Origin of the sequence: Streptomyces sp. NPDC051555 (genome assembly GCF_044454405.1) — a bacterium.
Taxonomy (GTDB): domain Bacteria; phylum Actinomycetota; class Actinomycetes; order Streptomycetales; family Streptomycetaceae; genus Streptomyces.
The window spans coordinates 9361-64358 of record NZ_JBITDP010000016.1 but is presented as its reverse complement, the minus strand read 5'-3'; the positions used below and the strand labels follow the sequence as shown (position 1 = coordinate 64358).

General features: G+C 70.7%; 52 protein-coding genes and 5 tRNA genes (1 of these 57 running past the window's edge). 21 read left to right on the top strand and 36 right to left on the bottom strand.

Annotated features, from left to right (window positions below; genetic code table 11):
• Nucleotides 1-361 carry the 5' portion of a thiamine-phosphate kinase gene (locus ACIBEA_RS28460; protein ID WP_356407989.1) on the bottom strand. Its footprint begins 620 nt before the window's first position, so 361 of the gene's 981 nt are visible here — the first part of the coding sequence; the start codon lies at nt 359-361; its stop codon lies off the left edge, out of view.
• A 236-nt stretch (nt 362-597) separates the two neighbouring features.
• Here ACIBEA_RS28460 and ACIBEA_RS28455 point away from each other — a divergent pair, with 236 nt between their 5' ends.
• Nucleotides 598-831 (top strand): Lrp/AsnC ligand binding domain-containing protein, encoded by a 234-nt coding sequence (locus tag ACIBEA_RS28455; protein WP_351040055.1) that lies wholly within the window; start codon nt 598-600, stop codon nt 829-831.
• Nucleotides 832-854: 23 nt separating this feature from the next.
• On the top strand, nt 855-1355 hold the full coding sequence (locus tag ACIBEA_RS28450) for a DUF3515 domain-containing protein (protein ID WP_399265666.1): 501 nt from the start codon (nt 855-857) through the stop codon (nt 1353-1355).
• 104 nt (nt 1356-1459) lie between these two features.
• On the opposite strand, the gene ACIBEA_RS28445 is transcribed toward ACIBEA_RS28450, so the two are convergent.
• From ACIBEA_RS28445 to ACIBEA_RS28435, 3 genes are read right to left on the bottom strand one after another with little or no spacing between them, the layout of a single operon-like run.
• On the bottom strand, nt 1460-2617 hold the full coding sequence (locus ACIBEA_RS28445) for a D-alanine--D-alanine ligase family protein (protein ID WP_399265664.1): 1158 nt from the start codon (nt 2615-2617) through the stop codon (nt 1460-1462).
• Nucleotides 2618-2656: 39 nt separating this feature from the next.
• On the bottom strand, nt 2657-3667 hold the full coding sequence (locus tag ACIBEA_RS28440) for an NAD(P)H-dependent glycerol-3-phosphate dehydrogenase (protein ID WP_399265662.1): 1011 nt from the start codon (nt 3665-3667) through the stop codon (nt 2657-2659).
• Entirely contained in the window at nt 3664-4416 is a 753-nt protein-coding gene (locus ACIBEA_RS28435) for a lysophospholipid acyltransferase family protein (protein ID WP_399265660.1), read from the bottom strand. Before ACIBEA_RS28435 ends, ACIBEA_RS28440 begins: the two co-directional genes overlap by 4 nt.
• A gap of 220 nt (nt 4417-4636) precedes the next feature.
• Here ACIBEA_RS28435 and cofC point away from each other — a divergent pair, with 220 nt between their 5' ends.
• Both cofC and ACIBEA_RS28425 read left to right on the top strand, forming a co-directional pair.
• Nucleotides 4637-5278, top strand: coding sequence for a 2-phospho-L-lactate guanylyltransferase (cofC, locus tag ACIBEA_RS28430; RefSeq protein ID WP_399265658.1), 642 nt, complete (start codon nt 4637-4639; stop codon nt 5276-5278).
• Between the two features lie 83 nt (nt 5279-5361).
• On the top strand, nt 5362-5568 hold the full coding sequence (locus tag ACIBEA_RS28425) for a hypothetical protein (RefSeq protein WP_283459872.1): 207 nt from the start codon (nt 5362-5364) through the stop codon (nt 5566-5568).
• A 103-nt stretch (nt 5569-5671) separates the two neighbouring features.
• Here the strand turns inward: ACIBEA_RS28425 and ACIBEA_RS28420 are convergent, their stop codons facing one another.
• From ACIBEA_RS28420 to leuC, 4 genes are all read right to left on the bottom strand, one after another.
• On the bottom strand, nt 5672-6349 hold the full coding sequence (locus ACIBEA_RS28420; RefSeq protein ID WP_399265656.1) for an HU family DNA-binding protein: 678 nt from the start codon (nt 6347-6349) through the stop codon (nt 5672-5674).
• Nucleotides 6350-6493: 144 nt separating this feature from the next.
• Nucleotides 6494-6721, bottom strand: a complete 228-nt coding sequence (locus tag ACIBEA_RS28415; RefSeq protein WP_330332835.1) for a hypothetical protein — start codon at nt 6719-6721, stop codon at nt 6494-6496.
• Between the two features lie 125 nt (nt 6722-6846).
• Nucleotides 6847-7440: a 3-isopropylmalate dehydratase small subunit gene (gene leuD / locus ACIBEA_RS28410; protein WP_399265654.1), complete on the bottom strand. Its 594-nt coding sequence runs from the start codon at nt 7438-7440 to the stop codon at nt 6847-6849.
• 3 nt (nt 7441-7443) lie between these two features.
• Complete coding sequence (gene leuC, locus ACIBEA_RS28405; RefSeq protein ID WP_399265652.1) at nt 7444-8868, bottom strand: 3-isopropylmalate dehydratase large subunit; 1425 nt, start codon at nt 8866-8868, stop codon at nt 7444-7446.
• A 185-nt stretch (nt 8869-9053) separates the two neighbouring features.
• On the opposite strand from leuC, the gene ndgR reads away from it, so the two are divergent.
• On the top strand, nt 9054-9770 hold the full coding sequence (ndgR, locus tag ACIBEA_RS28400; RefSeq protein ID WP_073911130.1) for an IclR family transcriptional regulator NdgR: 717 nt from the start codon (nt 9054-9056) through the stop codon (nt 9768-9770).
• 161 nt (nt 9771-9931) lie between these two features.
• Here ndgR and ACIBEA_RS28395 read toward each other — a convergent pair.
• The 9 genes from ACIBEA_RS28395 to ACIBEA_RS28355 all read right to left on the bottom strand — a co-directional run bounded on the left by ACIBEA_RS28395 (nt 9932) and on the right by ACIBEA_RS28355 (nt 13941).
• A tRNA-Glu gene (locus ACIBEA_RS28395) sits at nt 9932-10004 on the bottom strand.
• Between the two features lie 18 nt (nt 10005-10022).
• A tRNA-Gln gene (locus ACIBEA_RS28390) sits at nt 10023-10094 on the bottom strand.
• A gap of 24 nt (nt 10095-10118) precedes the next feature.
• A tRNA-Glu gene (locus ACIBEA_RS28385) sits at nt 10119-10191 on the bottom strand.
• A 61-nt stretch (nt 10192-10252) separates the two neighbouring features.
• Nucleotides 10253-10325, bottom strand: a tRNA-Glu gene (locus tag ACIBEA_RS28380).
• A 26-nt stretch (nt 10326-10351) separates the two neighbouring features.
• Nucleotides 10352-10423, bottom strand: a tRNA-Gln gene (locus tag ACIBEA_RS28375).
• Between the two features lie 87 nt (nt 10424-10510).
• Nucleotides 10511-11263, bottom strand: a complete 753-nt coding sequence (locus tag ACIBEA_RS28370) for an HAD family hydrolase (RefSeq protein WP_399265650.1) — start codon at nt 11261-11263, stop codon at nt 10511-10513.
• Nucleotides 11264-11340: 77 nt separating this feature from the next.
• Complete coding sequence (gene gltX, locus ACIBEA_RS28365; protein ID WP_399265648.1) at nt 11341-12816, bottom strand: glutamate--tRNA ligase; 1476 nt, start codon at nt 12814-12816, stop codon at nt 11341-11343.
• Entirely contained in the window at nt 12809-13630 is an 822-nt protein-coding gene (locus ACIBEA_RS28360) for a fumarylacetoacetate hydrolase family protein (RefSeq protein ID WP_399265646.1), read from the bottom strand. The genes gltX and ACIBEA_RS28360 overlap by 8 nt, the downstream gene beginning before the upstream one ends.
• Before the next feature lie 116 nt (nt 13631-13746).
• A complete protein-coding gene (locus tag ACIBEA_RS28355; RefSeq protein WP_399265644.1) occupies nt 13747-13941 on the bottom strand; it encodes a hypothetical protein in 195 nt (64 codons plus the stop codon).
• A 584-nt stretch (nt 13942-14525) separates the two neighbouring features.
• On the opposite strand from ACIBEA_RS28355, the gene ACIBEA_RS28350 reads away from it, so the two are divergent.
• From ACIBEA_RS28350 to ACIBEA_RS28315, 8 genes are all read left to right on the top strand, one after another.
• Complete coding sequence (locus ACIBEA_RS28350; protein WP_399265642.1) at nt 14526-18509, top strand: nitrate- and nitrite sensing domain-containing protein; 3984 nt, start codon at nt 14526-14528, stop codon at nt 18507-18509.
• Between the two features lie 9 nt (nt 18510-18518).
• The gene (locus ACIBEA_RS28345) at nt 18519-18932 is read left to right on the top strand and encodes a roadblock/LC7 domain-containing protein (RefSeq protein WP_008739864.1); all 414 of its coding nucleotides are present in this window, start codon (nt 18519-18521) and stop codon (nt 18930-18932) included.
• Nucleotides 18933-19081: 149 nt separating this feature from the next.
• Nucleotides 19082-19477 (top strand): DUF742 domain-containing protein, encoded by a 396-nt coding sequence (locus ACIBEA_RS28340; RefSeq protein WP_354380051.1) that lies wholly within the window; start codon nt 19082-19084, stop codon nt 19475-19477.
• A complete protein-coding gene (locus tag ACIBEA_RS28335) occupies nt 19458-20042 on the top strand; it encodes an ATP/GTP-binding protein (RefSeq protein ID WP_354380050.1) in 585 nt (194 codons plus the stop codon). Before ACIBEA_RS28340 ends, ACIBEA_RS28335 begins: the two co-directional genes overlap by 20 nt.
• A 291-nt stretch (nt 20043-20333) precedes the next feature.
• Nucleotides 20334-23561: a nitrate- and nitrite sensing domain-containing protein gene (locus ACIBEA_RS28330; RefSeq protein WP_399265639.1), complete on the top strand. Its 3228-nt coding sequence runs from the start codon at nt 20334-20336 to the stop codon at nt 23559-23561.
• Nucleotides 23562-23571: 10 nt separating this feature from the next.
• Complete coding sequence (locus ACIBEA_RS28325; protein ID WP_319722215.1) at nt 23572-23985, top strand: roadblock/LC7 domain-containing protein; 414 nt, start codon at nt 23572-23574, stop codon at nt 23983-23985.
• A gap of 93 nt (nt 23986-24078) precedes the next feature.
• Complete coding sequence (locus ACIBEA_RS28320) at nt 24079-24663, top strand: DUF742 domain-containing protein (protein WP_399265637.1); 585 nt, start codon at nt 24079-24081, stop codon at nt 24661-24663.
• Complete coding sequence (locus ACIBEA_RS28315) at nt 24644-25231, top strand: ATP/GTP-binding protein (RefSeq protein WP_351048370.1); 588 nt, start codon at nt 24644-24646, stop codon at nt 25229-25231. Before ACIBEA_RS28320 ends, ACIBEA_RS28315 begins: the two co-directional genes overlap by 20 nt.
• Before the next feature lie 111 nt (nt 25232-25342).
• On the opposite strand, the gene ACIBEA_RS28310 is transcribed toward ACIBEA_RS28315, so the two are convergent.
• Entirely contained in the window at nt 25343-25546 is a 204-nt protein-coding gene (locus tag ACIBEA_RS28310) for an acyl-CoA carboxylase subunit epsilon (RefSeq protein ID WP_354380047.1), read from the bottom strand.
• 23 nt (nt 25547-25569) lie between these two features.
• Nucleotides 25570-27153: an acyl-CoA carboxylase subunit beta gene (locus tag ACIBEA_RS28305; protein WP_399265634.1), complete on the bottom strand. Its 1584-nt coding sequence runs from the start codon at nt 27151-27153 to the stop codon at nt 25570-25572.
• A 278-nt stretch (nt 27154-27431) separates the two neighbouring features.
• Here ACIBEA_RS28305 and ACIBEA_RS28300 point away from each other — a divergent pair, with 278 nt between their 5' ends.
• Nucleotides 27432-28061, top strand: coding sequence for a YceI family protein (locus ACIBEA_RS28300; RefSeq protein ID WP_399265632.1), 630 nt, complete (start codon nt 27432-27434; stop codon nt 28059-28061).
• Between the two features lie 67 nt (nt 28062-28128).
• On the opposite strand, the gene ACIBEA_RS28295 is transcribed toward ACIBEA_RS28300, so the two are convergent.
• The 4 genes from ACIBEA_RS28295 to ACIBEA_RS28280 form a co-directional block, all read right to left on the bottom strand.
• Nucleotides 28129-29460 (bottom strand): hypothetical protein, encoded by a 1332-nt coding sequence (locus tag ACIBEA_RS28295; protein WP_399265630.1) that lies wholly within the window; start codon nt 29458-29460, stop codon nt 28129-28131.
• Between the two features lie 97 nt (nt 29461-29557).
• Complete coding sequence (gene cimA, locus ACIBEA_RS28290; protein WP_399265629.1) at nt 29558-31180, bottom strand: citramalate synthase; 1623 nt, start codon at nt 31178-31180, stop codon at nt 29558-29560.
• A 295-nt stretch (nt 31181-31475) separates the two neighbouring features.
• Entirely contained in the window at nt 31476-32120 is a 645-nt protein-coding gene (locus tag ACIBEA_RS28285; RefSeq protein ID WP_399265627.1) for a TetR family transcriptional regulator C-terminal domain-containing protein, read from the bottom strand.
• Nucleotides 32121-32147: 27 nt separating this feature from the next.
• Nucleotides 32148-33152: an agmatine/peptidylarginine deiminase gene (locus ACIBEA_RS28280; RefSeq protein WP_399265874.1), complete on the bottom strand. Its 1005-nt coding sequence runs from the start codon at nt 33150-33152 to the stop codon at nt 32148-32150.
• A gap of 254 nt (nt 33153-33406) precedes the next feature.
• Here ACIBEA_RS28280 and ACIBEA_RS28275 point away from each other — a divergent pair, with 254 nt between their 5' ends.
• Nucleotides 33407-34837, top strand: coding sequence for a cytosine permease (locus ACIBEA_RS28275; RefSeq protein WP_399265625.1), 1431 nt, complete (start codon nt 33407-33409; stop codon nt 34835-34837).
• Nucleotides 34838-34917: 80 nt separating this feature from the next.
• On the opposite strand, the gene ACIBEA_RS28270 is transcribed toward ACIBEA_RS28275, so the two are convergent.
• The 4 genes from ACIBEA_RS28270 to ACIBEA_RS28255 form a co-directional block, all read right to left on the bottom strand.
• A complete protein-coding gene (locus ACIBEA_RS28270) occupies nt 34918-36003 on the bottom strand; it encodes a branched-chain amino acid aminotransferase (RefSeq protein WP_399265623.1) in 1086 nt (361 codons plus the stop codon).
• Between the two features lie 227 nt (nt 36004-36230).
• Nucleotides 36231-37271 carry a 3-isopropylmalate dehydrogenase gene (locus tag ACIBEA_RS28265; RefSeq protein ID WP_399265621.1) on the bottom strand — a complete coding sequence of 347 codons (1041 nt, stop codon included), beginning with the start codon at nt 37269-37271 and terminating at the stop codon, nt 36231-36233.
• A gap of 80 nt (nt 37272-37351) precedes the next feature.
• Entirely contained in the window at nt 37352-37483 is a 132-nt protein-coding gene (locus tag ACIBEA_RS28260) for a hypothetical protein (RefSeq protein WP_351048405.1), read from the bottom strand.
• 251 nt (nt 37484-37734) lie between these two features.
• On the bottom strand, nt 37735-38625 hold the full coding sequence (locus ACIBEA_RS28255; RefSeq protein WP_399265619.1) for a LysR family transcriptional regulator: 891 nt from the start codon (nt 38623-38625) through the stop codon (nt 37735-37737).
• A gap of 100 nt (nt 38626-38725) precedes the next feature.
• Here ACIBEA_RS28255 and ACIBEA_RS28250 point away from each other — a divergent pair, with 100 nt between their 5' ends.
• Together ACIBEA_RS28250 and ACIBEA_RS28245 are read left to right on the top strand one after the other, a co-directional pair.
• A complete protein-coding gene (locus tag ACIBEA_RS28250; protein WP_399265617.1) occupies nt 38726-39739 on the top strand; it encodes an NADP-dependent oxidoreductase in 1014 nt (337 codons plus the stop codon).
• 117 nt (nt 39740-39856) lie between these two features.
• Nucleotides 39857-41881, top strand: a complete 2025-nt coding sequence (locus ACIBEA_RS28245) for a phosphocholine-specific phospholipase C (RefSeq protein ID WP_399265615.1) — start codon at nt 39857-39859, stop codon at nt 41879-41881.
• 27 nt (nt 41882-41908) lie between these two features.
• Here the strand turns inward: ACIBEA_RS28245 and ACIBEA_RS28240 are convergent, their stop codons facing one another.
• A complete protein-coding gene (locus ACIBEA_RS28240) occupies nt 41909-42445 on the bottom strand; it encodes a GNAT family N-acetyltransferase (protein ID WP_399265613.1) in 537 nt (178 codons plus the stop codon).
• A 104-nt stretch (nt 42446-42549) separates the two neighbouring features.
• Here ACIBEA_RS28240 and ACIBEA_RS28235 point away from each other — a divergent pair, with 104 nt between their 5' ends.
• Entirely contained in the window at nt 42550-43251 is a 702-nt protein-coding gene (locus tag ACIBEA_RS28235; protein ID WP_399265611.1) for a nitroreductase family protein, read from the top strand.
• Here ACIBEA_RS28235 and ACIBEA_RS28230 read toward each other — a convergent pair.
• Both ACIBEA_RS28230 and ACIBEA_RS28225 read right to left on the bottom strand, forming a co-directional pair.
• Nucleotides 43248-43442: a hypothetical protein gene (locus tag ACIBEA_RS28230; RefSeq protein ID WP_399265609.1), complete on the bottom strand. Its 195-nt coding sequence runs from the start codon at nt 43440-43442 to the stop codon at nt 43248-43250. The two genes, ACIBEA_RS28235 and ACIBEA_RS28230, sit on opposite strands and share 4 nt — an antisense overlap.
• Nucleotides 43442-44305: a hypothetical protein gene (locus ACIBEA_RS28225; protein ID WP_399265607.1), complete on the bottom strand. Its 864-nt coding sequence runs from the start codon at nt 44303-44305 to the stop codon at nt 43442-43444. The genes ACIBEA_RS28230 and ACIBEA_RS28225 overlap by 1 nt, the downstream gene beginning before the upstream one ends.
• 237 nt (nt 44306-44542) lie before the next feature.
• Between ACIBEA_RS28225 and ACIBEA_RS28220 the strand changes: the two genes are divergently transcribed.
• Nucleotides 44543-45463 carry a zinc-binding alcohol dehydrogenase family protein gene (locus ACIBEA_RS28220; protein ID WP_399265605.1) on the top strand — a complete coding sequence of 307 codons (921 nt, stop codon included), beginning with the start codon at nt 44543-44545 and terminating at the stop codon, nt 45461-45463.
• Between the two features lie 119 nt (nt 45464-45582).
• Here the strand turns inward: ACIBEA_RS28220 and pruA are convergent, their stop codons facing one another.
• Nucleotides 45583-47214, bottom strand: a complete 1632-nt coding sequence (gene pruA, locus ACIBEA_RS28215) for an L-glutamate gamma-semialdehyde dehydrogenase (RefSeq protein ID WP_399265603.1) — start codon at nt 47212-47214, stop codon at nt 45583-45585.
• An 87-nt stretch (nt 47215-47301) separates the two neighbouring features.
• Nucleotides 47302-48228, bottom strand: a complete 927-nt coding sequence (locus ACIBEA_RS28210; RefSeq protein ID WP_399265601.1) for a proline dehydrogenase family protein — start codon at nt 48226-48228, stop codon at nt 47302-47304.
• Between the two features lie 162 nt (nt 48229-48390).
• Between ACIBEA_RS28210 and ACIBEA_RS28205 the strand changes: the two genes are divergently transcribed.
• A complete protein-coding gene (locus ACIBEA_RS28205) occupies nt 48391-49626 on the top strand; it encodes a PucR family transcriptional regulator (protein ID WP_399265599.1) in 1236 nt (411 codons plus the stop codon).
• An 88-nt stretch (nt 49627-49714) separates the two neighbouring features.
• Here ACIBEA_RS28205 and ACIBEA_RS28200 read toward each other — a convergent pair whose 3' ends face one another.
• Nucleotides 49715-49879 (bottom strand): SDR family oxidoreductase, encoded by a 165-nt coding sequence (locus ACIBEA_RS28200; RefSeq protein ID WP_399265597.1) that lies wholly within the window; start codon nt 49877-49879, stop codon nt 49715-49717.
• A gap of 346 nt (nt 49880-50225) precedes the next feature.
• On the opposite strand from ACIBEA_RS28200, the gene ACIBEA_RS28195 reads away from it, so the two are divergent.
• A complete protein-coding gene (locus ACIBEA_RS28195; protein ID WP_399265595.1) occupies nt 50226-50861 on the top strand; it encodes a TetR/AcrR family transcriptional regulator in 636 nt (211 codons plus the stop codon).
• A gap of 37 nt (nt 50862-50898) precedes the next feature.
• On the opposite strand, the gene ACIBEA_RS28190 is transcribed toward ACIBEA_RS28195, so the two are convergent.
• From ACIBEA_RS28190 to serA, 3 genes are all read right to left on the bottom strand, one after another.
• Nucleotides 50899-51543: a hypothetical protein gene (locus tag ACIBEA_RS28190; protein ID WP_399265593.1), complete on the bottom strand. Its 645-nt coding sequence runs from the start codon at nt 51541-51543 to the stop codon at nt 50899-50901.
• A 109-nt stretch (nt 51544-51652) separates the two neighbouring features.
• Nucleotides 51653-52888: a hypothetical protein gene (locus ACIBEA_RS28185; RefSeq protein ID WP_399265591.1), complete on the bottom strand. Its 1236-nt coding sequence runs from the start codon at nt 52886-52888 to the stop codon at nt 51653-51655.
• Between the two features lie 175 nt (nt 52889-53063).
• The gene (gene serA, locus ACIBEA_RS28180; protein WP_399265589.1) at nt 53064-54653 is read right to left on the bottom strand and encodes a phosphoglycerate dehydrogenase; all 1590 of its coding nucleotides are present in this window, start codon (nt 54651-54653) and stop codon (nt 53064-53066) included.
• Nucleotides 54654-54998: the final 345 nt, after the last annotated feature.

The following is a 54998-nucleotide window of genomic DNA, read 5'->3' as shown; positions in this document are numbered from 1 at the left end:
CGCCGGCGACCTGGCATTCGTCGCGCAGCCCGTCCATGAGCTCGGTCGGCCAGGTGACCGGCAGCTCGGCCGGTACGACGAGGCCGAGCAGCAGCGCCGTCGGCACCGCGCCCATGGCGGCGATGTCGGCCAGGTTCTGCGCGGCGGCCTTGCGTCCTACGTCGTAGGCGGTGGACCAGTCGCGCCGGAAGTGCCGTCCCTCCAGCAGGATGTCCGTGCTGGCCACGACCCGCCGGTCGGGCGCGGACACGACGGCGGCGTCGTCGCCGGGTCCGAGCCGGACCGCGGGGGTGGTGGTCAGCCGTGAGGTCAGCTCCTTGATGAGCCCGAACTCCCCCAGCTCGCCGACAGTGCCCTTCATCCCTGTGCTCCTTCTGGCCCAGTCCGCTCGCGGTCGCGAGCCGTCCCAGCTCTGGGTACCGTCAACAGATACGTCAACTTCTGCTCCCCGTACGCCCCGCTGCGCGTGGCACCGGGCCCCCGGGTCTCCCCGTGGCGCTCGGCGACGCGGTACCGTGGCGTCCCTTTCTCCCCGGGCCCGGGATTTCCCACCCGAAGATTAGGGGAAATGATCCTCGCGGCCGCTCTGGAGGTTCCGTGGTACAGGCGTACATCCTCATCCAGACCGAGGTGGGCAAGGCATCGGTGGTGGCCGAGTCGATCGGCCGGATCCAGGGGGTGATCCAGGCCGAGGACGTGACGGGGCCGTACGACGTGATCGTGCGGGCCCAGGCCGACACCGTGGACGAACTCGGCCGCATGGTGGTCGCGAAGGTCCAGCAGGTGGAGGGCATCACCCGCACCTTGACCTGCCCGGTCGTCCATTTGTAGCCCCCGTCTACTCTTGGCCGGTGATGTCCCTCCACCACCGGCCGGTCCGTCTGCTGGCCCTGCCCGCCCCGATGGCCGTACTCGCCGTGGCAGTCCTCGCGGGCTGCTCCCCGGGTACCGCCGGGGCCCGGGTGGCTCCGCCCCCCACGCCGCCCGCCGAGGTCGCGGGACTCTGTGCCGCGCTGCACGAGGAGCTCCCGGAGACGGTGGCCGGCCTGAAGCGCTCGCCCGCCCGACCGTCTTCCGACCTGACCGCCGCGTGGGGCGGCTCGGCGATCGTACTGCGGTGCGGTATCCCCAAGCCCCCCGCGATGTCGGATCCCGCACAGGACGGCGTCGAGGTGAACGGCGTGGGGTGGCTGCTGGAGCAGCTCGACGGTGGCGGTTTCCGCTTCACCACCGGGCTGCGCCTGGCGTACACCGAGGTCACGGTGGACAAGGAGCACGCCAAGGACGCCGGTCTCCTGGTGCCCCTGTCGGCCGCGGTGAAGAAGACGGTGCCCGAGGGCATCTCCTCCTACTGACCGCTCCCCCCTGCGCCCACTGAGAACCGCCCGCCGGATCCGTGACCCGGCGGGCGGTCGCTCGTGCGTCGTGGCGCGGCGTGGCGCGGCGTGGCGCGGCGGTGCTAGCGCAGCCCCGTGGAGCGGCGCAGGGCGGCCTGGATCAGACGGTCCACCAGCTCCGGGTACGCGACGCCGGTCTCCTGCCACATCCGCGGGTACATGGAGATGGGGGTGAACCCCGGCATCGTGTTGATCTCGTTGATGACGAAGGTGCCGTCCTCGGTGAGGAAGAAGTCGGCGCGCACCAGGCCCTCGCAGGACGCGGCCTCGAAGGCCTCGATCGCGAGGCGCTGGACCTCCGCGGTCTGCTCCGGGGTCAGCGGGGCGGGGACCAGACCGGAGGCGGAGTCGATGTACTTCGCCTCGAAGTCGTAGAAGTCGTGGCTGGAGACCGGCGGGATCTCGGCGGGCACGCTCGCGCGGGGACCGTCCTCGAACTCCAGCACTCCGCACTCGATCTCGCGGCCGCGCAGCAGCGCCTCCACGATGACCTTCGGGTCGTGGCGCTGGGCTTCCTTGAGGGCGTCGTCGAGGCCGGACGGGTCGTCGACCTTGGTGATGCCGATGGAGGACCCGGCGCGGGCCGGCTTCACGAACAGCGGCCAGCCGTGTTCGGCGGCGAAGGCCACGATCTTCTCTCGGGCGGCGCTCTCGTCGCGCTCCCACTCGCGGGGGCGGATGGTCACGTACGGGCCGACCGGCAGCCCGAAGGAGGTGAACACCCGCTTCATGTAGTCCTTGTCCTGGCCGACGGCCGAGGCGAGGACGCCCGAGCCGACGTAGGGGATGCCGGACAGTTCGAGGAGGCCCTGGAGGGTGCCGTCCTCGCCGTAGGGACCGTGCAGGACGGGGAAGACGACGTCGACCTCGCCCAGCGCCTTGGGCACGACGCCCGGTTCGGTGTAGACGACCTCGCGGCTGGCCGGGTCGACCGGGAGCACCACGGTGCCCCCGGCGGAGTCGGCCAGGTCCTCGACGCTGGGGAGCTTGCGGTCGGCGATGGCCATCCGCTCGGGCTCGTCGGCCGTCAGGGCCCACCGGCCGTCCGTGGTGATGCCGATGGGCAGCACCTCGTACTTGGACCGGTCGATGGAACGCAGAACCGCGCCCGCAGTGACGACCGAGATGGCGTGTTCGGAGCTGCGGCCGCCGAACACGACGGCCACGCGCGGCTTGCGACCCTGCTGGTCAGGGCTCTGGGAAGAGTTCTGGCTGCTCATATCGGTCCGAGGGTACCCGGTCCGTGTACCGGAACGGAGTCAGCGGCGTTCCGGTTTGGCGCTGCGGCCCATGAGCTCCTTCAGGGCCACCAGCGGCGGCTTGCCCTGGTGGACGATGTCGACCACGGTGTCCGTGATGGGCATGTCCACTCCGTGGCGGCGGGCCAGATCGGCCACCGACTCGCAGGACTTGACCCCCTCCGCGGTCTGCTTGGTGACCGCGATGGTCTCCTCCAGGGTCATCCCGCGGCCGAGGTTGGTGCCGAAGGTGTGGTTCCGGGAGAGCGGCGAGGAGCAGGTGGCGACCAGGTCGCCGAGGCCCGCGAGGCCCGAGAAGGTGAGCGGGTCGGCGCCCATGGCCAGGCCCAGCCGGGTGGCTTCGGCCAGACCGCGGGTGATCAGGGAGCCCTTGGTGTTGTCGCCCAGGCCCATGCCGTCGGCGATGCCCACGGCGAGGCCGATGACGTTCTTGACGGCGCCGCCGAGCTCGCAGCCGATGACGTCGGTGCTGGTGTACGGGCGGAAGTACGGGGTGTGGCAGGCGGTCTGGAGGCGTTGGGCGACGCCCTCGTCGACGCAGGCGACCACGGCGGCGGCGGGCTGCCGGGCGGCGATCTCGCGGGCCAGGTTGGGGCCGGTGACCACGGCGACGCGCTCGGAGGGGACCTTCGCCACCTCTTCGATGACCTCGCTCATCCGCTTGGCGCTGCCGAGTTCGATGCCCTTCATCAGGGAGACGAGCACGCTGTCGGCGGGCAGCAGCGGGGCCCATGCGGCGAGGTTGCCGCGCAGGGTCTGCGAGGGGACCGCGAGGACGACGAAGTCGGCGCCCCGGGCGGCCTCGGCCGCGTCGGTGGTGGCGCGCAGGTTCTCGGGCAGTGCGACGCCCGGGAGGTAGTCCGGGTTGGACCGGCCGCTGTTGATGGCCTCGACCGCTTCGGCGCGGCGGCCCCACAGGACCACCTCGCAGCCGGCGTCGGCGAGCACCATGCCGAAGGCCGTGCCCCACGAGCCGGTTCCGAACACGGCAGCCTTGACGGTGCGCGTCACTTCTCGCCCTCCCCCGCGGCCTTGCGCCGCTGTTCCACCCTGGCCTTGCGGTGGTCGTACGGCTGCGCGGGAGCGGTCTCTCCGCGCAGTTCCTCCAGCAGCTCCGTGATGGCCGCCATGATGACTTCGGTGACGGCCTTGAGGACCTCCGGCGTCGGCTCCCTGTCGTAGAACTCGGAGAGGTCCACGGGCGGTCCGGCGAGCACCTGGAGGGTCTTGCGCGGGAAGAGCCGGACCTTGTTCTCCCTGGCGTACGGCGGCACCGCGAGGTTCGCGCCCCACTGGGCCACCGGGATGACGGGCGCCCTCGTCAGCAGCGCCACCCGCGCGGCGCCGGTCTTGCCGGCCATGGGCCACTGATCGGGATCGCGGGTGAGGGTGCCCTCCGGGTAAAAGGCCACGCATTCCCCGCGCTCGATCGCGTCGACGGCGGCCCGGAATGCGACGAGGGCGTTCGTGGACTCCCGGTAGACGGGGATCTGTCCGGATCCGCGCAGGATCGAACCGACAATCGGCACCTTGAAGAGGGCGGCCTTCGCGAGCAATCGGGGCACCCGGCCGGTGTTGTACTGGAAGTGCGCGTAGGAGAGCGGGTCCAGATACGAGTTGTGATTGACGGCGGTGATAAATCCGCCCTCGGCCGGAATGTGCTCCATTCCCTGCCAGTCCCGCTTGAAGAGCACTACCAGCGGCGGTTTCGCGATGACCGCCGCCAGGCGGTACCAGAAGCCGATTCTGCGGCGGGACACTCGGACACCTTCCTCTAGGACCGGTGCGCGGCGGGCGCCCGGCCGGCCCGGACAAGTCTCTCTCCGGGTCCGGTCTCTGTCGAGAACACCGTACGCCCCGCTCACGCCACCGAACCGCCGGGCTGCCCGGAGGGGGTGACAATGGGCCGACGCGCGTGCGAGAACGCGTCCATGACACGTCCAGGGGAAGGGGTCGGCCACGAACGCCGTCTGGAGCCTGGTGATCCCCCTCAAGCCGCTCTCCGTGGCCAAGAGCCGGCTGGCCGCGGCGGCCGGGGCCGACCGGCCGCGGCTCGCGCTGGCGTTCGCCCAGGACACCGTGGCGGCGGCGCTGACCTGCGCGGCGGTCCGGGATGTGGTGGTCGTCACGGACGATCCGCTGGCCGGGGCGGAACTGGCCGCGCTGGGCGCGCGGATCGTGGCGGACCGGCCCGCGGCCGGGCTCAACGCGGCGCTGGCCCATGGCGCGGGGGCGGTCCGGGAGGTCCGGCCGGGGGCCGCGGTGGCCGCGATGAACGCGGATCTGCCCGCGCTACGACCTTCGGAATTGCAACGGGTGCTCGAAAACTCGGCGGAATTTCCCCGGGCATTCCTGGCCGATGCGGCAGGAATCGGAACGACGTTGCTTTCCGCTGCCCCGGGCGTCGAATTGGCCCCCGCCTTCGGCGGCCCGTCGCGGGCCCGGCATTCCGCCTCGGGTGCGGTGGAAATCACGCTCCGCGGCGTCGACAGCGTGCGCCGGGACGTCGATACGGCGGCGGATCTGCGGGAGGCGCTGCTGCTGGGCCTGGGTTCCCACACGGGACGTTACGGGGCCCGGCTGCGGGCCGGTGCGCCCGTGCTGCGTCCCGAAGCCCGGTGACCGCCGGCCCCTTTCCCCAGCACCTTCCCCACCGCCCGCCCCGCGCCCGCCCCGACCGGTGGGGCAGCCCTTAAGCTGCGCTCATGCAGGCAACGGCGTTCACCTACGACTCCCAGACCCGCGGCGGAAGTGTGCTGCTGGACGACGGCACCCCGGTGCCCTTCGAGGCCGCGGCGTTCGACGCGGGCGGCCTGCGGCTGCTGCGCGCGGGGCAGCGGGTGCGGATCGAGACCGAGGGCGAGGGTGCGGGGCTGCGGATCACCTTGATCACCTTGCAGACCTTCGTGTAGCACCGAACAGCACAGGACGGGCCCCGCGGGGTCCGGACAACACCGCGGGCCGGCCCCCCTGGCATGGGGGGCCGGCCCGACGTGTGTGACGTCGCCCGTGCGTCTACTTCTTGCGGGCGGTGGTCTTCTTCGCGGTGGCCTTGCGCGTCGCCGTCTTCTTCGCCGGCGCCTTCGTGGCCGCGGTGGCCTTCTTGGCCGCCGGGGCGGTCTTCTTGGCCGTGGCGGTGGCCTTCTTGGCGGTCGCCACTGCCTTCTTGACCGTGGCGGCCTTCTTGGCGGCCGGAGTGGCCTTCTTCGCGACCGTGGTCTTCGCGGCGGACTTCTTGACCACCGTGGCGGTGGTCTTCTTCGCGGTGGTCTTCTTCGCGACCGCGGTCTTCGCCGCCGCCTTCTTGGCGGTGGTGGCCTTCTTGGCCGCGGCCTTCTTGACCGTCGCGGAAGCTCCGCCGGTCAGGCTGCCCTTGGGCGCCTTCTTGACCGACACCTCGCCGCCCTTGGGCAGCTTCTTGGTGCCGCTGACCAGGTCCTTGAAGCCCTGACCCGCGCGGAAGCGGGGGACCGAGGTCTTCTTGACCCGGACGCGCTCACCCGTCTGCGGGTTACGGGCGTAACGGGCCGGCCGGTCGACCTTCTCGAACGAGCCGAAGCCCGTGACCGAGACCCGGTCGCCGGCGACCACCGCACGGACGATCGCGTCGAGCACCGCGTCGACGGCGTCCGCGGCCTGCTGGCGGCCGCCCACCTTGTCGGCAATCGCTTCTACGAGCTGCGCCTTGTTCACGTCTTCCCCTTCGGAGACTTCGCCAGAACGAATGTGTTCAAGCTTATTTCGCACGTTAGGCGGATATATACCGCAAATCAAACACGAAACGGGCTAATCACCCTAGTGCCGCAACGATGTAGGCCGTTACGGAGTTCCTTCGCATCAGTCGCCTTCAGGGAATCGACCCTCGTCGAGGTCCTTCATCAACCTGTCCAGGCGCCTTGCCGCATCGGCGAGATCGTGCTTCGCCGCTGCCGTGGCGACCAACAGCTTCCGGGACAGCGCCATCCTTACGCCCTCCGGGACTTGCAGCGAGCGCACCCTTGTGTGCGCTTCTTTCAGCCGGTCCGCGACAAGTCCGTAGAGCTCGAGTTGACTGTCGCGTTCCATGCACAGATTGTGCCATCTGGGGCGAGTTGTCGCCTCATGGGGCCTCAACAAACGCGTGTGCCCCCCGCCGGAAGGCGGGGGGCACACTGGCCAAGACGAGTTCACTCAAGGTGAATAAGCGCTGATCAGGCCTGAATCGTGCGCGGCTTGAAGCTCGGGCGGACGCTTTCGTAAGTCGCGATGTCCGCTTCGTTCTGAAGGGTGAGCGAGATGTCGTCCAGACCCTCCAGGAGACGCCAACGGGCATTGTCGTCCAGTTCGAACTCGGCCACGACGCCCTCTGCTCGGACCTCCCGGGCGACCAGGTCCACCGTGATCTCGACGGTGGGGTCGGCCTCGGTCAGCTCCCACAGCCGATCGACCGTCTCCTGCGGCAGCACGACGGTCAGCAGGCCGTTCTTGAGGGAATTCCCGCGGAAGATGTCGGCGAAGCGGGCCGAGATCACCGTCTTGAAGCCGAAGTTCTGCAGGGCCCAGACGGCGTGCTCGCGCGAGGATCCGGTGCCGAAGTCGGGACCGGCGACCAGGACGGTCGCCCCCGCGCGCTCCGGCTGGTTCGTGATGAACGCCGGGTCCTTGCGCCAGGCCTCGAAGAGCCCGTCCTCGAACCCGTCACGGGTGATCTTCTTCAGCCAGTGGGCGGGGATGATCTGGTCGGTGTCGACGTTGCTGCGCCGCAGCGGCACGGCCCGGCCGGTGTGGGTGGTGAAGGCTTCCATGGTTCAGACTCCGGCGTTCACGGGGGCTTCGGACAGGTCGGCGGGCGAGGCCAGATGGCCCAGTACCGCGGTGGCCGCGGCCACCTGCGGGGAGACCAGGTGGGTGCGTCCGCCCTTGCCCTGACGGCCTTCGAAGTTGCGGTTCGAGGTGGACGCGGAGCGCTCACCAGGGGCCAGTTGGTCGGGGTTCATGCCCAGACACATCGAACAGCCCGCGTGCCGCCATTCGGCGCCGGCCTCCGTGAAGACCTTGTCCAGGCCCTCGGACATCGCCTGCAGGGCGACCCGGACCGAGCCGGGGACGACCAGCATCCGTACGCCGTCGGCGACTTTGCGGCCCTCGATGATGCCCGCGACGGCGCGCAGGTCCTCGATGCGGCCGTTGGTGCAGGAACCTACGAAGACGGTGTCGACCCGGATGTCGCGCAGCGGCTGTCCGGCGGTCAACCCCATGTACTCCAGGGCCTTTTCGGCGGCGTGTCGCTCCGAAGCGTCCTCGTACGAAGCCGGATCGGGGACGTTGGCCGACAGCGGCGCGCCCTGGCCCGGGTTGGTGCCCCAGGTGACGAAGGGGGACAGCGTGGTGCCGTCGACGACGACCTCCGCGTCGAACACCGCGTCGTCGTCCGAGCGCAGCGTCGACCAGTAGGCGACCGCCGCGTCCCAGTCCGCACCGACGGGAGCGTGGTCACGGCCCTTGAGGTACTCGAACGTGGTGGCGTCCGGGGCGATCATGCCGGCGCGGGCGCCCGCCTCGATCGACATGTTGCAGATGGTCATGCGGGCTTCCATCGACAGCTGCTCGATGGCGGCGCCGCGGTATTCCAGGACGTAGCCCTGGCCGCCGCCGGTGCCGATCTTGGCGATGATCGCCAGGATCAGGTCCTTGGCGGTGACGCCCTCGGCCAGTGCGCCGTCGATGGTGATCGCCATCGTCTTGGGGCGGGCCAGCGGCAGCGTCTGGGTCGCCAGGACGTGCTCGACCTGGCTGGTGCCGATGCCGAAGGCCAGCGCGCCGAAGGCGCCGTGCGTGGAGGTGTGCGAATCGCCGCAGACCACGGTGGTGCCCGGCTGGGTCAGGCCCAGCTGGGGTCCCACGACGTGGACGACGCCCTGCTCGACATCGCCCAGCGAGTGCAGCCGGACGCCGAACTCGGCGCAGTTCTTGCGCAGCGTCTCCAGCTGGGCCCGGGAGACCGGGTCCGCGATGGGCTTGTCGATGTCGAGGGTGGGGGTGTTGTGGTCCTCGGTGGCGATGGTGAGGTCGAGGCGCCGCACCGGGCGGCCCGCCTGCCGCAGACCCTCGAAGGCCTGGGGGCTGGTCACCTCGTGCAGCAGGTGCAAGTCGATGTAGAGGAGGTCGGGCTCGCCCTCGGCGCGCCGGACGACGTGGTCGTCCCAGACCTTCTCCGCGAGTGTCCTACCCATCGCTTTCCCTCCGGCCGGCTGGTTGAGCCGGCGCTTCTAGAGATTTCCCGCCACCGATTCGGCCCGTACCCCACGTGACGGACGGCAGCTCAGGCCCCGTGGTTCGTGGACCTGCACATACAGACTCGCTGGTTCTTGGAAAAATTGAACTTGCGTTTCACAGTGTGAGACGCGAATATCGTTTCATGGACAACTCTAGCGGCGTCGGCGTTCTCGACAAGGCAGCTCTGGTATTGAGCGCACTGGAGTCCGGTCCGGCCACCCTCGCCGGGCTGGTCGCGGCGACAGGGCTCGCACGACCCACGGCACATCGCCTGGCCGTGGCACTGGAACACCACCGGATGGTGGCGAGGGACATGCAGGGCCGGTTCATCCTCGGACCGCGGCTGGCGGAACTCGCCGCCGCGGCCGGCGAGGACCGTCTGCTGGCCACGGCGGGACCGGTGCTCACGCACCTCCGTGACGTGACGGGCGAGAGCGCGCAGCTCTACCGGCGTCAAGGCGACATGCGCATCTGCGTGGCGGCGGCCGAGCGGCTGTCGGGTCTGCGGGACACCGTCCCGGTCGGCTCCACGCTCCCGATGAAGGCCGGTTCGGCCGCGCAGATCCTGATGGCCTGGGAGGAGCCCGAGCGGCTCCACCGCGGCCTGCAGGGCGCGCGGTTCACGGCCACGGCCCTGTCCGGCGTGCGTCGCCGCGGTTGGGCCCAGTCGATCGGCGAGCGGGAGCCCGGTGTGGCCTCCGTCTCGGCGCCGGTGCGCGGTCCTTCGAACCGCGTGGTGGCCTCCGTATCGGTCTCCGGGCCGATCGAGCGACTGACCCGGCACCCGGGGCGCATGCACGCGCAGGCCGTCATCGACGCGGCCGCCCGGCTGAGCGAGGCCCTGCGCCGCTCCGGCTGAGCCTCCCGGCCTCCGCCCCACCCCTCCACTCCCCCGGGCCCGGGGGCGCGTACGACGCCGCACACGTCCGAACGCGCGCCCTCGGGTCCGTACTTGTAGCCCGGCGTCCGGAAACGACGAAGAGGCCCTCCGCGATGATCGCGGAGGGCCTCTCCTGTACGTACCCCCGACCGGATTCGAACCGGCGCTACCGCCTTGAGAGGGCGGCGTGCTAGGCCGCTACACAACGGGGGCCTGCCTGCAGTTACTGCGCTGGGCTACCAGGACTCGAACCTAGAATAAGAGAACCAGAAACTCTCGTGTTGCCAATTACACTATAGCCCATAGTGGTCTAGACCAGCTAGACAGTACCCCCGACCGGATTCGAACCGGCGCTACCGCCTTGAGAGGGCGGCGTGCTAGGCCGCTACACAACGGGGGCCCTAGCGATCCTGCATCGTGACGTCCGGGTGCGACCCTGGAGATCTCGCGGGAAGGATCTGTACCCCCGACCGGATTCGAACCGGCGCTACCGCCTTGAGAGGGCGGCGTGCTAGGCCGCTACACAACGGGGGCAAGCACTGCGTTACTACTGCACTGCGCTGGGCTACCAGGACTCGAACCTAGAATAAGGGAACCAGAAACCCTCGTGTTGCCAATTACACTATAGCCCACCAAAACGCAACCCCTTGCGGGGGGTTTGTTTGGTTTTGCGCTTCCGTTCCGGCCTTGCGGCCCGCACCGGCGGCGCAGAAAGAACATTACCGGATGGCTGACCGTGCTCCAAAACGGGTATCACCGGCCAGCAACGACGGAAGCTGTGCGAGCCCGGTGATCCGGTGCACCCCTTCAGGGGCCGGAACGCGGGCCGGCCCCCGCACGGGTCCACGGCCGCCGTCCCGGTCGAGCCAGACCGCGGTGAGCCCCGCGTCGCGCGCCCCACGGGCGTCGATCTCCGGCTGGTCCCCCACGTAGACGACCTCCTGCGGGGCCAGCCCCAGCGCCGCACAGGCCGCCAGGAAGGCCGCCGCGTCGGGTTTGCTGACCCCCAGCTCGGCGGCGCACACCAGGACCTCGAAGCGTTCGCGCAGGCCCAGGTCGCGCAGCTTGGGGTCCTGGTTGGCGAGGGAGGAGTTGGAGAGCACCCCGTGCCGGTGGCTGTGGGCCAGGGCGTCCAGTACGGGCAGCACGTCCGGGAAGACGGCCCAGGCCGCCTTGTAGTGCTCGACGTAGCGGCCGAACCACGCGTCGGCCCCCGCGGCGTCCAGCTCCGGTTGGCCGAGGAAGTCCCGCACCCGCTCCCGGCGCTGCTCCTGGAAGCCGACCTCCCCGGCGGCGAAGCGCGCCCAGTGGCGGTCGGTGTGGGCCCGCCACAGGGCCAGCGCCTCGTGCGGAGCCCCGTACCGCTCGGCGAGGCCCTCCTGCTCCAGGTGCGCCCGGAGCCCGGCCGTGTCGGCCCCGGTGTAGTCGAAGAGCGTGTCGTCGATGTCCCACAGCACCGCGCGTATCGGCATGCCCCGACCCTACGCCGCAACGCCGCGGGGGCGGCAGCCTTTACGGCTACCGCCCCCGGGGGGAATGCGAGGTGGTGCTACGCGGACAGCTTCGCCAGCGCCGCGTCGATGCGGGACAGGGACTTGTCCTTGCCCAGGATCTCCAGCGATTCGAAGAGCGGGAGACCGACGGTGCGGCCGGTGACCGCGACGCGGACCGGGGCCTGCGCCTTGCCGAGCTTGAGGCCGTGCGCCTCGCCCGCCGTCAGGACGGCCTGCTTGAGCGACTCGGGGTCGCTCCAGTCGGCCGACTCCAGGTTGGCGCGGGCCGTGGTCAGCAGGGCAGCCGGCTCGCCCTTCATCGCCTTGTCCCACGAGGGCTGGTCGGCGACCGGCTCGTCGAGGAAGAGGAAGTCGACGTTGGCCGTGATCTCCGACAGGACCGCCAGACGGGTCTGCGCGTGGGGGGCGATGGCCTCCCAGGCCGCCTGGTCGAAGGCCTCGGGGGCCCACGGGGCGTGCGGGGCGCGCAGCCAGGGGGTGCAGGCCTCGGCGAAGGCCTTCACGTCCAGCATGCGGATGTGGTCGCCGTTGATCGACTCGCACTTCTTGAGGTCGAAGCGCGCCGGGTTCGCGTTGACGTCCGGGATGTCGAACTTCGCCACCATCTCCTCGATCGAGAAGACGTCCTGGTCCTTGGAGAAGGACCAGCCCAGCAGCGAGAGGTAGTTCAGCAGGCCCTCGGGGAGGAAGCCGCGCTCGCGGTAGAGGTTGAGCGAGGACTCCGGGTCGCGCTTGGAGAGCTTCTTGTTGCCCTCGCCCATCACGTACGGCAGGTGCCCGAAGGCCGGGACCGCCTTCGCGATGCCGAGCTCGATCAGGGCGCCGTAGAGCGCGATCTGGCGCGGGGTGGAGGACAGCAGGTCCTCGCCGCGCAGCACGTGCGTGATCTCCATCAGCGCGTCGTCGACCGGGTTGACCAGGGTGTACAGCGGAGCGCCGTTGGCCCGGACGATGCCGAAGTCCGGCACGTTCTCGGGGGTGACGGAGATCTCGCCGCGGACCAGGTCCGTGAAGGTGATCGTCTCGTCGGGCATCCGGAAGCGGACGATCGAGGCGCGGCCCTCGGCCTGGTACGCGGCCTTCTGCTCGGCGCTCAGGTCACGGCACTGGCCGTCGTAGCCGGAGGGCTTGCCGGCCGCGCGGGCGGCGTCGCGGCGGGCGTCCAGCTCTTCGGTGGTGCAGTAGCAGTGGTAGGCGTAGCCGCCGTCCTGGAGCTTCTGCGCGACGTCCTTGTAGATGTCCATGCGCTCGGACTGGCGGTACGGGGCGTGCGGGCCGCCCACCTCGGGGCCCTCGTCCCAGGTGAAGCCGAGCCAGCGCAGCGAGTCGAGCAGCTGGACGTACGACTCCTCGGAGTCGCGGGCCGCGTCGGTGTCCTCGATGCGGAAGACGAACGTACCGCCGTGGTGGCGGGCGAACGCCCAGTTGAAGAGGGCCGTCCGGACCAGGCCCACGTGGGGGTTGCCGGTCGGGGAGGGACAGAAACGTACGCGGACAGGTCCGTTAACCACGCTTGATCACCTTGTTGGTGAGAGTGCCGATGCCTTCGATGGTGACGGCGACCTCGTCGCCGACGTTGAGGGGGCCGACTCCGGCCGGGGTCCCCGTGAGGATGACGTCGCCCGGGAGCAGCGTCATGGCCTCGGTGATGTGCACGATCAGGTCCTCGATGGAGCGGACCATGTCGCTGGTGCGGCCGAGCTGGCGCTGTTCGCCGTTCACGGTGCACTGGATGGCCAGGTCGCTCGGGTCGAGGTCGGTCTCGATCCAGGGACCGAGGGGGCAGGCTCCGTCGAACCCCTTGGCCCGGGCCCACTGCTTCTCGCGCTGCTGGACGTCGCGCGCGGTGAGGTCGTTGGCGCAGGTGTAGCCGAGGATGACGTCCTTGACGCGCTCGCGCGGGACGTCGCGGCACATGCGGCCGATCACCACGGCCAGCTCGGCCTCGTGGTGGACGTCCTGGGAGAAGGAGGGGTACGCGATCGGGTCACCGGGGCCCACCACCGAGGTGGAGGGCTTGAAGAAGGTGATCGGGGCGTCGGGACGGCCTTCACTGTCGACGATGGTGTTGCCCAGCTCCGCGGCGTGCTCGGCGTAGTTGCGGCCGATGGCCACGATCTTGCTGGGCAGGACGGGCGGGAGCAGCCGGACCCGGTCCCGGGAGGACGGGTCGAGCGGGACCTTCGTGCCCGACAGCTCGAAGTCCCCGTACGGGATGCCCTTGATGATGTCGAGGACGAGCCCGCCCTCGGCGCCGGGGGCTGCGTCGCCCTCGACCGCGCCGAAGGCGACATTTCCGTCGATCGAGAACCTGGCGATGCGCACGTGTTGCGTCTGCCCCTCTGTCCGTCCACTGGGTGGCCCGAGTGGGCCGGAGTCTGCGGACTCCAGGCTAACGCGGCGGACCGGGGCACTTCGCTTGTTTACCGCGCGGTGCGGGGTTACTGCGCGGCGGGGGCCACCGGGGCGTCCATCAGGATGGTGCGGCGCGGGTTCGCGGTCTGGGTGGGCAGATCGACCGAGTGCTCCGGCGTCTCGACCGCCTGCAGCTCCTCGGCGTCCTTGAGGTGCGCGAGGGTGGTGCGGCGCGGGTTGGCTATGTTGCGGAACATCATCGTGGTCTTCTGCGTGCTCATCGGAGTGTCGGAACCCTTGATCGGTGTGGGCCGGACGCACCTCGTGGGCGCCGGTTGTCGGGCGTGCCATCCCTGTAAAGGGCCAGGCTAAACATCCGAATCCCCCGGGGAACCGAGAAGTAATGGCCATGGCTGTGTGAGTTTGCTCACCTACGACCGGGCATTCCGGTCAATACGGTCAGTCAATTCAACTACCAGAAACGGACATTGCGCCACTGAATGCGCCATTCCGCTCCCGATCATGGCGACTGGGACACCTTGTGGATCATAGCGATTACACAGCGAAAGTCCGGTTCGCCCCGAAAGGGGTCCCACATCCGGTAGTACCTCTGTCACAAGCCGTCACCGACTCTCCGAGGAAACCCTCGCACCTTGTTGGAGATCCGGCACTGTGCTGGAATTCGCGGGACCGCCGCGGGAATTCAAGCCGGTGCGCAAGCGGCGCGACCAAGCGCCGAGCGCGGTGGCAAGGAGAGGGAGACGCGCCGGTCACCGACGACCACCATGGGGCCGTCAGTGCCCCACGACTCGACACCGTCCCACCGGTCACCCGGAGGGACGCCTGGTCCAGAGGTTGCGAGCTAGTGCAGGGACGTTTCAAGAGGGATGGCAGCGCTGCGGCGGAGCAGGAGCCGCGCAGCGGGACCGACCGTGGCTCCTCGCCCCAGCACGCCCAGAACCGCGGGCCGGCTGCCGGTGGCACGGGTGGCCCCGACACGCCCCCCGCCGTGAAGGCGAAGGGCAGGGGCAAGAGCCCGAAGGCGAAGACGAAGGCCAAGGCGAGCGGCAAGACCGCCCTGGACGAGTCCGCCGAGCGGGACCAGGCGATACCGAAGGCCCCCAGTGGGCCCGGCTCCCGGCTCGCCCTGCAGAACTGGCGCATCAGCACGCGACTGGTGTCGCTGCTGACCCTGCCCGTCGTTGCCGCCACCACGCTCGGTGGCTTCCGCATCAACGACTCGATGAACGACATCGCGCAGCTGGACCACATGCAGCTGCTGACGACGATGACCCGGCAGGCCACCAACCTGGCCGCCGCGCTCCAGGAGGAGCGCGACAAGTCCGCGGGTCCGCTGTCGGTGGCCAAGGCCGCCGCGGCCGCCAACACGGGTGGGACCCCGGCCCCGGCCAACAGCCTCGTCGCCGGTGTGCGCGACCAGACGGACGCCGCGGCGACCGCCTTCGCCGGCGCCACCGACAAGATCGACAGCGCCGAGGACAAGGACGACACCCTCAAGTCGATCCGCAACAACGTCCTGCAGATCGGCCGTCAGCTCGCCGGCATCGAGGACATCCGCAAGAAGGCGTACCAGAACAGCGCCCAGCAGACGGTCTCCGAGTACAACGGCCTCATCGTCTCGCTGCTCTCGCTCTCCCAGGACATGGCCCAGGCCACCTCCAGCCCTGAGATGATCAAGCGCACGCGCGCCCTGGCCGCCTTCTCCTCCGCCAAGGAGTACGCCTCGATCCAGCGCGCGGTCATCGCCGCCGCGCTCCCCGAGACCGGTGACAAGCCCGGAAAGCTCAGCGAGAACGACCGTCTGTACGCCCTGGCCGCCCAGCGCGGCGAGAGCCAGGCGAAGAAGACCTTCGAACTCGTCTACCAGGGCAAGCCCGAGGAGCTCCTCCAGTCGCTCGGCGACGGCAACAGCGAGATCGGCACCGCCGACCACTACGCCCGCCGCGTGCTGACCACCGAGGGCCAGTTCGGCAAGGAGAAGAACCGGTCCTGGATGGACTGGTACGACGCCGACGACACCAAGCTCGCGGCCATGAAGGTCATCGAGCTGACCCTGCTCGACGACATGGAGCAGAAGGCCCGCGAGCTCAAGACCGAGTCGCAGCAGGACGCCATCATCAACGGTGCGCTGATCCTCATCGTCCTCGGCGTCTCCCTCGTCGGCGCCTTCGTCATGGCCCGCTCCATGATCCGCTCGCTGCGCCGCCTCCAGGACACCGCGACCCGGGTCGCCCAGGAACGCCTGCCCGAGCTGGTCAAGCAGCTCTCGGAGACCGACCCGCAGGACGTCGACACCTCCGTGGAGTCGGTCGGCGTGCACTCGCGCGACGAGATCGGTCAGGTGGCCGCGGCCTTCGACGACGTGCACCGCGAGGCCGTCCGCCTCGCCGCCGAGCAGGCCCTCCTCCGGGGCAACGTCAACGCGATGTTCACCAACCTCTCGCGCCGTTCGCAGGGCCTCATCCAGCGCCAGCTCTCGCTCATCTCCGAGCTGGAGTCGCGCGAGGCCGACCCGGACCAGCTGTCCTCGCTCTTCAAGCTCGACCACCTCGCGACCCGCATGCGCCGTAACGGCGAGAACCTCCTCGTCCTCGCGGGCGAGGAGCCCGGCCGCCGGTGGACCCGCCCCGTCCCGCTCGTCGACGTGCTCCGCGCCGCGGCGTCCGAGGTGGAGCAGTACGAGCGCATCGAACTCTCGTCGGTGCCCGGCACCGACGTCGCCGGCCGCGTCGTCAACGACCTCGTGCACCTGCTCGCCGAGCTGCTGGAGAACGCCACCTCGTTCTCCTCCCCGCAGACCAAGGTCAAGGTGACCGGTCACGCGCTGCCCGACGGGCGCGTGCTGGTCGAGATCCACGACACCGGCATCGGCCTCTCCCCCGAGGACCTCGCCGCGATCAACGAGCGACTCGCCTCGCCGCCGACCGTGGACGTCTCGGTCTCGCGCCGCATGGGTCTGTTCGTGGTCGGCCGCCTGTCCCTGCGACACGGCATCCGGATCCAACTGCGCCCCTCCGACTCCGGCGGTACGACGGCACTCGTCATGCTCCCGGTCGACGTGGCCCAGGGCGGCAAGAAGCCCGCTCCGATGCCGGGCCAGAACGGCCCGGGCATCCCCGGTACGGCCGGCCAGCAGGGCGCGGTCTCCGGTACGGGTGCCCGTCCCCCGGTGGGCGCGGCCCCGCAGCGCGGTCAGGTCGCCGGCGGCGGTCAGCGCGCCGCGCTGCCCGGTCGCGAGAACTCCGGCCAGCAGCGTCCCCAGGGACAGCAGGGCCAGCAGGGCGGCCGCGGCCAGGCCCCGCAGGGCCCGAACGCCTTCGGCGCCGGTGCTCCGGTGGCCGGTCGCGGTCCGGCCGGCGGGCCCCAGGCCCGTCCGGGCGCGGCCCCGGCCGGTGCCACGCAGTCCGGTACCGCGGCCTTCCCGCAGAACGACCCGTTCGGACCCGGGACCCCGTCCGGCGCGGCGCAGGGCGGCAACGGCTTCGAGCGTCCGCAGCCCCAGGCGCCGGGTCAGGCCGGTCAGGGCGGACCGGTGACCCCGCGGGTGCGGCCGCAGCTGCCGCCGCGCGGTGGCGCGCCGCGTCCGGAGCTCCCGGGCGCCGGCACCGCCGCCTCCGCCGGGCTCCCGCCCAGCGCCAGCTGGGGCGCCGACCCGGGCCGCCGCGGTGGCCCGGACGTGCCGCGCGGGCACGACGAGGTCCAGGGCCCCGGCTCCACGGCCGAGTTCGCCCGCCCGGACTACAACGCCCCGATGCCCGGCTCCGGCAACGCTTCCACGACGGGCCAGTTCGCCCGTCCGGAGTTCCCCGCCGCCCAGGACCCCGCGTCCACCGGCCAGTTCGCGCGCCCCGACTTCCCGGGCAACCAGGACCCCTCCGGTACGGGCCAGTTCCCCCGCCCGGCCTACCCGGGCACCCAGGACCCCTCCACCACCGGCCAGTTCGCGCGGCCCGACTTCCCGCAGTCCGGGACGGGCCAGTTCGAGCGGGCCGACATACGCGGGCCCCAGGACCCCTCCACGACGGGCCAGTTCGCCCGTCCGGAGTTCCCCGGACCGCAGGACCCCGCGTCCACCGGCCAGTTCGCCCGGCCCGACTTCGCGGCCCCGCGGACCGGTGGTCCCGGCGTCGGCGGCTACGGCGACCAGGGCGCCCAGCAGCTGCCCCAGGCTCCGCAGCAGTACCAGGCCCCGCAGTCGCAGCAGCCGCTCGGGGGGCCCGTACCGGGTGCCCGTGGCGAGGCCCCGCGCCTGCCCCAGTCCCGCCAGCCGGAGGCGCTGCCCCCGGCCCAGTCGCTGGGCGAGGCCCGGACCCCGCTCTTCGACAACCTGGAGTCGAACTGGTTCCGCCAGGAGGGCGAGCAGCCCTCCGGTCCGGTGCCGGCCGTACCCCAGCAGCCGCAGCAGGGCCTGGCGACCGGCCCCACTCCGGTCCCCGCGTCCCAGCAGCAGCCGCTGCCGCAGCGCGGCCAGGAGCGTGCGGGCGAGCAGTCCGCGCAGCACCCGGCGCCCGGTTCGCCCACGGTCAGCTGGCGCTCCTCCCCCAACGACGAGCTGATGCGGCAGGCCGAGCGCGTGCGCCAGCCCGCCGCGGGCGGGATCACCACCTCGGGCCTGCCCCGTCGGGTGCCCCGCGCCAATCTCGTGGCGGGTACCGCGCAGCAGCAGGCCGAGGCCCAGGCGGGTCCGCAGGTCTCGCGCTCCCCGGACGACGTCCGCGGCCGGCTCACCAATCTCCGGCGCGGTATCCAGCAGGGCCGTCAGGCCGGCACCACCGGTCCGGCGACCGGCAGTTACCACATCGACCCCACTTACCAGCAGGAGCGATAGTTGAGTTCGATGAGCCAGGCGGCACAGAACCTGAACTGGTTGATCACGAACTTCGTGGACAACACCCCCGGGGTGTCCCACACCGTGGTGGTCTCCGCCGACGGCCTCCTTCTGGCCATGTCCGAGGGCTTCCCGCGGGACCGCGCCGACCAGCTCGCCGCGGTGGCCTCCGGGCTGACCTCGCTGACCGCAGGCGCCTCCCGCATCTTCGAGGGCGGCGCCGTCAACCAGACCGTGGTGGAGATGGACCGGGGATTCCTCTTCCTCATGTCCGTGTCCGACGGATCCTCGCTGGCCGTGCTCGCGCACCCCGAGTGCGACATCGGCCTCGTGGGCTACGAGATGGCCCTGCTCGTGGACCGTGCGGGCAGCGTCCTCACCCCGGACCTGCGCGCGGAGCTGCAGGGCAGCCTCCTCATCTGACGTCCAGATCTCCCGGCCGGCGGGTACTGCCGGCCGGGGGACCGGGGCCCCCGCCCCGGAAACCAGTACCGCCGTTTGGCCGTCATCCCGTCCCCCCACCGGCCCCGTCGGACGGCACGTTGACCACTGCTGTCCAGCCCGGAGGATTCATGACCCCGCCCCCCGCCTATTCCGATGCATACGGCGACCCGTCGTACTCGGAAGGCGATCAGCCGCTGGTCCGCCCTTACGCGATGACCGGTGGCCGGACCCGGCCCCGCTACCAGCTCGCCATCGAGGCGCTGGTCAGCACCACCGCCGATCCGATGCACCTCTCGGGCCTGCTTCCCGAGCACCAGCGCATCTGCACGCTGTGCCGCGAGGTCAAGTCGGTCGCGGAAGTGTCCGCGCTGCTGTCGATGCCGCTCGGCGTCGCCCGGATCCTCGTCGCCGACCTGGCGGAGGCCGGCATGGTGGCCATCCACCAGCCGGGCAATGGAGAGGCCGGCGGAACGCCGGATGTAACGCTGCTCGAAAGGGTGCTCAGTGGACTTCGCAAGCTCTAGCGGTGGCGGAGCGACTCGCTCCACCACCTCCGCGAAGATCGTGGTGGCGGGTGGCTTCGGCGTGGGCAAGACCACGTTCGTGGGCGCCGTCTCCGAGATCAACCCGCTGCGCACCGAGGCCGTGATGACCAGCGCGAGCGCGGGCATCGACGACCTGACCCACACCGGGGACAAGACGACCACCACGGTCGCCATGGACTTCGGCCGCATCACCCTGGACCAGGACCTGATCCTGTACCTCTTCGGTACGCCGGGCCAGGACCGCTTCTGGTTCATGTGGGACGACCTCGTGCGCGGCGCCATCGGCGCGATCGTGCTCGTGGACACCCGCCGTCTCGCCGACTGCTTCCCCGCCGTCGACTACTTCGAGAACAGCGGCCTCCCCTTCGTCGTCGCGCTCAACGGCTTCGAGGGGCACCAGCCGTACACCCCCGAAGAAGTGCGCGAAGCCCTGCAGATCGGACCCGACGCACCGATCATCACCACCGACGCCCGCCACCGCGCGGACGCCAAGAGCGCGCTGATCACGCTGGTCGAGCACGCGCTGATGGCACGCCTGAAGTAACACGCGCGCCGCTGCGCGGGGTCAGGGCGGGCTGTGTCATGCGACACGGCCCGCCCTTTCTTTTCATAACGTTTCGACAGAGAATTGCCCCCCTCCGGACACGCGCTGCGTTCGGTTGGTTCCGCTCCGCTCACAACTGCCCCCATTTTTCCCGCCGGTTGCTCTTTATGTCCGGTTTATGCGGGGCATAAGGCCCTAGGTATGGCCGGATTCAACTGTTTGGAACACGGCCGTTAACCGTGCTGGAATCAATGAACTAGCTAGTAGCACCGCCGAGAGGTTGTTGGTCGAGTGAGGCGAAGCAATTCGAGCCCCGCGGAGGAACCCGCGCGCGGCAACTTCACCCCGCCGCCGCGCGCGGGGGCGTCCTTCGACGTGCCCGTGGACGCGCCCGTCGGCGGTGGCAGCACCAGCAGGTTCGCGCCCCGCAACTGGCGCGTGCCGACCAAGCTGAACGCCATCCTGCTCGTCCCGGTCCTCGTCGGCCTGGTCATGGGCGGCTTCCAGGTGAAGGGTTCGGTCGACACCTGGAACGAGGCCAAGGACGCCGAGAAGACGGCCCGCATCGTCCAGGCGGCGGCCGAATACGGCCAAGCGCTGCTGAACGAGCGCGACCTCACCGCCGAGCCCCTCCTCAAGGGGGAGCGCGGCAGCGACGCGGTCACCAAGGCGTACGCGGCGACCGACGCGGCCAAGGCGAAGTTCGCCGAGGCCGTCAAGGGCATGCCGAAGAAGCAGAGCCTCGAACGCCGCCTCCAGCTCTTCCAGGAGGAAGAGCCCAAGCTCGACGCCATCCGCAAGACCGCGTACTCCGCTCCGGAGACCGCGAAGAAGGACCTCCCCAAGTCGGCCGGGCCCATCCCGACCGAAGAGGGCTACGTCCTGGTGCAGCACAACCTCATGTCGTTCTCCAACGAACTGGGTCTGGGCACCGGAAACATCACGAGCTACGGCCGCATGGTCTACGCGATCGAGCTGGCCAAGGCCGCGAACTCGCTCCAGCGCTCGGTCGGCACCCACCTCCTGGTCCGCCCGAACGAGAGCGAGGAGATCCGCAAGGCCCAGCTGGTCGCCTTCTCCTCCTACGCCTACCTCGAAGACATCGCGATCGGCGAGTACGTCTCCGCCGGTACCGAGGAGGACACGGACAAGCTCAAGGCGGTCATGGGCAAGCGGTCCACCGCGGGCGCCAACAAGCTCGCCGAGGCCCAGAACCAGGCCCAGCAGTCCGGAACGCCCTTCAAGGCCCCGCCGCTCGTCAACGGCTCCGCCCTGACGGGCATGACCGAGGCGATAGCCAGCGGCGACAAGAACACCAAGCTCGCCGCGGGCGGTACCACCCCGCTGGCCTGGCAGGCTGCCTCCACCGCCAAGTTCGACGGCTACGCCGAGGTCGAGAAGGACCTGCTCGACAAGGCCGTCAGCGACACCATCGTCATCTCCGACGACGCCCGCAACGCCGCCATCACCAACGGCGCCATCGTCGTCGTGGCCCTGCTGGCCGCCTTCATCCTGGCCGGCATGATGGCCCGCCAGATGGGCCGCTCGATGCGCCGCCTGCGCAGCGCGGCCTTCGACGTCGCCGAGCAGCGCCTGCCGATGCTCGTCGACCAGCTCTCGCGCACCGACCCCGGCAAGGTCGACACCCGCGTCGTGCCGATCCCGATCGACTCCCTGGACGAGATCGGCGAGGTCGCCCGCGCCTTCGACCAGGTCCACCGCGAAGCCGTCCGGCTCGCCGCCGAGCAGGCCCTGCTGCGGGGCAACGTCAACGCGATCTTCACGAACCTCTCCATGCGCAACCAGTCGCTGATCGAGGGCCAGCTGACCCTCATCACCGATCTGGAGAACAACGAGGCCGACCCGGACCAGCTGGAGAACCTCTTCCGGCTGGACCACCTGGCCACCCGTATGCGCCGCAACGGCGAGAACCTCCTCATCCTCGCGGGTGAGGAACCGGGCCGCCGCTGGGACCAGCCGGTCCCGCTGGTCGACGTCCTGCGCGCCGCCTCCTCCGAGGTGGAGCAGTACGAGCGCATCGAGCTGTCGGGCGTCTCCGAGGCCGAGATCCACGGCCAGGCCGTGACCGACCTCGTGCACCTGCTCGCCGAGCTGCTGGAGAACGCCACCACCTTCTCCTCCCCGCAGACGAAGGTCCGCGTCAACGCGACCCGCCTGCCCGACGGCCGCGTCATGGTCGAGATCCACGACAAGGGCATCGGCCTCACCGCCGAGGACTTCGCGGACATCAACCACAAGCTGGCCAACCCGCCGACCGTGGACGCCGCGATCTCGCAGCGCATGGGTCTGTTCGTGGTCGGGCGGCTGTCGGACCGGCACGGCATCCGGGTCCAGCTGCGCCCCTCGGGTGAGCAGGCCGGTACGACCTCGCTGGTCATGCTCCCGGACGCGATCACCCATGGTGGTGGTGGCGAGGGCATACCCGACGACGACTTCACCGTCTCGCAGATGATCCCTGAGCAGCACCAGCTCCAGCAGAGCGCACCGCTGCGCACGGCCGCCGAGCTCGGCTTCGACGACTCGCAGTACGACCGCCGACCGGCCCCGGAAGGCGGCCCGGACGGCGCCCCGCGCGAGCTGGACGCGGTCAACCGCTCGCTGGGCCGCGACGAGCGCCGGGCCGCGCTGGAGGCCCAGGTGGGCTTCCCGCAGGAGCAACAGCAGGCGCAGCCCTCGCAGCAGCCGTATGCGGAACCCCAGCCGGAACACGGCTACCAGCAGTACCAGGGGTACGAGCAGCAGCCCGAGCAGAGCTACGAGCCGGCCGCCTACGACGCCCAGGGCACCCCCGACGGCTACCCCCAGCAGGCCGGCTACGCGCCGTACCAGCAGGACGGTTACGCCTATCCGGAAGACGGGTACCAGGACAACCAGCAGGGCGAACAGCCCTACCCGGTTGGCTACGATGCCCAGTCCCACCAGGCGGAGTGGCCGGAACAGAACACCTATCCGGCCGCCTACCAGCAGGAATACGGGACTGAATCGGAATCACCGGCCGGTGCCGAACCCGCCCCGGAGCGCGTAGGCTTCGACCGTCCGGACACCGCTGCCGACACCGGTCACACACTGACCGGAGCAGGCCTGCCGCGTCGCGGCAGCCAGCAGCAGTGGCAGCCGGCACAGAAGGAAACGGAGTCCACCGGATCCCTCTTCGAGGGGCGGCAGCAGCGACAGCAGCAGTCCGCCGAAACGGAGACGGCCCCGGAGGAAGCACCCGGCCCCGACTCCTGGCGCTCGCGCAACGACGAGCGTTGGCAGCAGGCCGGAAAGCTCCGTGAGCCGAAGGCGGGCGGGGTCACCCCGTCCGGTCTCCCTCGGCGGGTACCCAAGGCCAACCTGGTCGAGGGTGCGGCGGAATCGACTCCGCAGGGCGGCCCACAGGTCTCCCGCGCCCCGGAGGACGTCCGCGGCAGGTTGAGCAACCTGCGCCGCGGTGTCCAACAGGGACGCACCGCGGGTTCGGAGCAGTCAAGTAACAGCTATGACCAGGAGCGTTAGTGTGAGCCCGATGAGCCAGGCGGCACAGAACCTGAACTGGTTGATCACGAACTTCGTGGACAACACCCCCGGGGTGTCCCACACGGTGGTGGTCTCCGCCGACGGCCTGCTTCTGGCCATGTCGGAAGGCTTCCCGCGGGACCGCGCCGACCAGCTGGCGGCCGTGGCCTCCGGACTGACCTCGCTGACCGCAGGTGCCTCGCGCATCTTCGAAGGCGGCGCCGTCAACCAGACGGTGGTGGAGATGGACCGCGGGTTCCTCTTCCTCATGTCGGTGTCCGACGGATCCTCCCTCGCGGTGCTCGCGCACCCCGAGTGCGACATCGGTCTGGTGGGCTACGAGATGGCCCTGCTCGTGGATCGCGCGGGCAGCGTCCTCACTCCGGACCTGCGTGCGGAGCTGCAGGGCAGTCTTCTCAACTAGCAGACAGGCAGTGCGTTTCGCGCCATCGCACCATAGGGTGCGGTGGCGCGGTTCCACAGGGAGTACTGCGTTCTTGGAGTCGGAGGAGGAAACGTGACAACACCCCACGGAGGACATCCTTATGGCGGCGCGCAGCAGCCGCAGGGTGGGCACGACCAGAACCGCTTCAACTTCCCTTCCACTCCCAGCCGGCCCGTGCCGGAGCACCAGCCCTACCCGCAGCAGCCCTACGGACAGCCCTCGCAGGCTCCGCAGCGGCAGCAGCCGTACACGCCCCCGCAGCACCAGCAGTACCAGCAGCCGCAGCGGCCCTCGCAGCCGCCGGCCCCCAAGGCGCACAACCCGCTGGTACGTCCGTACGCCATGACCGGCGGCCGGACCCGGCCCCGCTACCAGCTCGCCATCGAGGCACTGGTCAGCACCACGGCCGATCCCTCGCGCCTGCAAGGGCAGTTGCCCGAGCACCAGCGCATCTGCCGACTCTGCATCGAGATCAAGTCGGTCGCCGAGATCTCGGCCCTGCTCTCCATTCCCCTCGGCGTCGCCCGAATCCTCGTCGCCGACCTGGCGGAGGCGGGCCTTGTCGCCATCCATCAGCCCGGCGGGGACGAATCCGCCGGCGGTCAGCCAGACGTGACACTGCTCGAAAGGGTGCTCAGTGGACTTCGCAAGCTCTAGCGGCGGCGGCGGAGCGACTCGCTCCACCACCTCCGCGAAGATCGTGGTGGCGGGTGGCTTCGGCGTGGGCAAGACCACGTTCGTGGGCGCCGTCTCCGAGATCAACCCGCTGCGCACCGAAGCCGTGATGACATCCGCTTCCGCGGGGATCGACGATCTCACCCACACCGGGGACAAGACGACCACCACGGTCGCCATGGACTTCGGCCGCATCACCCTGGACCAGGACCTGATCCTGTACCTCTTCGGCACCCCCGGGCAGGACCGCTTCTGGTTCATGTGGGACGACCTCGTGCGCGGCGCCATCGGCGCCGTCGTCCTCGTCGACACCCGCCGTCTCGCCGACTGCTTCCCCGCCGTCGACTACTTCGAGAACAGCGGCCTCCCCTTCGTGATCGCCCTGAACGGTTTCGACGGGCACCAGCCGTACACCCCCGAAGAGGTCCGCGAGGCCCTGCAGATCGGACCCGACGCACCGATCATCACCACCGACGCCCGCCACCGCGGCGACGCCAAGAGTGCCCTGATCACTCTCGTCGAGCACGCGCTGATGGCCCGCCTGCGGTAGCCACCGCAGGACAGCGAAAGGCCCCCGCACTCAGCAGAGTGCGGGGGCCTTTCGTGTGGTGCGGGGTGCGCGGTGCGGGCCGCGGGGTGCGCGGCCCGCCGGGGCGCGTGCCTAGCCCTGCCAGCTGTGCGGGGCGCGGAAGCCCGGGGTGCGCTCCAGGCGGCGCCATCCGGCGGTGGAGCCGGTGGTGCGGACCGGGCCGGCCTCGGAGGTGGCGGCGGCGCGGGCGAGCAGGATCGCGGTGATCGCGGCCAGCTCCTCGGGCTCGGCGTGGCCCTTTTCGACGCGCAGCAGGGTGTCGGTGCTGATGCTCATGGGTGGCAGGTCTCCTTCACTTCTTACTGCGGCGGGTTGCCGTGCTTGCGCGACGGCAGGTCGGCGTGCTTGTTGCGGAGCATCGAGAGCGCGGCCACGAGGGTCTCGCGGGTCTCGGCGGGGTCGATGACGTCGTCGACGAGACCGCGTTCGGCCGCGTAGTACGGGTGCATCAGCTCGGACTTGTACTCCTTGACCATCCGCGCGCGCATCGCCTCGGGGTCCTCGGCGTCCGCGATCTGCTTGCGGAAGATCACGTTGGCGGCGCCCTCGGCGCCCATCACGGCGATCTCGTTGGTCGGCCACGCGTACGTGATGTCGGCACCGATGGACTGGGAGTCCATCACGATGTAGGCACCGCCGTACGCCTTGCGCAGGATGAGCGAGATCCGCGGCACCGTCGCGTTGCAGTACGCGTACAGCAGCTTCGCGCCGTGCCGGATGATCCCGCCGTGCTCCTGGTCCACGCCCGGCAGGAAGCCGGGCACGTCCAGCAGCGTGATGATCGGGATGTTGAAGGCGTCGCACAGCTGCACGAACCGTGCGGCCTTCTCCGACGCGTGGATGTCGAGCACGCCGGCGAGGTGACCGGGCTGGTTGGCGACGATGCCGACGACCTGGCCGTCCATCCGCGCCAGCGCGCAGATGATGTTGCGGGCCCAGCGCTCGTGGATCTCCAGGACGTCGCCTTCGTCGACGAGCTCCTCGATGACCTTGAGCATGTCGTACGGACGGTTGCCGTCCGCCGGCACCAGGTCCAGCAGCACGTCGGAGCGGCGGTCGGCCGGGTCCGCGCTCTCGTGGACCGGCGGGTTCTCGCGGTTGTTCGAGGGCAGCATCGAGATCAGGTAGCGGACCTCGGCGATGCAGGTCTCCTCGTCGTCGTACGCGAAGTGCGCGACGCCCGAGGTCTCCGCGTGCACGTCGGCGCCGCCCAGACCGTTCTGCGAGATCTCCTCGCCGGTCACCGCACGGACCACGTCCGGGCCGGTGATGAACATCTGCGAGGTGTCGCGGACCATGAAGACGAAGTCGGTCAGCGCCGGCGAGTACGCCGCGCCGCCCGCGCACGGGCCCAGCATCACCGAGATCTGCGGGATCACGCCCGAGGCCCTGGTGTTGCGCTGGAAGATGCCGCCGTACCCGGCGAGCGCCGAGACGCCCTCCTGGATGCGGGCGCCCGCACCGTCGTTCAGCGACACCAGCGGAGCACCCGCCGCGATCGCCATGTCCATGATCTTGTGGATCTTCGTCGCGTGGGCCTCGCCCAGCGCGCCGCCGAAGATGCGGAAGTCGTGGGCGTAGACGAAGACCGTCCGGCCCTCGACCGTGCCCCAGCCCGTGATCACACCGTCGGTGTAGGGCTTCTTCGACTCCAGGCCGAAGCCCGTCGCACGGTGGCGACGCAGCTGCTCGACCTCCTTGAAGGACCCTTCGTCGAGCAGGAGCGCGATCCGCTCCCGCGCCGTCAGCTTGCCCTTGGCATGCTGCGCCTCGGTCGCACGGTCGCTGGGTCCGCGCCGCGCCTGCTCCCGCAGGTCGTGCAGCTCGGCCACCCGGCCACGCGCGTCCGTGGGCTCGCTCGAAGTCTGGTCCACAACGGTCATGTACCGACCTTACGAAGCGGACCGCCGAAAACCCTCCGTTGGTTCCGCACAGTCTCCGGCCCGATCCGCTGTCCGGCCCGGACAGATGGCGTGCGTCATGCGAGGACTCCACCAGTTGGGACCTTCGTCCTTTGTGGGGATACCACAAAGGAGTACGACACGGCGCAGAGATGTTGAAATTTGAACGGAATAGGTCTAACGTCAATCTCGTTGAAGGCTAAACAACAGGGCCTCAACGAGAAGCGCTCCCACCGGGCGCCAGAACCGAGGAGTGAGTCATGGGAATCTTCACCCGCCGCAGCCAGAACACCACCACCCCCGCCGACGGCACGTCGACCGCGGTCGCCACGCTGGACGTCGACCCGGCACTGGCCGCGCTCACCGGTGACTACGTCATCGACGCCGCCCACAGCCGCATCGGCTTCACCGTCCGCCACGCCATGGTGACCAACGTCCGCGGCACCTTCGCCGACCACGAGGGCACCCTGCACCTGGACGGCGCCGACCCCGCGCGCTCCACTGCCTCCATCGACGTGCGGATCGCGTCGGTCGACACCGGGATCGCCGACCGCGACGGCCACCTGCGCTCCGGAGACTTCTTCGACGCCGAGGTCTTCCCCCTGATGACCTTCCGCTCCACCGCCGCGGCCCCGCTGTCCGGCGACACCTACCGCATCACCGGCGAGCTGACGATCAAGGACGTCACCCGGCCGCTCTCCATCGACCTGGAGTACGGCGGATCCGCCAAGGACGTCTACGGCAACGAGCGCGTGGGCTTCGAGGGCTCCGCCGAGATCCTGCGCTCCGACTGGGGCCTGACCTGGAACGCCGCCCTGGAAGCCGGTGGCGTGATGGTGAGCGACAAGGTCAAGCTGACCTTCGACATCTCCGCGATCAAGCAGGGCTGATGCCGCGGGCGGCCGCGAGCCAGGGGCGGGGGCGGGCCGATCGGCCCGCCCCGCCCACCAGGACTTTCTAGAAGTCCCCGCCGCCGAAGCCGCCGCCTCCGTCGAAACCGCCGCCCCCACCGAAGTCGCCCCCGCCGAAGTCGGAGGGGTTGAAGTCGGCGCCCGAGACGTCCCCTCCGTCGAAACCGCCACCCATGTCGGAGGCGTAGGCGGGACCCGACATCATCATCGAGCCGAGCATCGTGCCCATGAGCAGCCCGGGCAGCATGCCGCCGCCGAAGTATCCGCCGGCCCAGGGACCGTACGCCGGGCCGGCGTCGTAGTACGGGCGCGGGCCGTGCTCCGTGTCGACCGTACGGACCGCCGGGTCCTGGCCGTCGCGCAGCCGGACGGCGTCCGCCGCGCAGACCGGGACGGTCCGGGGCGCCCCGCCCGCCGGGGCCCAGTCGGCGTCCTCGGTGCTGGGTCCGTGGCGCGGGTCGAAGAAACAGGGCGCCCGACGCTCGGGCACGGGCCTGCCCTGCCGGCGCGCGTCCAGCGAGGCCAGTGCGTACCGGCCGTCCTCCAGCGCCTGGGTCACGCCCTGCACCTCTTCGGGGTGCTGCACCGAGGCCATGATCTGCTTGGCCTTCTCGTACGAGTCGAGGCCCTGCTCGTAGTCCTTGCGCATGGCGTCGTCGGCCCCGGGCTCACCGGGGTGGAAGTCCAGCCGGTCCAGCTCCTCGCCGAAGGCCGTGATGTCCTCGTCGACGACCACCGAGAGCTTGCGGATCGCCTCGCGCTCCGCCTCTTCCTTCTTCTTCCGGTTCCGCCGCACCAGTGCGTACGCGCCACCGCCGCCCACGAGCGCCACCGCGCCCAGGCCGATCAGCGCACCGGAGCCGCCGTCGTCGTCCGGGCCGCCGCCCCAGGAGGCCGGGGCGCGGCCCTTGGTCTGGGACAGGGCCTGGTCGACGAAGTTGTCGAGCTGGGTGGCCGCGTCGACGGGACCGCCCGCCTTGACGGCGTCGGTGAGGTTGCGGACCGAGTTGGCCGGCATGACCGTGCGGTCGGCCGCGGCGTTGAAGCCGTCGCCGAGCCGGATCGCGTAGAGCCCCGTGATGCCGGTCTCGGTCCGGACCGTGCGCAGCACGCCGGCGGCGGGGAACTCGGCGGTGGCGGGCAGCACCGCGACGAACACGGGCTTGCCCGCATCCTTGATCTTCTTCGCCAGGGCGTCCGCCCGGTCCTTGGGGAGCTGCGCCTCGGCGCGGGGGTCGACGTAGACCGGACCCTTCTTGAGGGCCTCCGCCACGGCTGCGGGTCCGGTGGCCGCGGCCGCCTGTGGCGCGACCACGAGGGCGGTCGCGGACAGGGCCAGCAGCAGACCGGAAAGTGCGGTTATCAGCCTGGTCCTCATGGTCACGACGGTACCGGAACCGGTCGTTTCCTGTGTGAGCAGGACATAAGCCCCCCGGGGGTCCGTCCACGGACCCCCGGTCGGCCGTCCGCCGGACCTACTCCGCGGGCTCCACGCCCGCGTGCAGCAGGCCGTAGGTGAAGGCGTCCTCCAGTGCCTGCCAGGACGCCGCGATCACGTTCGTGCCCACGCCCACCGTGGACCACTCCCGGTGGCCGTCGGTGGTGGCGATCAGCACCCGGGTCGTGGAGTCCGTACCGTGCTTCCCCTCCAGGATGCGGACCTTGTAGTCGATCAGCTCGAACTTGGCGAGCTGGGGGTAGAAGCGCTCCAGCGCCACCCGCAGGGCCCGGTCGAGGGCGTTGACCGGGCCGTTGCCCTCCGCGGTGGCGACGATCCGCTCGCCCTTGGCCCACAGCTTCACCGTGGCCTCGTTGGCGTGCGTGCCGTCGGGGCGGTCCTCGACGATCGCGCGCCAGGACTCCGTACGGAAGTACTTGCGCGCCCGGCCCTCGACCTCGGCCCGCAGCAGCAGCTCGAAGGAGGCGTCGGCGGCCTCGAAGGTGTAGCCGGCCAGCTCGCGCTCCTTGACCCGCTCGACCACCCGCGAGACCAGCGCGCGGTCCCCGCCGAGGTCGACGCCCAGCTCCTTGCCCTTGAGCTCGATCGAGGCGCGCCCGGCCATGTCGGAGACCAGCATCCGCATGGTGTTGCCGACCCGCTCGGGGTCGATGTGCTGGTAGAGGTCCGGGTCCACCTTGATCGCCGAGGCGTGCAGGCCCGCCTTGTGCGCGAAGGCCGAGACACCGACATAGGGCTGGTGGGTGGAGGGCGTGAGGTTGACGACCTCGGCGATGGCGTGCGAGATCCGGGTCATGTCGGCCAGCGCGCCCTCGGGGAGCACGGTGCGGCCGTACTTGATCTCCAGCGCGGCCACCACCGGGAAGAGGTTGGCGTTGCCGACCCGCTCGCCGTAGCCGTTGGCCGTGCACTGCACGTGGGTGGCGCCCGCGTCGACGGCGGCCAGCGTGTTGGCGACCGCGCAGCCCGTGTCGTCCTGGGCGTGGATGCCCAGGCGCGCGCCGGTGTCGGCGAGGACGGTGGCGACGACGGCGCTCACCTGGGCGGGCAGCATGCCGCCGTTGGTGTCGCAGAGGATGACCACGTCCGCGCCGGCCTCGTGGGCGGCGCGCACGACCGCCTTGGCATAGGCGGCGTTCGCGCGGTAGCCGTCGAAGAAGTGCTCGCAGTCGACGAACACCCGCCGGCCCTGCTCGCGCAGGTAGGAGACGGTGTCGCGGACCATGGCGAGGTTCTCGTCCAAGGTGGTGCGCAGGGCGAGCTCGACGTGCCGGTCGTGCGACTTGGCCACCAGGGTGATGACCGGGGCGCCGGACTCCAGCAGGGCGCGGACCTGCGGGTCCTCGGCGGCGGAGCCGCCCGCGCGCCGGGTCGCGCCGAAGGCGACCAGCTGGGCGTGCTTGAAGTCGATCTCGCCTCGGGCGCGGGCGAAGAACTCGGTGTCGCGGGGGTTGGCGCCGGGCCAACCGCCTTCGATGAAGCCCACGCCGAAGTCGTCCAGGTGCCGGGCGATCGTCAGCTTGTCCGCGACGGTGAGGTTGATGCCCTCGCGCTGCGCGCCATCGCGCAGGGTGGTGTCGAAGACGTGGAAGCCGTCGTCGAGGACCGCGCTCGCCGCTGTCGCCTCTGTCGTCGTCATGCTGATCTGACTCCTGTCGGATGAGTGGCTCCGGATGCCCGCCCGAGGGAAGGCCGCCGTCGCTTGCCCCCATCATCGCGCGCGGTCCGCTCCCGGCAGGAATGGGGCCGGGAAACGAAAAAACCCCTCGCGGGTGCGAGAGGTCTGCGCGCGGGTCTGGGGCACGATGCCGCTGCCGCGAAGTTCTTCCACGGTGTCAGCGGTCACTGCGGACCGGCGCGCTGCTGCCGATAATCATGGGCTGAGCAAGCACGTCCGCAGTCTGCCACACGGTCCGCCCCGCGAGCGGGCCGTCTCACGATCCGGTCGAACGGGTGTCCGCGGAAGGGTGGGGAGCGGCGACGAGCGCCTCGTCGAGGAACTCCCCGACGTGCGTCAGGATGTCCTCGCGCCCGATCCCGGGCAGGCCCACGGCCAGTTGGATGCTGAACCCGTCCAGCAGCGCCCGCAGCCGGGCCCCGAAGCGGTCGGCGTCCACCGGGCGGAACTCCCCGCGCGAGATGCCCTCGGCGAGCAGTGCCACCAGGTCGCGGTGCCAGGCGCCCTCGACGGCGGCCTGGCGGTCGCGTTCCTCGGCTCCGGCGTTCTGCGAGCGGTTCCAGACCTCCATCCACAGGGTCCAGTGCGGGTCGCGGGCGCCGTCGGGCACGTACAGGTCGACGTACGCCTGGAGCCGCTCGCGGGCCGGGCCGCGGCGGGAGAGCAGGCCGCGCCGCGTGTCACCGAGGGCGGACTCGCTCCACTCCAGGGTCTGCAGCAGGAGTTCGTCCTTGCTGCGGAAGTAGTAGAGGAGGTGGCCGCTGCTCATGCCGACCTGGCGGCCCAGACCGGCCATGGTCAAGCCCTCCAGACCGCACTCGGCGATCATGGCCATGGCGGCGACGAGTACGTCCTCGCGCGGCGGCGCGTTCTTCCGCGCGCGTACTCCTGGGGCCGCCATGGGCCACTCCTCACCGTTCGCCGCGGGTCACACCCTCGGCTGCTGCTGGGTGATGCAGTGGATACCGCCACCCCCGGCGAAAATCGTACGCGCGTCAACCAGCTGCACGGTCCGCTCGGGGAACAGTCCGCGGAAGATCTCGGCGGCCTCCTCGTCGCGCGGGTCGTCGAAGGAGCACAGCACCACGCCGTCGTTGCACAGGTAGTGGTTGATGTAGGAGTAGTCCACCCACTCTCCGTCCTCCTCCAGCACCGTCGGCGCGGGCACCTCGACGACCTCCAGCCGACGCCCGCGGGCGTCGGTCCGGCCGCGCAGCAGGGCCGCGATCAGCTTGCAGCGCTCGTGGTCGGGGTGCGCGGGGTCGGGCTGGGTGTGCACCAGCACCACGCCGGGGCGGGCGAAGGCGGCGACGATGTCCACGTGACCCTGGGTGCCGTAGGTGCCGTAGTCACCCGCGAGGCCGTATGGCAGCCAGATCGCCTTGGTGGTGCCCAGGTGCGCGTGGACCTCCTGCTCGACCTGCTCCCGGGTCCAGTCGGGGTTGCGGCCCCGGCCCAGCTGCACGGTGTCGGTGAGCAGGACCGTACCCTCGCCGTCGACGTGGATCGCGCCGCCCTCATTGACGAGCGGGGTGCTGTACGTCCGGGTGCCGGCGAGGTCGGAGACGTGCCGGGCGATCTTCGAGTCGTGCTCCCAGCGGGCCCACTCCTGGGCGCCCCAGCCGTTGAAGGTCCAGTCCACGGCCGCCAGCTCGCCCGCGTCATTGGTGACGAAGGTCGGGCCGATGTCCCGCATCCAGGCGTCGTCCAGCTCGCGCTCCACCAGCTCGACGTCGTCCCCGACGACGGCGCGGGCGCTGTCGGCGTCGCCGGGCGCGACGACCAGGGTCACCGGTTCGAAGCCGCGCACGGCGCGGGCGACGGCGCCCCAGGCCCGGCGGGCCTCGGCCAGCTCCCGCTCGTTGGTGAAGGTCGGGTTGGGGCTGGGCCAGGCCATCCAGGTGCGCTCGTGGGGGGCCCACTCGGGGGGCATGCGGAATCCGGCGGAGGCGGGCGTGGCGGGCTTGGCGTTCACGGCGGAAGGTCCTTCCGGGCTGCGGGACGGGGCGGGAGGGGGCGGGAGCGGGCGCGGTACGGGTCAGAGGAAGTGTACCGATGGATTAGAGCATCACTCTAACTCTTCATTTCTCCGCAATGAAGCATTGACCTGAGACCTGGGCTTAGGTCACATTGAATGGCGCTCAAACATTGCGTTGCCGCCCCCCGCCCTGCCAAGGGAGTCCCCCCATGCCCATCGAACAGCGCGGAGTCGACACCATTCCGGAGGAGGAGCGAACGAGCGGTCCCCGTGACCTGATCTCGATCCTCCTCGGGTCCAATCTGTGCCTCGGAGTGATCGTCTTCGGCTGGCTGCCCCCGTCCTTCGGACTGGGCCTGTGGCCGTCGGTCACCGCCATCGTGACCGGCACCGTCGTCGGAATCGCCGTCACCGCGCCGCTGGCGCTGGTCTCGCTGCGGACCGCGACCAACCTCTCCACCTCCAGCGGTGCCCAGTTCGGCGTCCGCGGCCGGCTCGTCGGCTCGGTCGTGGGCCTGCTGCTCTCGCTCGGCTACACCGCCCTGACCCTGTGGATCGGCGGCGACGTGATGGTGGGCGCCCTGTCCCGGCTCACCGGACTGCCGGACACCGGCGTCTCGCGGGCCGCGATGTACGGCGTGCTCGCCGCCTGCACCGTCGTGGGGGCCGTCTTCGGCTACCGGCTCCTGCTGCGCATGAGCAAGGTGCTCTCCGTCGGCATGGTGGTCCTGCTGGCGATCGGCGTCTTCGCCTACGCCCCCGACTTCACCACCGCCCCGGCGGAGGCCTCCTACCTCCTGGGCGGCTTCTGGCCGACCTGGCTGCTCGCCGCCGTGGCCGCCGGGCTCAGCGGCCCGGTCGCCTTCATCACCCTGCTCGGCGACTACACGCGCTACGTCTCCCCCCGCGCGCACAGCCCCCGCAAGGTGTTCTGGGCCACCGGCTTCGGCCTGCTGATCGGGCTGCTGATCCCGCAGCTGTTCGGCACCTACACCGCGCTCGCCGCGGGGGCGGGCGCCGACGACTACGCCGGGCCGCTCGTGGCCGCGTCACCCTTCTGGTACCTGGTCCCGCTGCTCGCCGCCGCCGCGGCCGGCTCGGTCGGCAACGCCGGGCTGATGCTGTACTCCATGGGCCTGGACCTCGACGCGATCGTGCCGAGGGCCACCCGCACCCGGGCCACCGTGATCGCCGCCGTCGTCGCCACCGCCTTCGTCTTCGTCGGCTCCTTCGAGTGGAACGTGCAGTCCGCGATGACGTCCTTCGTCCTGGTGCTGACCGCGCTCGGCACCCCGTGGGCCGTGATCACCCTGATCGGCTTCTTCCGGTGCCGGGGGCAGTACGACGCCGACGCGCTCCAGGTCTTCAACCGTCGTGCGGTGGGCGGGATCTACTGGTACCGCGGTGGCTGGAACCTGGCCGCCACCGCTTCCTGGGCCATCGGCGCGGGCGTCGGTCTGCTCGCCGTGAGCACCCCCTTCTACGAGGGCCCGCTGCTCGCCCTGACCGGCGGGGTGGACTGTTCCTTCATCTTCTCCGGCCTGGCCGGGGGCCTGGTCTACGCGGCGCTGACCGCCCGCGCCGAACCGGCCCGGGACCCGGCCGCCGCGGCCGCCGCCGAGGAGCTGGCCGGCGTCTGAGCCCCGTCCGGGTACGACGACGGCCCGCGCCCCCGACGGAGGGGGCGCGGGCCGTCGTCGTACCGGCGGGGCGGGAGCGCCTAGCCCAGCGGGTGCATCCAGCCGTGCGTGTCGGCCGCGTGGCCGGTCTGGAGGTCCAGGAGCGCCTTGCGCAGCTTGAGGGTGACCTCACCGGGCTCGCCGTTGCCCTGGGTCCAGTCGGCGCGCTCGGACTTGACCGAGCCGACCGGGGTGATGACGGCGGCGGTGCCACAGGCGAACACCTCGGTGAGGGTGCCGTTCTCGTTGTCGCGCTTCCAGTCCTCGGTGGTGATCCGGCCCTCCTCGGCGGTGTAGCCGAGGTCGCGGGCGATGGTGAGGAGGGAGTCGCGGGTGATGCCCGGCAGGAGCGAGCCGGTCAGCTCCGGGGTGACGATGCGGTCGCCGTACACGAAGTACAGGTTCATGCCGCCCATCTCCTCGATCCAGCGGTGCTCGATAGCGTCGAGCCAGACCACCTGGTCGCAGCCGTGCGAGGCGGCCTGGGCCTGGGCCACGAGGGAGGCCGCGTAGTTGCCGCCGGTCTTCGCGTCGCCCGTGCCGCCCTTGACGGCGCGGACGTACTCCTCGGAGAGCCAGACGGAGACCGGCTTGACGCCACCGGGGAAGTAGGCGCCGGCCGGGGAGGCGATGACGATGAAGAGGAACTCGTTCGCCGGGCGGACGCCGAGGCCGACCTCGCTCGCGAACATGAACGGGCGCAGGTAGAGCGAGGCTTCGCCGGAGTCCGGCACCCAGGCGCGGTCCTGCTTGATGAGCGCGTCGCACGCCTCGATGAAGAGCTCGGTCGGCAGTTCCGGCATCGCCATGCGGCGGGCCGAGCGCTGGAACCGCTCGGCGTTGGCCTGCGGGCGGAAGGTGGAGACGGTGCCGTCGGGCTGGTGGTAGGCCTTGAGGCCCTCGAAGATCGTCTGCGCGTAGTGCAGCGTCATGTTGGCCGGGTCCATCGACAGCGGCGCGTAGGGAACCAGCTCGGCGTCGTGCCAGCCGCGTCCCTCGGTCCACTTGATCGTCACCATGTGATCGGTGAAGTGGCGGCCGAAGCCGGGGCTGGCCAGGATCGCCTCGCGCTCCGCGTCGGACAGAGGGTTCGAGGAGGGCTTCAGCTCGATCGTGGGCGTCGTCATGAGTGCTTGTCCTTCACCGGTTCGTAGGGCGGACCGCGCTCACGGCGTACTAGGACGTCCGAGCTTCCCCGCATTCCGCGGCCTCGCGTTCGATTATCGCGCGCGCGATGGCTCCGGTGAAACGGGGTGTTGCGGCCCAGGGGAGATGGTGGCACCCGGGGCCGTGCAGGAAAAGCCGCCGGGTGCGGTGTGCCACCCGGCGGCTTCCTGGAAGTGGAGCTGCCGGGTCAGCCGGCTACTCGTGCGACGAGGGCGTCGCCGATCTGGTCCGTGCTGCGGAAGGTGCCGTCGCGCTCGGCCAGGTCGGCCGAGACCGCGTCCTCGATGCGGGCGGCCTGGGCCTCGTGGCCCAGGTGGCGCAGCAGGAGGGCGACGGAGAGGATCGTCGCGGTCGGGTCGGCCTTGCCGGTGCCCGCGATGTCCGGGGCCGAGCCGTGGACGGGCTCGAACATGGACGGGAAGGCGCCGGTCGGGTTGATGTTCCCGGAGGCGGCCAGGCCGATCCCGCCGGTCACCGCGGCGGCCAGGTCGGTGAGGATGTCACCGAAGAGGTTGTCCGTGACGATCACGTCGAAGCGCTCGGGCTGCGTGACGAAGAAGATCGTCGCGGCGTCGACGTGCAGGTAGTCGGTGGTGACCTCGGGGTACTCCTTGCCGACCGTGTCGAAGATGTTCTTCCACAGGTGACCGGCGAAGACGAGGACGTTGTTCTTGTGGACGAGCGTCAGCTTCTTGCGGGGGCGGGCGTTGGCGCGCTCGAACGCGTCACGCACCACGCGCTCCACACCGTAGGCGGTGTTGACGCTGACCTCGGTGGCCACCTCGGCGGGCGTACCGGTGCGCAGCGAACCGCCGTTGCCGGTGTACGGGCCCTCGGTGCCCTCGCGGACGACGACGAAGTCGATGTCCGGACGGCCCGCCAGCGGGGTGGCGGTGTTGGGGAAGAGCTTCGACGGCCGCAGGTTGATGAAGTGGTCGAAGGCGAAGCGGAGCTTGAGCAGCAGCCCGCGCTCCAGAACGCCCGACGGGACCGACGGGTCGCCGATGGCGCCCAGGAGGATCGCGTCGTGCCCCTTGAGGGATTCGAGGTCCGCGTCCGGGAGGGTCTCACCGGTGCGGTGCCAGCGCTGGGCGCCGAGGTCGTATTCCTTGGTCTCCAGCTTCACGTCCTGGGGCAGGACCGCGGCAAGGACCTTGAGGCCCTGAGCCACGACTTCCTGGCCGATTCCGTCACCGGGGATCACTGCGAGATTGATGCTGGTCGCCATGTCGGAACCGTACTCCCAGTCCCAGCCCTCGACACGTCCCGTCCATCATGTGGACGGGACATGTCGTGAGCAGCAGGTGGTCAGTGCCCGGTCGAGCCACCGTTGTCACGGCGGTCGAGGGCCCGCTGGAGGGCGGCGGCGGCGTTCTTGCGGTCGGCGTCGGCGGGGCGGGAGCCGTGGCGGACGCGGCGGACGGCAGAGGTCTCGGACATGGTGATTCGACTCCTTGAGAAGAGGGGGGATCTTCAAGGCGCCGGAAGGGGCGGGGAACGGTGCGCCACAGGGGTTGCCTGTCTCGGGGCGCACGCTCTCGACCGCCATTCGCTGGATCAGCGAGACGTTCGGCTCCTACAAAGCTAGGCCAGCACGCCCTGTATGTCTCCGCAATTACTCGGACTTCCTACTATCTGAGACGGCGAACCCACCGGAAGGACCCGTCCGAGCCCCTCACGATCGGTCCGCTTCAGCCCTTCTCAGCCCTGAGTTCCCTGATCAGCGCCCTGACAGCCAGGGTGGAGGCGGATTCCGGGGTGGTGACGTATCCCACCCTCCGCACGGGCCCGCGCGGGCCGAGATCGACGATCTCCACGGCGTCCGTGGCCTCGCGCAGCGACAGCTCGGGCATGATCGCCATCCCCGACCCCCGGCCGACCATGGTCAGCACCATCGCGTCGTCCTCCGCCTTGACCGTGGCGCCGGGGATCCAGTCCTGGGCCCGCCACCACGCACGGGTGTAGGAGCCGCAGTTCTCGTCCCAGTCCAGCAGGGGCAGTGCGCGCGGGTTCGGGTGCCCGGCCGGGTGGACCAGGGCGTACGCCTCCTCCACGAGCACCCCCGTCAGCAGCCCGGGCGGTACCTCGCCGGACCCGCCCAGCGTCGCGATGCCCAGGTCGGCGCGGCCCGCGGCCACCTCGCCCGCACTGCCGGCCCCCAGCTCGCGCACCACGCGCACCTCGGGGCGGATGCCGGGGTGCCGCGCGGTCAGTCGTTCCAGGGCCGGCGGCAGCAGGTGCAGGGCGGCGCTGCGGAAGGCGGTGACGCGCAACGGCCCCTCGATGCGGTCGACCGCGGCGCCGCGCCCGGGGCCGCGCCCGGCGCCGCGCGCCTCGACGGCCAGCACCTCGTACAACCGCAGGATCCGGCGGGCGTGGGCGACGGCGCGCTCCCCGGCGGGCGTGGGCCTGGCGCCCGTACGGCCTCGCTCGAAGAGGACGACGCCGAGCTTGGCCTCGCTGCCGCGGACCGAGTGGGAGACGGCGGACTGGGTGAGTCCGAGGCTCTGGGCGGCGGCCGAGAAGCCACCCGCCCCGGCGACCGCGACCAACACCCGGAGCTCCTGGGGCAACAGCTCCACGGGTCTCCCACCTCGTTCCATGAGCGTCGTTCATGGATGGTTCCCATCCATGAACGCAACCCCCTGCCCGACCCGGTGATTCCTTCCTAGCCTCCTGATCATGACCTCCCAGACCGCGTACGCCGTCCACCTGAGCGCCCGCCCCACCGGCTTCCCGACCGCCGCCGACTTCACCGTCGCCGCCGCTCCCGTCCCCTCCCCCGCCCCGGGCACCGCCCTGGTCGAGAACCTGCTGCTCTCCGTGGACCCGTACCACCGCGGACTGATGGACGGCGGCGAGGGCGGCTTCGAGCTGGGCACCCCGCTGGAGGGCCGCTCGGTGGGCCGGGTGATCGCCTCCCGCGACCCGGGCCTGCACGAGGGCGACCTGGTCTTCCACCGGGAGGGCTGGCGCACGCACGCGCTCGTCACCCGCGGCGTGGACGGGGCGCGCGTGCTGCGCGGCCACGAGGGCGTGCCCCTGGAGGCGTACCTGAGCATCCTGGGCGGCACCGGGCTGACCGCCTACGCGGCCCTGACCCGCACGGCGGGGCTGCGCGCGGGCGAGGACCTCTTCGTCTCGGCCGCCGCGGGCGGGGTCGGCGTCGCCACCGGCCACATCGCCCGGCTGCTCGGCGCGCGCCGGATCATCGGCAGCGCGGGCTCGGCGGCCAAGGTCTCCCACCTGACCGGCGAGCTGGGCTTCGACGCCGCCTTCGACTACCACGACGGCCCGGTCGGCGAGCAGTTGGCGGCGGCCGCCCCGGACGGCATCGACGTGTACGTGGACAACGTCGGCGGCGACCACCTGGCGGGGGCGATCGACGTCCTGCGGGAGTACGGCCGGATCGCCTGGGTGGGAGCGATCTCGATGTACAACGCCGACCGCTCGCCCGCCGCGCCGCGCAACCTCTTCGAGGTCGTACACAAGTCGCTGCGCCTGGAAGGGGTATTGGTTCGCAATCACACCAATCTGCAGGACGAGCTGGAGGACTTCCTCGTCCCGCACCTGCGCAGTGGCCGGATCGGCACCGACACCACCGTTGTCCAGGGCTTCGAGCACACGGTGGACGCCTTCCTGGGCATGCTCCGCGGGGAGAATCTCGGCAAGATGCTCGTCAGGGTCGATGGCTGAAACCGGCTACCCGAAGTTCACCGAACCCTTACCGCACGGCTGTAGACCTTTGAACCCCGCGCCGCCACTCTTGCGGCTGACGTGCCGACAGGGCACCCGAGTGGGGAGTGGTGGCCAGTGACTCCGATCAGCCGCAGAGGATTCGTGGGTATCGGTGCGGGGCTGGTGGCGGGGGCGGCCCTGCCCCCGATGACGGCGACGGCCGCCGCGGCCGCCGCGACCGGCACGATCACGGACGTGAAGCACGTGGTGATCCTCATGCAGGAGAACCGCAGCTTCGACCACTACTTCGGCAAGCTGAAGGGCGTCCGCGGCTTCGGCGACCGCGCCGCGGGCAACATCCCGGGCGGCTGGGGCATGTTCAACCAGTACAACTGGGGCGGCCGGCAGTACCCGTGGAAGCTCAGCTCCACCCCGGCCGTCGGTGGGGTCGACGGCGAGACCCTCGCCCAGTGCAACGGCGACCTGCCGCACAGCTGGTCCTCGCAGCACGCGGCCTGGAACAAGGGCCGGATGGACAACTTCGTCACCGGAGTCGGCAACACCCGCACCCTCGGCTACCTCGACCGCGGGGACATCCCCTTCCACTACGGCCTCGCCGACAACTACACGATCTGCGACGCCTACTTCTGCTCCACCCTCAGCGCCACCGGCCCCAACCGCACCTTCCTGTGGAGCGGCAAGGTCGACGCGGGCAGCAAGGACGGCGGCGACGAGTCCGGGCTCACCTGGGAGACCTACGCGGAGGCCCTCCAGCGGGCGGGCATGAGCTGGAAGGTCTACCAGAACGCCCAGGACAACTACGGCGACAACGGCCTGGCGTACTTCAAGAAGTTCACCGACGCCGCCCCCGGCAACCCGCTGTGGGACCGGGGCATGGGATCGGTACCCAAGGTCACCGGCTCCACCCCCGACGACATCGCGGCCGCCATCCGCGCGGACGTCGTCGCCGGCACCCTGCCCCAGGTCTCCTGGGTCGTGGCCAACGAGGCCTTCTCCGAACACCCCTACGCCCCGCCCGCGGACGGCGCGCACTTCGTGGACCTGGTCTACCGCGCCCTGGCCGCGAACCCCGAGGTCTTCGACTCGACCGTCCTCTTCCTCAACTACGACGAGAACGACGGCTTCTTCGACCACGTCCCGCCGCCCGTCGCCCCGCCCGGCACCCCCGGCGAGTACATCGACGGCACCCCGATCGGCCTGGGCTTCCGCGTCCCGATGATCGTGATGTCCCCCTGGACCCGCGGTGGTTGGGTCAGCTCCGAGGTCTTCGACCACACCTCTGTACTCCGGTTCATGGAGACCTGGACCGCGGCCATCGGCTCCCCGGCCACCTGTCCGAACATCAGCGCCTGGCGCCGCAAGGTGACCGGTGACCTCACCGGCGTCTTCGACTTCGCCCACCCGGTCTACGGGGTCCCGGCGGGCCTGCCGTCCACCGCGAAGGTGATCGGGCAGTCGACCTGCGGCCCGCTGTCCAACCCGGTCCCCCAGGACAACGCCCTGCCGGTGCAGGAGTCCGGGACCCGCCCGGCGCGCGCCCTCCCCTACCAGGTCAACGGCAACCTCGACCGCTTCGAGTTCGGCGCGGCCGGCAAGATACTCGCCTGGTTCTCGATGACCAACCAGGGCGCGCAGGCCACGAGCGCGGCGCACTTCCAGATCCGCCCGCACCAGTACCGCGACACCGCGTCCTGGGAGTACACGGTCGATGCGGGCGGCGTAGCGAGCGACTACTTCAACATCGGGACCGGCAGCGGCTCCGGCAAGTACGACCTCTCGATGGTCGGCCCGAACCGCTTCCTGCGCCGGTTCATCGGAGACACCACCAAGGCGGGCAGGTCGATCGAGGTGGCGGCCCGCTTCGCGACCGAGCCGGGCAGCGGCAAGACGGCGGTCTACTTCAAGCTGACCAACACCTCCGCCTCGGCGGTCACCTTCACCGTCCGCTCCAACGCCTACCGCACGGACGGGCCCTGGACCTACACGGTGCCCGCGAACTCCTCCCGCGAGGACTTCTGGAACGCGGTGGCGTACGCGGGCGGTTGGTACGACTTCACGATCCTGGCGGACTCCGACGGCACCTGGTCGCGGCGCTACACGGGCCACATCGAGACGGGCGCCCCGAGCGTCAGCGGCTGAGCGCGAGCCCGACGGCGGGCCACAGCGCTAGAGCACGTCCCCGTCCCGCCAATCGAAGTCGAGCCGCCCGGCGGGGTCCAGCAGGATCCCGCCGGGCGGCACCCACACGTACGTCGACCCCTCCTCCCCGGCGAGCCGCTCGGGCCCGCCGGGCCCCAGGGTCCCGATCTCCCCGCCCCACACGCTCCAGCCCCGGCCCGCGTACAGGGCGGCGCCCTGCTCCGAGGCCGAGAGCGCGCCGAGCGGGTAGGCCCCGGCGATCACCTGCTCCAGGGCGGCCACGATCCCCGCGCCCAGCCCCCGGCGGCGCCGGTCGGGCCGCACGGCCACCGCCTCGACGTACCCGGTGCGCAGGGACCGGCCCCGGTGCACCACCCGGCGCATGACGACGCTGCCGTGCGCGACGATCCGGTCCCCCTCGTACGCCAGGGCGTGCATCCCGCCGAGCGCGTGCTCGAAGTCGAGGTCGCCGAAGTCCCCCTCGAAGGCCTCCTCCAGCAGGGCCCGCACCGCGCGGAGCCCGTCCTCCCCCAGCCCGGCGGTGTGCACGACGCGTACGCTCATGCGGGGACGGTACCCGCATTGCGGACGCCGAAGGGGGGCGCACCGGCCGGATTCGGCCGACGCGGTGCTGGTCAGGATGGTCCCGCTCTCGGCAGACTCGGCGCATGTCGCCTCAGACCCAGCAATGGACCCCCACCCACGGCGAGCCCTACCGCGCCGTCGCCTACCGGCCCGAGCGGATGCCCGCCCCCGAAACCCTGGCACGGGCCGCCGAGTTGCGGGAGCGGATGGACCAGCGGCGCACCGTGCGCCACTTCTCCGCCGAGCCCGTGCCCGAGCAGGCCGTCCGGGACGCGATCGCCTGCGCCGCGACCGCGCCGTCCGGGGCGCACCAGCAGCCGTGGACCTTCGTCCTGGTCAAGGACCCCGCCGTGCGCGCGCAGATCCGCGCGGCCGCCGAGCAGGAGGAGCAGCTCTCCTACGACGGCCGCCTGGGGGACGAGTGGCTCGCGGCCCTGCGCCCCATCGGCACGGACACGGTCAAGACGCACCTGACCGACGCGCCCGCGCTGATCGTGGTCTTCCAACAGCGCTACTGGCTGGGCCCCGACGGCGCCAAGCGCAAGCACTACTACGTCGACGAGTCGGTCGGCATAGCGGTGGGCATGCTGCTCTCCGCCCTGCACCTGAGCGGGCTGGCGGCCCTGATCCACACGCCGAGCCCGATGCGCTTCCTCAGCCACGTCCTGAACCGCCCCGAGAACGAGAAGGCCTTCGCGGTCATCCCGGTCGGCTACCCCGCCGCCGACTGCGAGGTCCCCGACCTCCTGCGCAAGTCCTTGGACCAGGTCATGGTCGAGGTCTAACCGTTCCCACCGCCCTCGGCGGGCGGAGCCTCCCGCCCGCCGAGGGCCGCGGCCAACCGCAACCCGATCCGCACCCGGTCCTCGGCGCTGCATCCCTCCAGGGCCGCCCGCACCTGCCGCAGGACCAACCAGTCCCGCACCACCTTGGCCACCCCCAGCACGGCCGCCGCCACCACGGCTCCGGTCAGCATCACCGGCCTCGGCAGGTTCCGCTGCGCAGACTGACGAAGGCTCCGCCCATCCCGATCTCACCGGGGAACCACGGGGTGTCGCGCGAGTGCGCCGCGACACCCGCAGGCCTGTGCGCCAGTCCGCTTTGGCGTAGCCGCCTCTCCAACTCGGCCGCCCTCAGGGCGCAGCACCATTCGACGACCAGGTCCATGCTCCCGTGCGTGTACGTGTCCGCCGAGCCATGGGTTGCCACGACCGTGTTGAGCAGGCAGGGCCGCCGCAACAGCCTGCTGTTCAGCCAGTCCAGCGCGTGGGCCTCGCCCACGCTTCCGCGGCATGACCAAGCGCTCATCGCGCTCGACTCGGCCGGATGCTGCCTGTGCCGGCTACGCCGCCACAGCTGGGTGAGCCCGTCTCCGTGTTCCGGCAATGATGGCTGCCAGTCCGCGCGCGGCGGACGCAACCGGACCAGGGCCGCTCCCCCGACCCTCATCAGGGCCCACGAATCGCCGAGGGGCGTGAGGCGCAGCCCGGGAACTCCACGGAGTCCCCCGTAGTGCTCATCGATGCGCGGCAGGACCGCGGCGAGCACCTCGTCCGCCATCGCGGGGTGAATGTCGAGGAGCAGGCCGCCACGGGTGGGCACACCACTCACGAAGCCGAACAGGGCGCCTTCCCTCGGCCGGTGCCGAAGTTCCTGGGCGAGCTCAGTCACGATCTGGGCCTCGAAGGCCCGCTGCGCGGCGCTCTCCGCGTCCGGGACCGGCTGGCCGCGCGAGATCAGGCCGTCGGCGGCCCACCTCATGCAGACGTGGTGCGGCAGCCCAGTGGCCTCGCGGCAGATGGTGGCCACGCGGTGGCGGTTGTCGGTGCGCCGGGACATACGTCTCCTCGGGGCCCCCGTCCCGGCACGGACGCGTAGAGGTTGCGTATCTCCTGCGTGAGCATCCACCCCGCACGGGAACTCGCGAGAGCCCTTCGCCCCCTCGGGAAGCCGGGCCCGAGTCATGGAGCGTGTCGCCGTACACGACAACTCCCGGCAGATTAGCACCGGATGACGGGTCACTGGGAGGGCTTCCGTACCCTGTGACGTTCATCGAGGTCACAGGGGGAGCACGGAATGCTGCGCGTCCGGTTCGAGGTCAACGGCGGTCCCGAGGTGCTGTTCACCGAGCGGGTTCGGGTGCCGGTGCCCGGCCCCGGGGAGGTGCTGCTGCGCGCCGAGGCCATCGGGGTGACCCTGCCGACCGTCCGCAAGGTCCGCGAGGGCGACGGACCGGTGCCGCTCGGCGGCGAGGTCGCGGGCGTCGTGGAGGCGGTGGGCGAGGGCGCGGACTTCGCGGTCGGGGAGCGGGTGACCGGGCTGTGCTTCGCGCACGCCTACGCCGAGTACGCCGTCGTACCGGCCGCCTTCGCCTCCCGGATCCCGGACGCGGCGAGCGCCGCCACCGCGATCGCCCTGGTCCGCAGCGGGCTGGTGGCGCGCGGGGCCTACGAGGCGGGCTCCCCCGCGCCCGGCGGGTCGGTGCTGGTCACCGCCGCCGCGAGCGCGGTCGGCTCGTTGGCCCTGCAGTACGCCCGGGCGGGTGGCGCCGCACGCGTGGTCGCGGCGGTCGGCAGCCCCGACAAGGCGGACTTCGTGCGCGCCCTGGGCGCCGACGAGGTCGTGACCTACGACGCGGCCGACTGGGGGGACCCGTACGACGTGGTCCTCGACGGGGTCGGCGGCGAGCTGCTCGGCCCCGCCGTCCGCGCGCTCGCACCGGGTGGGCGGCTGGTGGCCTTCGGCTCCGGCGGCGGCACGGTGGAGGCGTACGAACTGCTGGTGCGCGGCGCGTCGGTGATCGGCTTCCAGATGGCCGTGATCGCGCGCGGGCGGCCCGAGGTCTACGCCCGCTGGCTGGGCGAGCTGTGGGACCTGTGGGAGCGGGGCGTGCTGCGGCCGGCGGTGCACGCCGAGGTGCCGCTGGCCGAGGCCGCGCGGGCGCACGCCGTCATCGAGCGGCGGGAGAACCTCGGCAAGGTCGTGCTCGTGCCCTGACCGGCGGAGCCCGACGGCCGGGCCCGACCGTGGACATGGGACCGCCCCCGCTCCGGACTTGGGGGTACCGGAGCGGGGGCGGGGTTCAGCGGGGCCGTGGATCGGCCCGTGCGGGGGCGTCAGCCCATGTGCGGGTAGCCGTACTCGGTCGGCGGGACCAGGGTCTCCTTGATGGAGCGCGTCGAGGTCCAGCGCATGAGGTTGGAGGCCGCGCCCGCCTTGTCGTTCGTACCGGACGCGCGGCCGCCGCCGAAGGGCTGCTGGCCGACGACGGCGCCGGTCGACTTGTCGTTGATGTAGAAGTTGCCCGCGGCGAAGCGGAGCTTCTCCATCGCGTCGGCCGCCGCGTAGCGGTCCTGGGCGATGACGGCGCCGGTCAGCGCGTACGCCGACACCGACTCCATCTGCTCCAGCATCGCGTCGAAGGCGTCGTCCTCGTAGACGTGGACGGCGAGGATCGGACCGAAGTACTCGGTCGTGAAGACCTCGTTCGCCGGGTCGGTGCAGGCGATGACGGTCGGGCGGACGAAGTAGCCCTCCGCGTCGTCGTACGTGCCACCGGCGACGATCTCGCAGGTCGGGTCGGCCTTCGCGCGGTCGATCGCGGCCTTGTTCTTCGCGAAGGAGCGCTCGTCGATGACCGCGCCGATGAAGTTCGACAGGTCGCGGACGTCACCCATGGTGATGCCGTCGACCTCGGCCGCGAACTCCTCCTTGAAGCCGTCGTTCCAGATCGAGGCCGGAACGTAGGCGCGCGAGGAGGCCGAGCACTTCTGGCCCTGGAACTCGAAGGAGCCGCGGGTCAGGGCGGTCTTCAGGATGCCGCGGTCCGCGGACGGGTGCGCGACGACGAAGTCCTTGCCACCGGTCTCGCCGACCAGGCGCGGGTAGGACTTGAAGTTCTCGATGTTGTTGCCGACCGTCTTCCACAGGTACTGGAAGGTCTTGGTCGAGCCGGTGAAGTGGATGCCGGCCAGCTCGGGGTGGTTCAGCGCCACCTCGGAGACGGCGATGCCGTCGCCGGTGACCAGGTTGATGACGCCCTTGGGCAGACCGGCGGCCTCCAGCAGCTCCATGAGGAGGACCGCGGAGTGGGTCTGGGTCGGGGACGGCTTCCACAGGACCACGTTGCCCATCAGGGCCGGGGCGGTCGGCAGGTTGCCCGCGATGGCCGTGAAGTTGAAGGGCGTGATCGCGTAGACGAAGCCTTCGAGCGGGCGGTGGTCGCTGCGGTTCCACACGCCGGCGGAGTTCGCGACCGGCTGCTCGGCCAGGATCTGGCGGGCGAAGTGGACGTTGAAGCGCCAGAAGTCGACCAGCTCGCACGGGGTGTCGATCTCCGCCTGCTGGGCGGTCTTCGACTGGCCGAGCATGGTGGAGGCGGCCAGCTTCTCGCGCCACGGGCCGGACAGCAGCTCGGCGGCGCGCAGGATGATCGCGGCGCGGTCGTCGAAGTCCATCGCGCGCCAGGCCGGGGCGGCGGCGAGGGCGGCGTCGACGGCCTCCTGCGCGTCGGCCCGGGTGGCGTTGGCGTAGGTACCGATGACGGACTTGTGGTCGTGCGGCTGCACGACGTCGAAGCGGTCGCCGCCGCCCATCCGCTTCTCGCCGTTGATGGTCATCGGCAGGTCGATCGGGTTCTCGGCCAGCTGCTTGAGCTGGAATTCGAGACGTGCGCGCTCCGGGGTGCCGGGGGCGTACGAGTGGACCGGCTCGTTGACCGGCGCGGGGACCTGGGTCACAGCATCCATGGGGCTGGTAACTCCTTGAGCTAGTTCTCGGTTCGCGGCTAGGTCGTCTCGTTCGGATCCTGCCCGGCAGGATCCGAACGAGACGGCCTAGTTCTTGGTGATCATCGAGCGGACGAAGAAGAGCAGGTTGGCCGGCTTCTCCGCGAGGCGGCGCATGAAGTAGCCGTACCAGTCCGTGCCGTACGCCGTGTAGACGCGCATCCGGTGGCCCTCCGCGGCCAGGCGCAGGTGCTCGTCGCTGCGGATGCCGTACAGCATCTGGAACTCGTACTCGTCGGGCTTGCGTCCGGCCTGGCGGGCCAGTTCCTGGGCGATGGCGATCAGGCGCGGGTCGTGGGACCCGATCATCGGGTAGCCCTCGCCCTCCATCAGCGTCTTCAGGATGCGGACGTACGCCTTGTCCGTCTCGGCCTTGTTCTGGTAGGCGACCTCGGCGGGCTCCTTGTAGGCGCCCTTCACGATCCGGACGCGGCTGCCGGCGGCGGCCAGGCGGCGGGCGTCGGCCTCGGTGCGGAAGAGGTACGCCTGGATCACGCAGCCGGTCTGCGGGAAGTCCCGGCGCAGCTCCTCGTGGATGGCGAACATCGAGTCGAGGGTGGTGTGGTCCTCGGCGTCCAGCGTGACGGTGGTGCCGATCGCGGCGGCGGCCTCGACGACCGGGCGGACGTTGGCGAGGGCCAGCTCGTGGCCGCCTTCCAGCGCCTGGCCGAACATGGAGAGCTTGACCGACATCTCGACCGTCTCGCCCAGGCCCAGCTCGGCGAGGTGCTCGATAAGCTGGAGGTAGGCGTCGCGGGCGGCGTGCGACTGCTCGACGGTGGTGATGTCCTCACCGACCACGTCGAGGGTGACCTCCAGGCCCTTCTGCGTGAGGTCCACCACGATCGGCATGACCTGGTCGACCGTCTCACCCGGGATGAACCGGTTCACCACGGGCCTGGTCACCGGGGCGGCGGAAACGATGCGGCGCATCTTGTCGCTGCGCGAAGCGGCAAGGATCGCGGGACCCAGCACGGGCACCTCCAACGGGTGGCAGAAGTAAAAGAATGGCAAGTAAGACCACCGTGAAACCTAGAGATCGCCTCGATCCTCTGCCATCGACAGCTGTCACGCATCCGTGGCCGCGATCTCATACATATGTCTGAAACATGAACGGGAGGGTGGGAGAATATCGGGGTGAAAGGCGATTACCAGGACCTGGTGGACGAGATCTCCGCGCTGCTCGGCGCCCCGGCGACACTGGAGAACCGGGACTTCCGCCTCATCGCCTTCGGCGCGCACGACAGCGAGGACGACCTCGCGATGGACCCCGTACGGACCCGCTCGATCCTGACCCGCCAGTCGACGGCGGCCGTACGGGCCTGGTTCGAGGGGTTCGGCATCACCCGGGCCACCGCGCCCGTCCGGATCCCCGCGGCGCCCGAGGCGGGGGTCTTCCGCGGCCGGATCTGCCTGCCCGTGCGCTACCGCGGGATCGCCCAGGGGTACGTGTGGCTCCTGGACGCCGAGCCCGGGCCCGGGCCGGAGCAGCTGGCCGCGGCGATGGAGGTGGCCGAGCGGATCGGCGTCCTGATGGCCGAGGAGGCGAAGGCGGGGGCCGACCTGTCCCGCGAGTTCCGCGCGGTGGTCACCGCCGGGCGCGGCTGGCCGCGGGACATGGCGGTGGCCGCGCTCCGGGTGGCCCTGGGGGCGGGCGCGGAGGGGCCGCACGCGGTGGTCTGCGTGGCTCCCTGGAGCGGGCAGGCCCCGCCGTCGGTGCCGGGTGCGGCGGCCGTCTGCCTGGTCCCGCGGACCGGCGGGGACGGCGGCGGTGAGGGGCCTTCCGGGTTCGCGCTGGCGGTGCTGGTGCGGCTGCGGACCACGGACCAGCTGGCCCCGGTGCTCTCGACGGCGACCCGGCTGCTGGCCGGGACCGGATCGGGTCCCGCGGGAGCCGGGGCCGGGATCGACGCGGCCCCGACCGCGGCCACGACCGCCCGGACCGCGACCGCGACCGCCGGGGTCGGGCTGCCCGGGACCGGCCTGGCCGGGCTCCCGGGCGCCTGGGAGCAGGCGGTGGCCGCGGCCCGGGCGGCGGCGGCGCAGCCCGGGCTGGGGCCCGTGGCCCAGTGGTCGCAGATCGGCCCGTACCGGATGCTGGCGGCCCTGGCCGCAGCCCCGGAGCTGGCCAGGGACGACCCGGCGGCCCGCGCCCTGCTGGCGCCGGCCCACGCCGAGTTGGCCCGTACGGCCGAGGTGTACCTCGATTGCGCCGGCCAGGCGGGCCGGGCGGCGGCGGCCCTGGGCATCCACCGCCAGACCCTGTACTACCGGCTGGCCCGGGTGGAGAAGCTGACCGGTCTCGACCTCGACGCGGGCGAGGACCGGCTCTTGCTCCACATGGCCCTGAAGGCGTCCCGGCTGCACGGCTGATGCAGGTTCCGCGTTTTGCTGGTCAACGCCCCTGCAAGATGGACAACGGATGGGCCATTGCACGGTCTTGGCGCACAACGGCGTCCCGCTAGAGCAGGGCGCCACCGGAGACCTCGATGCGCTGGGCGGTGACCCAGCGCAGCCCGTCGGAGACGAGCGTGGCGATGGCGTCACCGATCTCGGCGGGCTCGCCCACGCGGCCCAGAGCGGTCTGCGCCGCCAGTCCCGCTCGCATGTCGCTGTCATCGCGCATCGCACCGCCATTGAAGTCAGTGGCGGTCGGTCCCGGGGCAATGCAGTTGACCCGACCGTCTCCTGCGCCCCGACCTCATCACCCCGGTAGGTGACGATGACCTTGATCCCCCGCTGCGCCAGGGCCAGCGCCGTACTGCGGCCCAGCCCCCGGTTGGCACCGGTCACCAGCGCGATCTTCTTGCTGTCCATGGAACTGCTCCTCGGATGGGAAGGGGAAAACGCCGCAGCCGCAGGGCTCACTGCCCGACGTGGGAGGCGAGTCAACCGACTCGCCTCTTTCACCGTAGGTCCGCTCCAGAGGCGAGTCAAGTGACTCGCCTCGCAAGGGCAGGCATACTGGCTCCATGACAGAAGGACTCTCCGACCACCACCGACGGCTGGCCCAGCAGAAGCGGGAGGCGATCACCTCGTCCGCCACCGCCCTGTTCCTCGACCGCGGCTACGCAGGGACGTCATTGGCCCGGATCGCCGAAGCGGCCGGGGTGTCGAAGTCCACGCTGTTCAAGCAGTTCCCCACGAAGGCGGCCCTGTTCGAGGCCATCGTGAGCGAGTCATGGAAGCAGGGGTCCGGTCACGCTCCGGCCCAACCCCCGGCCGGCGACCTGCGTGCGGGCCTGACGGCCATCGGCCGCCGCTACTCGATGCTGGTCGGCCAGCCCGCGATGACGGCCCTGTTCAGGATCGTCATCGCCGAACTGCCGCGCCTGCCCGAACTGGGCAAGATGCAGTTCCAGCTGGGCAAGCTGCCCTACTTCGACTCCGTACGGCTCTACCTGCACGCCGAGCACGAGGCCGGCACCGCGCGCGTGCCCGACGCGGAGAGCGCCGCCAACCAGTTCCTCGGCATGATCGCCAACTTCGTCCTGTGGCCCCGGATGCTGCTCACCGACTGGGACCCGACCGCCGTCGAGACCGACCACGCCGTCGACGAGGCCGTGGAGACGATGCTCGCCCGCTACGCCACCGGTCACCAGAAGTAGTCGCCGTGGGCGTCAGGGCCTCGCCGGAGAGGCAGGATCAGATCGGCGGGATCAGGTCGCTCTCGCTGACGGTGTGGCTCAGCGGGGGGTAGAAGAAGTCCGTTTCGCTGTTCTCGCGGCGCCGCAGGCGATAGAACTCACGCCTCTGCTCCTCATCGGCCGAGAGGAGACGCACCCCCTGCGGAAGGTAGGCGTGCCCGTCGCGAAAGCGGACGAAGGTCTTCGACGTTCGAAAGGTCACGCCCAGCCACGGGTTGTCCACGGCCCGGGCGGCGGCCTCCAGCACGATCTTGTGCTTGAATCGCCTGTTCGAGTCGACGGAGAATGCGACGACGCCGCCGTGGGCGAGGGGAATTTCGAACGTCCCACCCCCGCATTCCTTCGATTCGAAGATCAGCTTCCTCGACGGGCTCGCGTCAGGGAACTGGTAGCAGGAGAAGACCGCGATGAACGACGCGTCGGCCAGGTCGAGGGCTTGGTCGCAATGACCGCCCATGGTGGCGTAGGCGTTCGTGTAGCTCTCCATGAGGGCGTTGTTGAAGCCGGCCGAAAGCGCCGCGCGTTCTTGGATCCGCTCCGCGAGCCGTTCGTGCACCGGCCGGAAATACTGGGCCGGAGCGCTGTACGACGTGGTCGTGCGCACGAGGGGAATCCCACCCGCCGCGTCCGCCTTGGCGAGCACGGCGCCTCGCCGACCCTTTCCCACGTCTTCCCAACGAGCCGATGCGGACAACTCCGCAAAGGCATTCCCCTCGGTCGGAACGACGTACGAGAGGACCTCGTCCGAGATCCTAGGCTCGTGGGGCACGGTAATCTCCGGTGTTCATGCTGAAGGGAAATCTGTCGCCGTAGTCGATGAAGGACGACGTCCTGTTCTCCTCGGCGTACAACCTGCGCAGCTCGTCCAGGCCGGCCGGTGTCGGGGGCCCGAGCTCCACCACGTCCCCGGGCCCTTTGATGAACGTGCGACCGTTCTTGTGAACGGCTTCGGTGCCGGAACAGCGCACCACGTATCCCAGTCGGGTCGGAAGCACATCGGGGTCCAAGGCCGAGGGCCGGATTTCGTGTGTGTACAGGCGATTGGTGGACAGCGGCATGAAGAACACGGAGCCGGGATAGAGGGTCAAGCTGAATTGCGGCGGAAAAACGACCCCGTCGAGTTCTCCTTCACCGGTCGGCTCTTTGAGACGAAAGCGGAGCGTGGTCAGCCCGCTGGCACCCTTCACCCCGCGGTCGAAGGCGTCCGCGGCGAGGGGCTGGAGCCCGTCGACCCGGTCATAGAAGGTGCAGAAGGCCATGATGCCGTTGACGGGCATGTCCTTGGTCTTGTCGGCATGGGCCGAGATCTTGGCCTTGGACTGCTTGCGCTCGGGCGTGGCACGGGCGTTGTGGTAGATCTGGGCGAGGACGTGGTTCAGCGGTGCCTGGTTCCGGAAGACGGAGGCGGCCTCGCGGTTCAGGGCGTCGACGATGTGCGTGTCGGTCGGGCCGAAGCCCTCGGTCGGCCCCGAGAGGTTCGTGGAGCACCGGAGCAGGCGGAAATGCAGCGCGTCGCCGTCTCGCGTGACGGGCGTCAGATAGATGCCGCTGCGATGGGCCGTTCCGGGCTTGGTGGACTCCGTCAGGGACTGGAAGGCGTGTTCCGCGCGGACCCGTCCGAAGTGATCGGCGCCGAGGTCGAAGAAGCGGCGGTAGTACGCGCCGACACCGTGCACCCGGACGGGAACGCGGCCGAGGTCGACGACGGGCCACGGCGCGTGGGCGTCCTCGCGGTACCCGTGCGAAAGCTCCCGCACGACGAACACCCGCGCGGCCTCGCGCAGTCGGCGGTCATCGACCCCGGATATGTCGCCGCACAGGTAGACGGTCTTCCGTGCGAGGTCGACCGCACCGGTATCAAGGTCCTCGGGCGTGATCACGGCCCCGAAGAAGCCCGCGATCGATTCCTCGTCCCGCACCGCCGACGACGCGACCAGGATGTTGCTCGCATCGTCGATGCGGGCTTCTGTCGGCTCTGCTGTGGACATCGGACGAATCTAACAAGCAGCGTGACGAGAGCGCCAACGCCAGGGCAACGGCGCCCGTCCGTGGCCGCGTTGCCCCTGTCCCGGGCATCCCGAGGATCTCGCCGCGGAGCACGTACGCGGAAGGGCCCGGGGTCTCCCCCGGGCCCTTCCGTCACACGATCGTGCGGTGCTGCGGTCAGCCCAGGTTGACGGAGCGGGCGGAGACCGCGCCGATCTCCTCGGAGATGGCCGCGAGGACCTCCGCCGGCACCTCGGCGTCCACGGTGAGCACGCCGAGCGCCTCGCCGCCCTCCTCGGCACGGGCGACCTGCATGCCCGCGATGTTCAGGCCGCCTTCGCCCAGCAGCCGGCCGACCGCGCCGACCACGCCGGGGCGGTCGGTGTAGCGCAGGACGACCATGTGGTCGGCGAGCGAGAGGTCCACGTCGTACTCGCCGATGCCGACGATCTTCTGGAGGTGCTTGGGACCGGCGAGGGTGCCGGAGACCGAGATCTCCTGGCCGTCCGACAGGGTGCCGCGCACGGTGACCACGTTGCGGTGGTCCGGGGACTCCGAGGAGGTGGTCAGGCGGACCTCGACGCCACGCTCCTGGGCGAACAGGGGCGCGTTCACGTAGGAGACCGTCTCGTCGACGACGTCCTCGAACACGCCCTTGAGCGCGGAGAGTTCGAGCACCTTCACGTCGTGCTGGGTGATCTCGCCGCAGACCTCGACGTCGAGGCGGACCGCGACCTCGCCCGCGAGGGCGGTGAAGATGCGGCCGAGCTTCTCGGCGAGCGGCAGGCCGGGACGCACGTCCTCGGCGATGACCCCGCCCTGCACGTTGACCGCGTCGGGGACGAGCTCGCCGGCGAGGGCGAGGCGCACCGACTTGGCGACCGCGATGCCGGCCTTCTCCTGGGCCTCGTCCGTGGACGCGCCGAGGTGCGGGGTGCAGACGACCTGGTCCAGCTCGAACAGCGGGGAATCCGTGCAGGGTTCCTTCGCGTACACGTCGAGACCGGCGCCGGCGACGCGGCCCTCCTTGATGGCGGAGTACAGCGCGGCCTCGTCCACGATCCCGCCGCGGGCGGCGTTGACGATGCGGACCGACGGCTTCACCTTGCGCAGGGCCTCGTCACCGATGAGACCGAGGGTCTCCGGCGTCTTGGGCAGGTGCACGGTGATGAAGTCGGCGACCTCCAGCAGCTCGTCCAGCGTCAGCATCTTGACGCCCATCTGGGCGGCGCGCGCGGGCTGTACGTAGGGGTCGTAGGCGACGATCTTCATGCCGAAGGCCGACATGCGCTGGGCGACCAGGACGCCGATGCGGCCGAGGCCGACGACACCGAGGGTCTTCTCGCTCAGCTCGACGCCGGTGTACTTGTTCCGCTTCCACTCGCCGTTCTTCAGAGCGGTGTTGGCCTGCGGGATGTTGCGCGCGGTGGCGACGAGCAGGCCACAGGCCAGCTCGGCGGCGGTGACGATGTTGGAGGTCGGAGCGTTCACGACCATCACGCCGGCCTTGGTGGCGGACGAGACGTCGACGTTGTCCAGACCGACGCCCGCGCGGGCGACGACCCTCAGCTTCTTCGCGGCGGCGATGGCCTCGGCATCGACCTTGGTGGCGGAGCGCACCAGGATCGCGTCGGCGTCGACGATGGCGGGCAGCAGCTCCGCGCGATCGGCGCCGTTGCAGTGCCGGATCTCGAAGTCGGGGCCGAGAGCCTCGACAGTGGCGGGCGACAGCTCTTCGGCGATGAGTACGACAGGTTTCGAGCTCACGTGGGTCCTCACAAGTCCAGTGCGGACGGCCGTCCCGACGGCCGCAGGCGTGGAGGGGGTAGCCGCGTGGAAGACGCACGACACTGTGGGCCTGACGCGTTGTGTTGAGCAGTGTAATCGCGTTGCGGGACCGCTTTTCCGCCTGTCCGGAAGGATCACCCGTCCGTGGTTGGACGGGGTGGACAAGGCGCACACGTGGAAGGCCTGAATCCGGTGGTGCGGGTACGCGGCGGGGGGGGGGGGGGGGGGGGGGGGCCCCGCCCGCCCCCGCCCCCCGGGGCGGGGGGGGCGCTTCTGAATGGGTAGGATCTTGACGAGGAGAGGTCCTTGTTGGGAGTGGAGTTG

Excerpts from the sequence above, each read along its gene's own strand:
- ACIBEA_RS28450 (WP_399265666.1), top strand. The coding sequence starts at position 855 with ATGTCCCTCCACCACCGGCCGGTCCGTCTGCTGGCCCTGCCCGCCCCG.
- ACIBEA_RS28445 (WP_399265664.1), bottom strand. The coding sequence starts at position 2,617 with ATGAGCAGCCAGAACTCTTCCCAGAGCCCTGACCAGCAGGGTCGCAAG.
- ACIBEA_RS28425 (WP_283459872.1), top strand. The coding sequence starts at position 5,362 with ATGCAGGCAACGGCGTTCACCTACGACTCCCAGACCCGCGGCGGAAGT.
- ACIBEA_RS28415 (WP_330332835.1), bottom strand. The coding sequence starts at position 6,721 with ATGGAACGCGACAGTCAACTCGAGCTCTACGGACTTGTCGCGGACCGG.
- leuD (WP_399265654.1), bottom strand. The coding sequence starts at position 7,440 with ATGGAAGCCTTCACCACCCACACCGGCCGGGCCGTGCCGCTGCGGCGC.
- leuC (WP_399265652.1), bottom strand. The coding sequence starts at position 8,868 with ATGGGTAGGACACTCGCGGAGAAGGTCTGGGACGACCACGTCGTCCGG.
- ndgR (WP_073911130.1), top strand. The coding sequence starts at position 9,054 with ATGGACAACTCTAGCGGCGTCGGCGTTCTCGACAAGGCAGCTCTGGTA.
- ACIBEA_RS28370 (WP_399265650.1), bottom strand. The coding sequence starts at position 11,263 with ATGCCGATACGCGCGGTGCTGTGGGACATCGACGACACGCTCTTCGAC.
- ACIBEA_RS28355 (WP_399265644.1), bottom strand. The coding sequence starts at position 13,941 with ATGAGCACGCAGAAGACCACGATGATGTTCCGCAACATAGCCAACCCG.
- ACIBEA_RS28345 (WP_008739864.1), top strand. The coding sequence starts at position 18,519 with ATGAGCCAGGCGGCACAGAACCTGAACTGGTTGATCACGAACTTCGTG.
- ACIBEA_RS28340 (WP_354380051.1), top strand. The coding sequence starts at position 19,082 with ATGACCCCGCCCCCCGCCTATTCCGATGCATACGGCGACCCGTCGTAC.
- ACIBEA_RS28325 (WP_319722215.1), top strand. The coding sequence starts at position 23,572 with ATGAGCCAGGCGGCACAGAACCTGAACTGGTTGATCACGAACTTCGTG.
- ACIBEA_RS28310 (WP_354380047.1), bottom strand. The coding sequence starts at position 25,546 with ATGAGCATCAGCACCGACACCCTGCTGCGCGTCGAAAAGGGCCACGCC.
- ACIBEA_RS28305 (WP_399265634.1), bottom strand. The coding sequence starts at position 27,153 with ATGACCGTTGTGGACCAGACTTCGAGCGAGCCCACGGACGCGCGTGGC.
- ACIBEA_RS28300 (WP_399265632.1), top strand. The coding sequence starts at position 27,432 with ATGGGAATCTTCACCCGCCGCAGCCAGAACACCACCACCCCCGCCGAC.
- ACIBEA_RS28295 (WP_399265630.1), bottom strand. The coding sequence starts at position 29,460 with ATGAGGACCAGGCTGATAACCGCACTTTCCGGTCTGCTGCTGGCCCTG.
- cimA (WP_399265629.1), bottom strand. The coding sequence starts at position 31,180 with ATGACGACGACAGAGGCGACAGCGGCGAGCGCGGTCCTCGACGACGGC.
- ACIBEA_RS28285 (WP_399265627.1), bottom strand. The coding sequence starts at position 32,120 with ATGGCGGCCCCAGGAGTACGCGCGCGGAAGAACGCGCCGCCGCGCGAG.
- ACIBEA_RS28280 (WP_399265874.1), bottom strand. The coding sequence starts at position 33,152 with ATGCCCCCCGAGTGGGCCCCCCACGAGCGCACCTGGATGGCCTGGCCC.
- ACIBEA_RS28275 (WP_399265625.1), top strand. The coding sequence starts at position 33,407 with ATGCCCATCGAACAGCGCGGAGTCGACACCATTCCGGAGGAGGAGCGA.
- ACIBEA_RS28270 (WP_399265623.1), bottom strand. The coding sequence starts at position 36,003 with ATGACGACGCCCACGATCGAGCTGAAGCCCTCCTCGAACCCTCTGTCC.
- ACIBEA_RS28265 (WP_399265621.1), bottom strand. The coding sequence starts at position 37,271 with ATGGCGACCAGCATCAATCTCGCAGTGATCCCCGGTGACGGAATCGGC.
- ACIBEA_RS28260 (WP_351048405.1), bottom strand. The coding sequence starts at position 37,483 with ATGTCCGAGACCTCTGCCGTCCGCCGCGTCCGCCACGGCTCCCGCCCC.
- ACIBEA_RS28250 (WP_399265617.1), top strand. The coding sequence starts at position 38,726 with ATGACCTCCCAGACCGCGTACGCCGTCCACCTGAGCGCCCGCCCCACC.
- ACIBEA_RS28240 (WP_399265613.1), bottom strand. The coding sequence starts at position 42,445 with ATGAGCGTACGCGTCGTGCACACCGCCGGGCTGGGGGAGGACGGGCTC.
- ACIBEA_RS28235 (WP_399265611.1), top strand. The coding sequence starts at position 42,550 with ATGTCGCCTCAGACCCAGCAATGGACCCCCACCCACGGCGAGCCCTAC.
- ACIBEA_RS28230 (WP_399265609.1), bottom strand. The coding sequence starts at position 43,442 with ATGCTGACCGGAGCCGTGGTGGCGGCGGCCGTGCTGGGGGTGGCCAAG.
- ACIBEA_RS28225 (WP_399265607.1), bottom strand. The coding sequence starts at position 44,305 with ATGTCCCGGCGCACCGACAACCGCCACCGCGTGGCCACCATCTGCCGC.
- ACIBEA_RS28220 (WP_399265605.1), top strand. The coding sequence starts at position 44,543 with ATGCTGCGCGTCCGGTTCGAGGTCAACGGCGGTCCCGAGGTGCTGTTC.
- pruA (WP_399265603.1), bottom strand. The coding sequence starts at position 47,214 with ATGGATGCTGTGACCCAGGTCCCCGCGCCGGTCAACGAGCCGGTCCAC.
- ACIBEA_RS28200 (WP_399265597.1), bottom strand. The coding sequence starts at position 49,879 with ATGCGCGATGACAGCGACATGCGAGCGGGACTGGCGGCGCAGACCGCT.
- ACIBEA_RS28195 (WP_399265595.1), top strand. The coding sequence starts at position 50,226 with ATGACAGAAGGACTCTCCGACCACCACCGACGGCTGGCCCAGCAGAAG.
- ACIBEA_RS28185 (WP_399265591.1), bottom strand. The coding sequence starts at position 52,888 with ATGTCCACAGCAGAGCCGACAGAAGCCCGCATCGACGATGCGAGCAAC.